Origin of the sequence: Bradyrhizobium sp. sGM-13, from assembly GCF_018398875.1 — a bacterium.
Taxonomy (GTDB): Bacteria; Pseudomonadota; Alphaproteobacteria; order Rhizobiales; family Xanthobacteraceae; genus Bradyrhizobium.
The window spans coordinates 221311-275518 of record NZ_JAGWDK010000005.1 but is presented as its reverse complement, the minus strand read 5'-3'; the positions used below and the strand labels follow the sequence as shown (position 1 = coordinate 275518).

Below are 54208 nucleotides of genomic sequence, written 5' to 3'. Positions count from 1 at the left end.
CGCGAGCAGCGCGGCGCGCACCGGATCCGGCCGCTCGCCGCGCCGCGCGTTGCGCAAGGTGGCGACGTGGTCGACATTGACGCCGAGGCGGAGTGGGGGAAGCGGCATGACCGGACTCACAGGCAAGCTTACGGGCGACTTCGATAACACAGAACGTCATGCGCGAGCGTGAGCCGCGCATCCATCTACTTGAGAAGGATGGATTGCCGGGTCGCTTAGTGCAAGAGACGCGCCTCGCGCTTTTGCCCAGCAATGACGATATCGCCTACCCATTGACGCGCTCGACCTTGGCGACAACGGCCTTGGCACGCAATTGAGCGATAATTGCACTGAGATGCTTGAGGTCATAGACTTCGAGATCGATGGTCAGCTCGGTGAAATCGGGCGAACGGCGCGACATGCTGATATTGTCGATATTGCCGTCGTGCTCGGCAATCACGGTGGCGACCTGGGCGAGGCTGCCGGGCTCGTTGACGTTGTGCACCAGGATCCGGGCCGGGAAACGCTGTGGCATGGCTTCGTCGATATCCCAGCGCACGTCGAGCCAGCGCTCCGGCTCCTCCTCGAAATCCTTCAACGCCGGCGACTGGATCGGATAGATCGTGATCCCCTCGCCCGGCGTGACGATGCCGACGATGCGGTCGCCCGGAACCGCGCCGCCGTTCGGCGCAAATTTCACCGGCAAATCCGAATTGATGCCGCGCACCGGGATCACGGAGGTGCTGCGCGCCGGATGCGGCGGCGACTTCAGCTTCAATTTCACCGCGAGGCTCTTCTTGGCCGCCCCGTATTTCACCAACCGCTCTTCCTTGTAGTCCGGGTACATCGCGCGGGCGACGTCGGAGGCCTTCAGTTCACCACGTCCGACGGAGGCCATCACGTCCTCGATCGAGGCGCGCGCCAGGCGCGGCAATGCACCCTTCAGCTTGTCGTCGGCGTATTCGATCTTGGCGCGGGCAAACAGGCGGTCGACGATGCGGCGGCCAAGTCCTGCATATTGATCGCGCACCGCGGTGCGGGTCGCGCGCCGGATCGCTGCGCGCGCCTTGCCGGTGATCGCGAGCGATTCCCAGGCCGAGGGCGGCGCCGACTGCGCCTGTGAGGTCAAAACCTCGACCTCGTCGCCGTTCTGCAATTCGGACGACAGCGGCGCGAACTTGCCGTTGATCTTGCAGCCGACTGCCGAGTTGCCGACATCGGTATGCACGGCATAGGCGAAGTCGATCACATTGGCTTGCCGCGGCAGCGCGATCAGTTTGCCCTTCGGGGTGAAGCAGAACACCTGGTCGTGGAACAATTCGAGCTTGGTGTGCTCCAGAAACTCTTCCGGATTGGCGCTGTCGGAGAGAATTCCGATCGTATGGCGCAGCCAGGCAAAGGCGTTGGATTCGTGCTTGAGCCGCTCGGTCGGCGAGCCCATGCCTTCCTTGTAGAAGGCATGCGCGGCGATTCCGAACTCGGCCACCCGGTTCATTTCCTCGGTACGGATCTGCAATTCCACGCGCTGGTTGCCGGGGCCGATCACGGTGGTGTGCAGCGAGCGGTAGTCGTTCTGCTTCGGTGTCGAGATGTAGTCCTTGAAACGCCCCGGCACCACCGGCCAGGTGGTATGCACCACGCCGAGCGCGCGGTAGCAAGACTCGGCATCGCTCAGGATAATGCGGAAGCCGTAGATGTCGGACAGTTGTTCGAAACCGACCGACTTGCGCTCCATTTTAGTCCAGATCGAGAACGGTTGCTTGCGGCGGCCATAGACGCGCGCAGTGATCCCGTTCTTCTGCAGGTTCTTGGAGAGCTGGCTTTCAATCTCGCCGATCAGGTTGCGGTTGCGGTCGGCAAGCGCGTCGAGCCGCTGCTTCACCACCGCATAGGCCTCGGGATCGAGCACGTGGAAGGATAGATCTTCCAGTTCCTCGCGCATCTCATGCATACCCATGCGACCGGCGAGCGGCGCATAGATGTCGAGCGTCTCCTCGGCAATGCGGCGGCGCGAGGCGTGCGGCACGAATTCCAGCGTGCGCATGTTATGCAGGCGATCGGCGAGCTTGATCAGGAGAACGCGGACGTCGTCGGCGATCGCCAGCAGGAGCTTGCGCAGATTCTCGGCCTGCTTGGCTTCGCGCGAGACCAGCTCCAGCCGCTTCAGTTTGGTGAGCCCTTCGACCAGCGCGCCGATCTCGTGACCGAAAATATTGTCGATCTCGGCGCGCGTCGCCTCGGTATCCTCGATGGTGTCGTGCAGCAGTGCGGCGACGATGGTGGCGTCGTCGAGCTTGAGGTTGGTCAGGATCGCCGCGACCTCGAGCGGATGCGAGAAGTAGGGATCACCGGACGCGCGCGTCTGCGTGCCATGCGCCTTCATGGCGTAGACATAGGCGCGATTGAGCAGGTCTTCGTTGGTATCCGGATTGTACGTGCGGACGCGCTCGACCAGATCGTATTGCCGCATCATGCGCGAGCGCGGCGATTTCGGCTTCTCCGCCACGGCCGACCCCGGCGCAGCCGCTACCTGGCCGGTCGCGGCCTGCATTTGCCAGGAGCTGCGGCGCCAATACGCCATCACATCACTACCTTGTTCCACCAGACGCGGACGGGTCCCACCGTTGCGTATCTCGTTTACGTATCTAATGCGTTTTCGAACGGCGATACACGCCGCGCGGGCCGCGATACGGTTCAATTTCGCTTGGGCCTGCGGCCATCCAACGCCCAACCCCATGGCCTGTCGGCCCGGCAAGTCAGCCGTTTTCGGCCGCGCCGGCCAAGAACGCATTGTAACCGCAAAAATGTCAACAAAAGCAAAGGCCCGGAACTGACGTCCGGGCCTTTGGCAGATCGGGAGTTCGGGACGGACCGGAAGGTTCCGGATTACTCGTCCTCTTCGGGCTGCTCTTCCGGCGGTGCCAGGCCTTCCAGCCCCTTGAGGAGCTCTTCCTCGGTCATGCGCTCGACCGCAACCTCGGTGTCGTCGGCATCCACGCTGGCACCGGCCGAGCCGATCAAAGGCACGGTATCGGGCTCAGGCTCGTCGACCTCGACGAACTTCTGCAGGGAATGAACCAGTTCCTCGCGGAGGTCTTCCGGGGAAATAGTGGAATCGGCGATTTCCCGCAGCGAAACGACCGGATTTTTATCGTTATCGCGATCAACCGTGAGTTGCGATCCGGACGAAATCATACGGGCGCGATGCGCCGCCAGCAGCACCAGGTCGAACCGGTTGTCGACCTTGTCAATGCAATCTTCCACGGTGACGCGCGCCATAGACTGTCGCTCCGTTAAATGGGGCCAAATATGTCGGTTATGGGCGCTAGTTATAGTGGCAGGCGGCCTTTCGCAAGACCAAATTTGTGATTTGCCTTCCCAATGGGCTCTGATACGCCAACTCTCGGGGCCAGAAGGGCCGGAGGGTCCAGACGCGGCAGGGTTGCTGTCCAGGACAAGTAAATCTCTTCATTGCATGTCAAAAGTATAGGTTTTTCGCCCTCGCCTCACCATAATTGCAGTGGTGACTGTCGTGGGGCACGATTCACCGAACTTTAGGCAACAGAACTGGAAAGTGCGCGCGGTCGTTGGCCGCTGCGCTAAAAAAGCTAACAACAACGTGAGAACCATTTGATGTCACCAGCTTCCAACAAGATTGCGCTCTTCATCGATGGCGCCAACCTCTACGCAACGGCCAAGACGCTCGGCTTCGACATCGATTACAAGCGCCTTCTCAAGGAATTTCAGAGCCGAGGAACGCTGTTGCGTGCGTTTTACTACACGGCAATCATCGAGGATCAGGAATACTCCTCGATCCGTCCATTGATCGACTGGCTCGACTACAACGGTTACACCGTCGTCACCAAGGCAACGAAGGAATTCATTGACGCATCCGGCCGCCGCAAGGTGAAAGGCAACATGGATATCGAACTCGCCGTCGATGCCATGGAACTCGCCGAGCATGTCGATCAGATCGTGTTGTTTTCGGGCGATGGCGATTTCCGCTCGCTGGTGGAAGCGGTGCAGCGTCGCGGCGTTCGCGTGACGGTCGTTTCGACCATTTCGAGCCAACCGCCGATGATCGCCGACGAACTGCGCCGCCAGGCCGACGTCTTCACCGATCTTGTCGAACTGCAATCAAAGCTGGGCCGCGATCCCTCCGAGCGCCCCGCCCCGCGCGAGCCGCGTCACCACTCGCCGCAATTCCTGCAGCGCGCGACCACCGTGGCGCCACGGGCCGGCGACGACGATTTCGACGATTGAGCATGAGCCAGTACACTGCTAGAGCCTCGGTTCTGATTGAAAACAGAACCGGGGCTTTTTGTTTTGGCGCGCGCATCTGAGGCGAACCGGTATCGACGCCGGATCAGGTCCGCGACTGGATTTCGCTCGAAAATGCTTTGGACTGATGGCTAATCTCCCCGCCCCTGCGGCTGCCGAACCCGACCGCGACTGCCCGCTCTGCCCGAGGCTCGCCGAATTCCGCGCGCAGACACGTGCCCGCGAGCCGGGCTGGCACAACTCGCCGGTCGCTTCGTTTGGCGATGCCTCCGCGCAACTGTTGATTGTTGGGCTGGCGCCGGGCCTGCAGGGCGCCAACCGGACCGGACGCCCGTTCACCGGCGACTACGCCGGCGATCTGCTATATGCCACCCTGCTGGAATACGGCTTTGCCAAGGGCGTCTACCAGGCGCGACCGGACGATGGACTGAAGCTCGTCGACTGCCGGATCAGCAACGCGGTGCGCTGCGTGCCGCCGCAAAACAAGCCGCTGCCGGTCGAGATCAGCACCTGCCGGCAATTTCTGGCGACGACGATTGCGACCATGCCAAAACTGCGCGCGATCGTGCTGCTTGGCCGCATCGCACATGACTCGACGCTGAAGGCGCTCGGCCTGCGCAATGGCGCCGCCCCCTTTGCGCACGGCGCTGTGCATAAGGCCGGCGCGGTCAGGCTCTACGACAGCTATCACTGCTCCCGCTACAACACCAACACCGGGGTGCTGACGCCGAAAATGTTTCGCGAGGTATTTGCGAAAGTGCGGAAGGATTTGGGGTCGTGATTCTACCGCGGATTTTGCTTCAGCCATGCCAACACGTCGGCAGCGTTCCGGTCGGGCGGGAAAACCGGATAGAACACGTGGGCAATGCGCCCATCGTCGACGATGAGCGCCAGCCTCTTGATCAGCGTCAGTCCCGCCACTTCCATGGTCGGCAAATTCAGGGCGCGGGTGAGCTTGAGCTTTTCATCCGACAGAACCGGAAACGGCAAATGCAGCCGTGACGCCATCTCGGTCTGGTAGACGTTGTCCTGGGTCGATAGGCCGAACACCTGCCTGGTGCCGGCCGCTTTCAACTCCGCAAACAGATCGCGGAACGAGCAGGTTTGCGGCGTGCAGCCGCGCGCGCCGGGAATCATGTCCCAGTCGTCGACCAGGCTGATCTTACCCGGCGACCCGGTGCGGGGATAGGCGAACACCACGGTGCGGCCGGGAAGCGTCGAGAGCGTCACCGAACTATCATCGGTGGCCAGCAGCGTGATCGGCGGAATCACCATGCCGACGAGATGCGCCGCCGCACCGTCGTCGACCGGCGGAGGGATCTTGCTCCAGTCGACTTCATGCAGATTTTTCTGGTTCATCTCAGGCTCCACTTCCCTCGTAGGATGGGTAGAGCGCAGCGAAACCCATCGCAACGGTCGTCGATTGGAGTTTTATCTTGATGGGTATCGCTTCGCTCCACCCATCCTACGACCTATTCGCCCTCTATCCTCTTGCCCGCATCAGGCGGCCTTTTTCCCGGCCCCAGTCGCGCTTCTTTTCGCTCTCTCGCTTGTCGTGCAGCTTCTTGCCCTTGGCGATCGCAAGCAACAGCTTGGCGCGGCCGCGCTCGTTGAAATAGAGCTTTAGCGGAATCAGCGTCATGCCTTCGCGATCGACCGCGCCCATCAGCTTGTTGATCTGCTTTCTGTGCAACAGCAATTTACGCGGCCGTTTCGGCTCGTGGTTGAAGCGGTTGGCCTGCAGATATTCCGGGATATTGGCGTTGATCAACCAGATCTCGCCGTCCTTGGAATCCGCATAGGACTCCGCAATGGTGGTCTTGCCATTGCGGATCGACTTCACTTCCGTGCCGGTCAGCGCGATGCCGGCCTCAACCGTGTCCTCGATTGCATAGTTGAATCGGGCCTTGCGGTTTTCGGCGACTACCTTAATCGGGCGCTCGTTCTTATCAGCCACGGCTAGTGCCCTCTTCCGAAGTTCGTACAGTAATTGCGGAGCCCGTTATACGAACTTCGGAAGACAAAGGGCACCAGCAAACTTATGATTGCTAGTGCCGCTTCTCGATTTGAGGTCCCCACGCGGACTCGCGGCAAACACTGTGGGGACCTCAAATCGGCGGCACTAGCCCTTCTTGAGGAGATCGCGGATCTCGATCAGTAGTTCTTCTTGTCTGGTCAGCTTCGGCGGCGCGGGCGCAGCTTCGTCCTTGCGCTTCAGCTTGTTCATCGCGCGAATGACGATGAACAGCACAAAGGCGACGATGAGGAAGTTCAGCGTCAGCGTAAGGAAATTGCCCCAAGCCAGTACGGCGCCTTGCTTTTTGGCGTCCGCCAAGTTGCTGGCGTTTACCGCCTTCGACAGTGGCGTGAAATAGTTGGAGAAATCAAGACCGCCGGTAATCGCGCCGATCACCGGCATGATGACGTCGCCGACCAGCGAGCTCACGATGGCGCCGAAGGCCGCACCGATGATGACGCCAACCGCGAGGTCGACGACGTTGCCCTTCATCGCGAATTCGCGGAATTCCTTCAGCATGCTGGCTTCCCCTCTTCGTTCTTCAGGCGAAGCGGAACCGCCCTAGTTGATCAGGCCGGCATGGACCATGGCGCTGCGCACGGCGACCCGCGTGGGCTCGGACACCGGCACCATCGGCAGCCGCAGCTTCTCGTCGATCTTGCCGAGCAGCGAGAGCGCGTATTTCACCGGCGCCGGATTGCTTTCGATGAAGAGGTTGTTGTGCAGTGGCATCAGCTTGTCGTGCAGCTTGAGCGCGGTGGCGTGATCGCCCTTCTGCCATGCCGCGTGGAATTCCGAGCACAGCCGCGGCGCGACGTTCGACGTGACCGAGATGCAGCCATGGCCGCCATGCGCCATGTAGCCGAGGATGGTGGCGTCCTCGCCCGACAATTGGTTGAAGTCCTCGCCCATCGCCGCGCGCTGCTGCGAGACCCGCACCATGCTGGCGGTCGCATCCTTGACGCCGGCGATGTTCTTCAGCGCGAACAGCCGCGTCATGGTCTCGACCGACATGTCGATCACGGAACGGCCGGGAATGTTGTAGATGATGATCGGAACGCCGATGGCGTCGTTGATCGCCTTGAAGTGCTGGTACATGCCTTCCTGGGTGGGCTTGTTGTAGTACGGCGTCACCACCAGCACCGCATCCGCTCCTGCCTTTTCCGCATGCTCGGCAAGCTCGACCGCTTCCTTGGTCGAGTTGGAGCCCGCGCCAGCAATCACCGGCACCTTGCCCTTGGCCTCGTCGATGCACCATTCCACCACGCGCTTGTGCTCGTCATGGCTCAGCGTCGGGCTTTCACCGGTCGTGCCGACCGGGACCAGGCCGTGGGTGCCTTCGGCGATCTGCCAATTCACCAAGCCGCGGAAAGCGGCCTCGTCGACCGAGCCGTTCTTGAATGGCGTGACCAAGGCGGTAAACGACCCCCGGAATTTTGTCTTGGCTGCCATGGACTTCCTCCAACGCTTAAGAAACGGCACGACTGAAACTGGATTTCAATTCATATCGGGTCTGGTGACCAGACGAAAGGGCCGTGCATCAGGCGCTTAGCGCGTTGTTCCGACGCTGTTTCCTGCCGCGGGCCAACATTTGCCTTCCTGAAGGCCGATAGCCGCGATTTTGCCGCGGTGATGGCGCAAACAGGTCCATCGCGACGCTTTTAGCATTTTGTCCACATATTCAATCAAAATAGACCAAGGCTGGAGCGATTGAATGATTCGCCGCCGCAGAGGAAAGCCGTGATCCCTTCCGCCCGCGCCGCCGCCTTGCGATCGACCGCACTGGCCACAAGCCTGGCGCTGGCGATCGGACTGACCTCCTTTCCTCTGGAAAGCTGGGCCAAGTCAAAAGTTCCCGTGCCGAAGCCGCGACCGATTGCCCGCAGCGTCGTTCCCAAGTCCGCGCCGACGGCGAACACCGGCACTCCGGCTGCATCGACCGCGCCGGCGCAAGTAGCGCCGGCCCCGCCGCCGCCTGTTCTGGCGCCTGCGACCCGCCAGCATGCTGTCGCGCCGCCTCCGCGCAGACACGCCCCAGCCGCAGTGGCCGCGACCTCCTCGACGTCTCAGGCCGACAAGGACGCGCTGGAGAACATCATCGAATTGGTGCGCAAGCAGAAGCCCGGCGATGCAACGCAGGTGCAAGCGTCGATCTCGGATCCGGTCGCCCGCAAGCTCGCGGAATGGCTGATCCTGCGCAGCGACAACAACAATGCCTCGGTCGAGCGCTACCGCGCGTTTATTTCAGCCAATCCGAGTTGGCCGTCGCAGACTTTCCTGCGCCGACGCATCGAGGCCGCGCTGTGGGACGACCGCCGCGACGATTCGACCGTCTGGTCGTGGTTCGAGAACGAATCGCCGATCTCGGGCAAGGGCAAGTTCGCGCTGGCGAAGGCGATGCTCGCGCGCGGCGACCGCGCCAATGCCGAACGGCTGGTCCGCGAGGCCTGGCGTCACGACGGCATGTCGGAAGACACCGAGAACGCCGCGCTCGACATGTTCGGCGCGCTGTTAACGGCAGGCGACCACAAGGCACGGATGGAGTCGCTACTTTACGGCACTGAGCAGGAAGCCGGCGGCATGCGCGCCGCGAAACGGCTCGGCTCAGGCCATGTCGCGCTCGCGAAAGCGCGGATCGCGGCCAACAAAAAGTCTTCCAACCTCAGGACACTGCTCGAGGCGGTGCCGCGCGAATTGCACGGCGAAACCGGCTACATCTTCGCGAAAATCCAGCTACTTCGCCGCGAAGAGAAGTTCAACGAGGCCGCGCAGCTCATGCTGAGCGCGCCGAAGGACCCGAACCGCCTGCACAATCTCAACGAGTGGTGGATCGAGCGGCGCTTGCTGGCGCGCAAGATGCTTGATGTCGGCGAGCATCGCACCGCGTATCTGATCGCGCGGGATGCGGCGCTGCCGACACGTGACATCTACAAGACCGAGCAGGAATTCACCGCTGGCTGGATTGCGCTGCGGTTCCTGAAAGATCCTGCGGTCGCCGCCCAGCACTTCGCGCGCATCGGCGTCGGCAGCGTGAACCCGACTGCTTTGGCGCGCGCAGGCTATTGGCAAGGCCGGGCGGCGGAAGCGGCCGGCCGCGCGCAAGAGGCCCGCGCGGCCTATGGGCGCGCGGCCGAGCAATCGACCAGCTATTATGGTCAGCTCGCCCGCGCCAAGCTCGGCCTGCCGCAGCTTCAGTTGAATGGCGTCCCGAGCGCCCGCGGCCGCAGCGCCGAGCGATTCGAGATCGTTCGCGCGGTGCAGTTGCTGTATGACCTCGACGAGCGCGAACTCGCGATCCCGATTTTCGCCGACATGGGCGAGAACGGCGATCCCGACGCCCTGGCGGGTCTCGGCGAGCTCACCTCGCGCTACCGCGACGCCCGCGGCATGCTGCTGCTCGGCAAGGCCGCGCTCAATCGCGGCCTGCCGTTCGACGTCTACGCCTATCCCATCACCGGCATCCCGTCGTTCAAGCAGATCGGACCCGAGGTCGAGCCCAGCGTCATCTATTCGATCGCGCGGCAGGAAAGCGCTTTCAATCCGGCCGTGGTCTCACCGGCCCAGGCCTACGGGCTGATGCAGGTGACGCCGGACGCCGGTCGCTATGTCTGCAAGCGGGCCGGCGTCAGCTTCGACCTTCAGCGGATGAAGACGGACTCCGTCTACAACGCCATGCTTGGTGCCGCCGAGCTCGGCGGGCTGCTCGAGGACTATCGCGGCTCCTACATCCTGACCTTCGCGGGCTACAATGCCGGTCGCGGCAGTGTGAAGAAATGGATCGAGCGTTACGGCGATCCACGCGACCCCAAGGTCGACGCGGTCGATTGGGTCGAGCAGATCCCGTTCTCCGAGACGCGGAACTACGTGCAGCGGATCATGGAGAACCTGCAGGTCTATCGCGCGCGGTTCGGCGGCGGGACCAAGCTTCAAATTGAAGCCGACCTGCACCGCGGCGCCAGCGTCGAATAGTGTCAGGCAACCCGACTTGACCTGAATATTGGGCCACGGCCCAGAACGAGCCTGCGGGCAGCAGCTATCTTTCGCAATAACTCTTGAAGCGCGGATAAGGCATGAGCCGCCCTTGGTCCGTGCCACGAACCATACCCACAATGAAAAACCCCCGGCAGTTGCCTGCCGGGGGTTCTCCTAGTGTTTCAAGTCTTTCGGGATCAGAAGTTACGCTGAGCGCGAACGTTCAGGAACACAGTGCTCTGGTCCCGGAACTCGTAGACGGCGGTCGGCTTCGGAGCCGTCGGCGTCAGGATAGCAGAACCGCTCATCTTCTGGTCGAGGAAGAACGCACCGACTTCAGCCGAGAACGTCAGGTTCCTGACGGGAGTCCAGCGGGTGATCACACCAACCTGGGCGAAGTTGAAGGACGGGTTGCAGGAGAAGTCTGCAGACACGACCTTGCCAGTTACGTAGTTAGCGCACCAGGCGCCCCTTGCCGAGGTGATGTCCAGCTCGTCGCCACCGTAACGGACCTGACCGTAGCTGCCCCAGAGGCTGGTCGACCAGTAGGGATCCCAGTTGTGGTTGAACGCACCACGAATACCCCATGCATCCACCAGCTTGATGCCGTCGGTGAAGCCCGGCAGGTACACACCATCAGCCGTCTGACCGAAGCCGATGCTCTGGTAGCCACCCGCAAGACCGGTGTCACCGAACATCACGAAGCTCGGCGAAGCGCCGCTCGTGGAGACCACCGACTTGGTGGAGCCCTTGGCGTAGGTGGCGTCGATCTTGAAGTCGTCGCCCGCGCCGGTCGGCAGGTTCTTGATCTGCAAGGCAGCCATCACCGCACCGCCCCACTTGCTTTCGGGGTGACCGGAAATTTCCGACAGGTTGTTCGGAGTGCCGTTGGCGTTGAGGACGTTGTAGGAAGCGTTCACGAGATGCGCCAAACCACCGATCTGGAACAGACCCCAGGCCTGGTCGACGCGGATGTTGCCGACGATGTCCGGAGCACGCACGCCGCCGTAGGCTTGAGCGCCCGCCGTGGCGAAGGCGCCGGTTCCAACGGCAAGGTTCAGCAGCGAGGTGCGGTTGTACACGGTCGGTTCATCCAGACCGATGGTGGCCGACACGCCATTGCCGAACTGAGCGGTGTACTGGATGTTGTTGACGCCGGTCACGTAGTCCGGACCGCCCATCAGGAACGAGTTGTTGTTGCCCGGATAGCCGTTCCAGGGCGACGCAAAGGCCGAAACCGACTTACCGAAGGTGAAGCCCGCGAACTGCAGGAAGATCTGGTCGACCGCCACATAGCCAGCGCCCGCGGCGTCAAGCAGGAACGGGTTGTTGCCCAGGTTAGTCGCGAGCGAGTTCGGATTGAAGGTGCTGCCGCCGAGCGTGCTGAACTGGATGTTGGCCTGACCGAAGGTGCGGACAACGCCGTACTCAGTGGCGGTACGGGTATCAACCGTCAGCGCCAAACGAGAACGGGCCGCGAAGTAGTTGGCGTAGCGGTTGCCCTGACCGATGTCACCCGACCAAGCCGGACCACCGTAAATGTTGCCGTTGAACGTGGTGTCGATGCGCAGATAACCACCCAGCTTGATGCAGGTGTCGGTGCCCGGGATATAGAAGAAACCCGCGCCATACAGGGAGCAGATCCTCACGTATTCGACCGCTTTGGCCTTTACGGGAAGATCGGCCGCCTGCGCCCCGCCCATGGCGAGCAGACCCGCCGCTGAGCCGAGAATAAGGCTCTTAACCATCTTCATATTAAACCTCCAAGTTGCTCTGTAGGGAAGGTTCCGGATCCGCTGGGTGAAACACCCTAAGGTTGGTTCCCTTGTCCCCTGAAACCCGCTTAGTCGCTTCGCGCCTTCGGACACTCCCGCATGAACGCGAGGGACTTAAGCGAACCACCTAAAACGGGACGACCTCGGGATGCCCCCCTCCGTCGCCCGATCACAATTACCGAGGACTTCTGCACACGCAATAAAGGAACCGCTTCGAACGGCCCGGCTTCGCCCTTTTCCGAAGGGTGTTGCACAAATAACACGCGATTGTGATTGGAGTTTTTCTGCAAGCCTTTGTTTCTAATAGATATTTTTGATTAGTTCTATTTGACACGTGAATTGTTGCGTGGGCGGCGCAGCAAACGGTTCTGCCCTCCGAACGGATGTCATCGCATCGAATCGAATGGCGGGATTCGCCGAATCCGCATCGACCGAACACCATAGAAAAGGCGACGCGCGGCAGCCGGCTTGGGCGCGAGTCACGACAAGTATATTAAGACTAAGCCGGCGCCCCCCACCGTCATGACCAGTTTCGGCCGGCGGCTCCCAGGGCCAGCTCGTGAGGAACTGCCAAGGGCCCCCGGGATCGAAGTGCATTCGCTGGCGAAGACCACGCTTTATATAAGAGCCTGATATAAGAGCCTGCTCCCGGGCCCCTTAATCGGGGCTACATCCCCCGCGCCGAATCAATGCGAGGCCTTGAAAAGAAGCGTGTGACCTGCTCCGCGGGATACGGTATCGACCCGGAAGGAACGCCTGCGGCGGCACCGCCACCAAATAGCCCCCGCGTAACCTGAATCTGCCGCTTGCGGCTCGCCCTCGCGTCGGGCATATCCGCCCTCATGGAGCTGTGGCCGAGTGGCTGAAGGCGGCGGTTTGCTAAACCGTTATAGGGTTGTAAAGCCCTATCGAGGGTTCGAATCCCTCCGGCTCCGCCACCCTACGCCCTGATGGGCTTCCGGTGGCGGGTCACCCGAAGCCCGGCAGAGCGAAGGATGTCTCCCGAAGCTCTATAAGAGCGCAGGGAGACTGTTTGCCACATGTGGTACGTCTATTTCCTTGAACTGAGCAACGGCGACATCTACGTCGGCTCGACGGACGATCTGCGTAGAGCAGCATCCCATCAGCAAGGACATGTCATTTCGACCAGTAATTATTTGCCCTTGATTCTTCGCTCATACGGGGCGGTGGGCGATGAAATTGCGCGCCGTTCTGCTGCTGGCTGCGGATGGCGAGATATTGTCGGACGATGAAAGCCTGCTACTACTCCGCGGGCTTCATATCCTGGACGGGGCTCGCGACCGCGAATCTTGCCAGCCGCTGCTGCGCCGGCCCTTCGATGAGGTCGACGATCTCATCGGCGATACCGTCAGTGAAAGCCTGGCCAATACTGTCACTGGCGTGTTCGATAATGATAGCGACGCCTTTCGCTCTGATCATCGATCGCTTAATCGACGGATTCATCCGTGTAGCGTTGTTCGGCGCGACGACCTTTCACGCAATACAACCTCGGCTACATCGAGGATGCGCTGGTATCGCTGGATTGGGCGCGCGGGCCGAAGACGATGTGTTCGAAGGAGACGATGAGAAATCGTCCTGGGTCGATTTCGTGCATCCGAACGAGCCGGTCAGAAATCCCTGGCGCCACGTCGGGCGTAACGATCCATGTCCCTGCGGGAGCGGCAAGAAAGCGAAGAAATGCTGCCTTGCCAACGGAGAGCCGCCGGCGTGACGCCGGCGACGTTTTAGTGCGCAATCATCCACGCACGCGCCTCGCGCTGTGCGGTGGCGATTTCGGCATCCGACATCATGGCGGCGACCTCGCGGCGCATCGAGATTGCATCCGCGCGTCCCTTCAGCGCGGCGAGATTTAACCATTTGTGGGCCGCGACGAGATTGACCACGCCGGACCGGCCGCTCGCCCAGTAAAGGCCGCGCTCGAACAGCACGTCCGGAATAGCGGTCGCTTCCACCGGAATTGCGTTGTCGAGATCGATCTGCCCCTGAAACATCTGTAGCTCCCCTTCTTATCGTTGCCGCCCTCCCCCGAGCGCGGCCCCTGTCCACTGTTGACATCCCCGGCGCCAAACCGCCTACGGTTTGGCGGATCATGCGCGTGCCGTTTTCCGGTCTGTTGTTGGGATGATCATGGCCGAACAAATTTGAAGGGCAGTTTAAGGTTCGCGATGAACGGGGTGTAAACGCGCACTTTGCGCCGTCGACCACGAAAATCGCTGAAGCATCTGCGGCACAGGGAGAAGTGGCCAATCGTGAAAGTCGGTTTACCCTGCGGTTTCGCGGAACGATAACCATTGCGGCCAATGTCGGTGCCATCATCACCCGTCACCCCGATCGGGGCGTTGACGGTTCCAGCAGGTAACCCGGCGTCGCGCAGCGCTGCGGTCATGCAGGAGTTCAAGGCGTGCCTGCCACCGAAACGCGCCTGAACCGGCACCGAACCGCCGGGGCCTAGGAACAATGAAGGGAGTCTTGAAAACTTCAGTGCCGGACGCCTGATGCGCGGGCTGTCGGAGCGCTCCAGCGAAAGCGGGCGTTCCGGGGGGCGAGTACGCCCCAAGGGAACGAGGGCGTCGGCGAACACGTCAGGACCAGATTTCAAGCCGGGCTTTTGGCCCCGATGAAATTGCGGGCAGTTAAGGGTACCCGCACCGAACGAAGAAAACCTGTTTCTTCTGCCGGACCGGTTTGAAAGAGCAAGCTCTTCCGAAATACGATCCAGCCGTTTGACCTGATGTCTCGCCGACACCCTCTTTCGTCGACCAGAGCCTTCAGCGTTTCGTCTTGGGGCTCGGGTGACGTGCCGGCATCGAACCGCCGGCAATTCTCAAAGAAGCGAACTTACTTCTTCTTCTTGGCGACCTTGCGGGTCTTCTTCGCAGTCTTCTTCACTGCGCTCTTCGCTTTCTTCGCCTTCTTAGCCTTCTTAGCCATGTTGCCCTCCTAATGTAGTGAGATGGCTCGTTAGTCGCTGCGTGCACTCGGGAATCGAGATGCACTACATCCCGAATACACCAACACATTCAAAAAAACAGCGTCCCACTTAAGGAAGTGTTGACGCGGCGATCGGAGCACGCGCTAAGCACTTCGTTCGATGGCACAACGATTGATGCGCACGTCGATGCAAAAAGTGCCGCAACGACCGACATCGGCGTTTGTCAAGATTGCAAGAAGCGCCTGTGCCGCAGCACTTTCTTGAATTCGCGCAAACCACGTTCGATGCACACTCGATGTCGTCGCGACTCACTGATGCCGCGGAAACGTCATGTGCGCGGACTCTGAGTCGCAAATTTTGGCAATAAAAAAATTTTCGTGGGCAGAGGGGTGGCGTCTCATCGCCGCTCGCCAAAACCAAACTTTTTTGCGAATCGCGAACACCGATTCGCAACTGCGCTATCGGGCGCGCGGGTGAAGTTCAGATCGCGATGGACTATCGAAACACGCTCGCGCGCATCAATCAACGACGGAGTCGTCCCGTTACGGGACGCCTCAGATGCCGAGCTTCGTCTTCAGGAGATCGTTGACTGCTTGCGGATTGGCCTTGCCGCCGGACTGCTTCATCACCTGGCCGACGAACCAGCCGGCGAGCTGCGGCTTGGCCTTCGCCTGCGCGACCTTGTCCGGATTGGCGGCGATGATGTCGTCGACGACCTTCTCGATCGCGCCCAAGTCAGTGACCTGCTTCATGCCGCGCGCCTCGACCAGCTCGCGCGGATCGCCGCCTTCGGTCCAGACGATCTCGAACAGGTCTTTTGCGATCTTGCCGGAGATCGTGCCCTCGCCGATCAGGCCGACGATCGCGGCCAACTGCGCCGCCGACACCGGCGACGCCGTAATGCCATGGCCTTCCTTGTTGAGGCGTCCGAACAGCTCGTTGATCACCCAGTTGGCGGCGAGCTTGCCGTCGCGCGCCTTGTCCGCAAGTCCATCCAGCACGGTCTCATAGAAGACTGCGCTCTCGCGCTCGGCCACCAGCACGCCGGCATCGTAGGGCGACAGGCCGAGGCTCTCGATGAAGCGCGCCTTCTTCTGGTCCGGCAATTCCGGCAGCTTCGCCTTGAGTTCATCAACATAGCCTTGCGTGAACTCGAGCGGCAGCAGGTCGGGATCGGGGAAATAGCGATAGTCGTGCGCCTCTTCCTTGGAGCGCATCGATCGCGTCTCGCCCTTGTTGGGGTCGAACAGGCGCGTCTCCTGGTCGATCGTGCCGCCATCCTCGATGATCTCGATCTGACGCCGGGCCTCGTACTCGATCGCCTGGCCGATGAAGTTGATCGAGTTCATGTTCTTGATTTCGCAGCGGGTGCCGAGCGGCCCGCCGGGCTTTCGTACGGAAACGTTCACATCGGCGCGCAACGAGCCCTTCTCCATGTCGCCGTCGCAGGTGCCGAGATAGCGCAGGATCGAGCGCAGCTTGGTCACATAGGCCTTGGCCTGCTCGGCGTCGCGGATGTCGGGTTTCGACACGATCTCCATCAGCGCCACGCCACAGCGGTTGAGGTCGACATAGGACATGGTCGGTGCCTGATCGTGCAGCAATTTGCCCGCATCCTGTTCCAGGTGCAGCCGCTCGATCCCGATGGTGGCGGTTCTGCCGCCGTCGAGTTCGACCACGATCTCGCCCTCGCCCACCACGGGCGACTTGTACTGGCTGATCTGGTAGCCCTGCGGCGAGTCCGGATAGAAATAGTTCTTGCGGTCGAACACGGAGCGCAGGTTGATCTTGGCGTTAAGGCCGAGCCCGGTTCGGACAGCCTGCTTGACGCATTCCTCGTTGATGACCGGCAACATGCCTGGCATCGCGGCATCGACCAGCGACACATGGCTGTTCGGCTCGCCGCCGAATTCCGTCGAGGCGCCCGAGAACAGCTTTGACTTCGAGGTGACCTGGGCGTGCACCTCCATCCCGATCACGACTTCCCAGTCGCCGGTCTGGCCCTTGATCAATTTTCCCGGTTTGACTGACACGGTCATGCTTTTCCACCTCCGAGCAGCGCGGACACGATCCGCTCCCATTCGGCTTCCAGAGAATCCTTCGCCACCGGCTGGCCGGCCTGGCGGTACCAGTATCCGGCGTTGCCGAGATCGCCTTCGACCCGGTGCAGATAGGCATGCACCCAGGCGGCGTTCGCATCGCTCTCGTCCTGAACGATCTTGTGCGCCCGATCCCAATCGCCCTTGGCCGCCCACCACAACGCGGCCAGCGGCGGTTGTAGGCCCGGCGCTGGGGCGGCATCCGCCAAGCTGGCGCGGAAATCCGCCATCGCTACCACCAGCGCGGCGGCGTGAAGCGGCCGGCCGCCTGCTCCACGACTTCGCCGAGCGAGAACAGCGTCTCCTCATCGAACGGACGGCCGATCAACTGCAGTCCAAGCGGCAGTCCCTGCGCATCCTTGCCGGCTGGCACAGCGATGCCCGGCAGCCCTGCCATGTTCACCGTCACCGTGAAGATGTCGTTGAGATACATCTCGACTGGATCGGCGCCGCCTTTTTCGCCGACGCCGAAGGCAGCCGAAGGTGTCGCGGGCGTCAGGATCGCGCTGATGCCCTTGGCGAAGCAATCTTCAAAATCCTTCTTGATCAGGGTGCGGACTTTTTGCGCGCGCAGATAATAGGCATCGTAATAGCCGGCCGAGAGCACATAAGTGCCGATCATGACGCGGCGGCGCACTTCATCGCCAAACCCTTCCGCGCGGGTGTTCTCGTACAACTCGCCTATGCTGCGGCCCGGCACGCGCAGGCCGTAGCGTACGCCATCGTAGCGCGCGAGGTTGGACGAGGCTTCCGCCGGCGCCACAATGTAATAAGCCGGCAGCGCGTATTTGGTGTGCGGCAGCGACACCTCGACCAGTTCGGCGCCGGCCGCTTTCAGCCATGCCGCGCCTTCGCTCCAGAGCTTTTCGATCTCCGCCGGCATGCCGTCGAGGCGATACTCTTTCGGGATACCGATCTTCATGCCCTTCACCGACTTGCCGACGGCGGCTTCGTAGTCGGGCACGCCGATATCCACGGAGGTCGTGTCCTTCGGGTCGTGGCCTGCCATCGAGCGCATCAGGATCGCGGAATCGCGCACCGTGCGCGCGATCGGACCGGCCTGGTCGAGCGAGGACGCGAACGCCACGATGCCCCAACGCGAGCAGCGGCCGTAGGTCGGCTTGACGCCGACGGTTGCGGTGAAGGCGGCGGGCTGGCGGATCGAACCGCCGGTGTCGGTCGCAGTCGCGCCCATGCAGAGCAGCGCTGCCACCGCGGATGCCGATCCACCGGACGAGCCGCCCGGCACCAGCGTGGTGTTGGAACCCTCGCGCCGCCACGGATTGACAACCGGGCCGAAGCACGAGGTCTCGTTCGACGAGCCCATCGCGAATTCGTCATTGTTGAGCTTGCCGAGCATCACGGCGCCGTCGCGCCAGAGCTGCGAGGTCACGGTCGATTCATACGGCGGCACGAAGTTGCCGAGGATCTTCGAGCACGCGGTGGTGCGCACATCTTTCGTTGCGAACAGATCCTTGATGCCAAGCGGAATGCCGGCAAGCGGCCCGCCCTCGCCCTTGGCAATCTTCGCATCGACCGTACGCGCCATGGCACGCGCCTGGTCGGGCGTTTCCAGCACGAAGGCATTGAGCGAACGCGCCGCTTCAATCGCGGCGAGATGCGCGTCCGTCAATTCAAGCGAGGTGAAAGACTGGCTCGCGAGGCCCTCGCGGGCCTCCGCGATCGTCAGAGATGTCAGATCGGTCATTTATTGATCGGGCTACAGAAGAACGGAGAAAGCGTCTTGTCGTTGGCAGGGCTGTTCGATTCCTGGGCGCGCGCCTTGTCGGCTGCCTCGAGCTGATCGAGCACGGCATCCATCGCCTTGTCGGGATCGGCGGCCTTGCCCTGCCGCTCCATCGCGTCGAGATAGTTCATGTAGGCCTGATAGGCCTTTTCATCGTCGCAGAGCAGACACATCGGACTTCCGATCTCAAAACAGAGTAGATGTTATTCCACCACCTTTGGCACCAGGAAGAAATGGTTTTGCGTCTCCGGCGCATTCCTGACGATGTCGTCGGGAATCTCGCCGTCATTGACCACGTCATGCCGCTTCTTCATTTCCATCGGGGTCACCGAGGTCATCGGCTCAACGCCGTCGATGTTCACTTCCGAAAGCTGCTCCACGAAGGCCAGCATGGCGTTCAGCTCGCCCTGCAGATGGGGAACCTCGGCCTCGGTGACCGCAATCCGCGCCAGATGCGCGATGCGGCGAACGGTGGCGGCATCAACGGACATAAATATAGGCCTCAAACGGGGAATTCGCACCCGCCGTATAGCAGAGGCCCCTTTTGCGCCGCAACCGCGGGAACAGGCGCCGCAGGCCCATTCGGTCGCCCTCGCCCTGATGGACAAGATTTTGTGTGCGAAGCGCAGATTTCTTGCGCAAAAGCGCCCCGACGCAACCATTTTTATCGATTGACGTAGTCGTCTTGAAACAGTCGGGGGATGAAAGTCGCGGCCGGAACATCGGGAGGCCGTGTGATGTCGACCATCGAAAATGACCGCGCCGGATCGGAAAGCTGGGATCCGGCCCTCTGGTCCATCGGGACCGTTCTCGGCGTCGCGATCGTCTACCTCGCCTGCTCAACCTGACCCAAACGGGAGGAGAGCCATGTCCCAGGCTAAAATCTCCCAGGCTAAAATCCTGCGGGAAAAGGCGGAAATGTTCGAACGCCGCGCCGAAAATGCGACCGACCCCATCTCCAAGCAGCACTACAAGGAGATGGCCGCGCACTACCGTTCGCTGGCCGCGGAGCATCTGGACGTCAGGCGCGACGAACCGGCGCACTGAGCGGCGGACAGGACTTATCGGCTTAGCGCACCGAACCGCGCCAGCGCAGCGCCTGCGAGCGAGCGGGTCAATTCCGCAGCCGGCATCTCGCGCCCCATCCGCACCGCCTGCCCGGCCCACAGATTGGTGAAATCGACCTTGCCGAGCTTTTCGGCCGCCGCCCGGAGCGGCACAAGCGCGGTTGCGGCATGCGGGAATGCGGGCGCATCCGGCGAGATCGGTCCGACCTCGCGCATGACACGGTTGGCGACGCCACGCGCAGGACGGCCGGTCATGACATTGGTGATGACCGTGGAATCATCATGCGCCTGGGCCAGCGCCGTGCGAACGGGTCCGATCACCCTGGATTCCGGACAGCGCAGATAGGCGCTGCCGATCTGCACGCCGGATGCGCCGAGCGCGAACGCCGCCGCGATGCCGCGCCCGTCGGCGATGCCGCCGGCCGCGATCACAGGCACCTTCACGGCATCGACCACCTGCGGCACCAGCGCAAACGTGCCGGGCTGCTGGGCGATATTGTCGGTCAGGAACATGCCGCGATGGCCGCCGGCTTCGGCGCCTTGCGCGATGATGACGTCGGCACCGTTCTCCTCCAGCCAGATCGCCTCCTTCACGATGGTTGCAGAGGACATCACGAGGCAGCCCGCCGCCTTGACGCGCTTGACCAGCACCGGATCCGGCAGTCCGAAGTGGAAGCTGACGATTTCCGGCTTCAGTTCCTCCACCACCTCACACATGGCTTCATCGAACGGCGCGCGGTTGGCGGCGTTGATGGGCGTGGCAGGATCGATACCCAATTCCTTGTAATAAGAGCCAAGCCGCGCCTTCCAACCGGCCTCGCGCGCGGGATCGGCATCGACCGGCTTGTGACAGAAGAAGTTCATGTTAACCGGCGCGGTGACGCGCTGGCGGATGATGTTGACCTGCTCACGTGCTTTCTCGGCCGAGATCATCGCGCAAGGCAGCGAGCCGAGCGCCCCGCCCTGCGCCGCCGCGATCACGAGTTCGGCGTCCATGACGCCGGCCATCGGCGCCAGCACGATCGGAAATTCGGTCTTGAAGAGGTCGATGATCCGGCGGTCTGGCCACATGGTTCTGCTCGCTTGAATGAATTGAATGTCGGTGCGGGTCAGGTGGCGACGGAATTCCGCCGTCCGCCCAATATCTGCTCTGCCTCGGTAACGATCCTGTCAACGATCTCGCCGGCCGGCGGGATATCATGAATCAGCCCGACGGCTTCGCCCGCGATGACGGCAGCGATATCGAAATTGCCCGCCGCTCTTGCCGCCGCATATTCGTCGGCAACCGCTTTGATATTCTGCATCAGTTCGACCTCGCGTCCCATCCAGCGCCGCGCATGATCGTTGATCAGGCAGCGGCCGGTAAACGGCGCCGGCCAGACATTGTTGCGCGACAGATCGAAAATGATGCCGCGGACGCTGTTGCCGCTGGTTGCGGCACAGATGCGCCGCTTGGCTTCATCCGCGCCGTCGCATTCCTGGCTGGCATAAAAGCGGGTGCCCAGCAGTACGCCGGAAGCGCCCAGCATCATCATCGCCGCAAGCCCGCGGCCGTCGCCTATCCCGCCTGCTGCTGCAACTGGCACCCGGCCAGCCGCCAGATCAACAATCGCCGGCACGATGTCGATCGTGCTGCGCGAGGCGCCGTGGCCGCCGGCTTCCGTTCCCTGCGCGATCAGAATGTCGGCGCCTGCATCCAGCGCCTGTCGGGCCATATCCTCGTCCTGAACCTGGCAGATCAACAACGCGCCCGATGATTTGACGCGCGGTGCGAAAGGTGTGGGATCGCCGAACGAGAGCATGATGGCGCGTGGACCAGCTTCAAGCGCGACATCCAGTAGCGCCGGCTGCTTGGCAAGGCTCCAGGTGATGAAGCCGACGCCGAAGGGACCGGATAGATCGGCAAGCTTGGCCGTCTCCTGCTCGAGCCACGCCCGGTCGCCATAGCCGCCGCCGAGAATGCCGAACCCGCCGGCAGTACTGACCGCTGATGTCAGACGCGCGCCCGCAATCACATCCATCGGCGCCGACAGGATCGGATGCTGGATGCCCAGACGGGCGGTCAACGGCGTGGAGATCGGCATGTCCATTCCCTGCAAACTGGACAGGCAATCTAGACCGAACTATCATTCTCTAAAAATGAATACTATAGAACTCTACCATCTCTGGAAAGAAACGGAGCTTGCCATGGAGCTGAGCGATCTCGTCACCTTCTCGGCCGTTGCCCGGCTCGGCGGCATCACCCGCGCCGCCGACGAACTCAACACCGTGCAGTCCAACGTCACCCAGCGCGTGAAGGCGCTGGAAGCCGAGATCGGCACCGCGCTATTCGAACGGCACAGCCGCGGCATGATGCTGACCGGCGCCGGCCGCCGCCTGCTTCCATATGCCGACCGGATGGCGGCGCTGTCGCGCGAGGCGGTGCTGGCCGCGCGCGACGATGGCGAGCCGAAGGGGCCGCTGTCGATTGGCTCGATGGAAACGACGGCCGCGGTACGCCTGCCCTCTTTGCTCGCCGAATTCCATCGCCGCTTCCCCGCTGTTCAATTGAGCCTGCGGACCTCGACAACGGCTGACCTCGTGGCCGGCGTGCTCAATGGCAAGTTTGACGGCGCATTCGTTGCCGGTCCGATCGAGCATGCCGAACTCGACGCGACGGTCGCCTTCCGCGAAGAACTGGTGCTGGTGACGGCACGGCGCTGGCAGAGCCTCAGTGCTTTACGCGCAGGCACGCCCGGCTCGGGTCCGACCGCCCTGGTCTTCCGCATCGGCTGCACGTACCGGCAGCGGCTCGAACAGGTGTTTTCGGAATTCGGCTGGCCGTCGGCGACGCGCTTCGAGCTCGGCACGCTCGACGGTATGATCGGCTGCGTCGCCGCCGACATGGGCGTGACACTGCTGCCGCGCGCCGTGGTCGGGCGGAACGAAACTGTCAACGTCCACACGCTGAACCCGACGCAGGCACGCGTCGAGACGCTTTTCATCACCCGTCGCACGGCCCATCAATACAGCGCCCTGCAGGGCTTTGCCGCCTGCTTGGAAAATAACGGCGAGGTCATCGCCGCCTGATATGCCAGCGCCGCAGCGCGACGCCGGCCCAGATCGCCTCGACCAGCCCGAACGGCCAGGCGCCCTGCAGAAATCCGTACACCGAACCGAGCGCACATGCGCCTGCAAAGGCAAGGATGAACCAGTGGCTGCGGTCCTCCAGCGCGTAGGCCACGAGCATCGCGGTCACCGCGAACAGGCCGAACAGACTGAGCGCATCCACTGAACTGCCCCATGCGTTCCGTTGCGCGAAAATTCCGCTGCCTCAATTCTGCGACAAGTCGAATTGCGGCACAGCACTCGCGGCCTTCGATCGCAACACACGCATCGGCTCGAAAAATTTCTAGCCGCCGCGCACCGCTACGTTAGTATGAGCCGCTAGTTACCAAAAACCATAACGTCAACATCTGGGAGGAACTGCGATGCGCAACGCATTCGTGTTGTGCTGTTCTGTTGCCCTGTTGGGTACGGTCGGAACGGCAAGCGCTCAAGACTGGACGAAATCGAAATGGGGACCGAACGACGAGATCGGCGCCGCCAACTACATGAAGCCCGAGCTCGTTGTGAAGGCAGCGGGTTTGGTCAAGACCGGCAAGACCTACGCACTCGGCATTCCTGTCGATTCCAAGACCCCCGCCTATCCGCCGCGCGCCTTCAAGATCACCGTCGTTCAGCCCGGTCAGGCCGGCATTCCCGGCCTGGGTCCGACCAAGACCACCTACAACGACGATTTGCTCGACGGCTGGGTCGGCGTCGGCAGCCAGCTCGACGGGCTTGGCCACATCGGCGTCGAGCACGTCTACTACAACGGGAACAAGCTTGCCGATTTCGGCGATCCGACCGGTTTGAAAAAGCTCGGCGTCGAGAAGATCCCCCCGATAGTGGCCCGCGGCGTGTTGCTTGACATGGCGGCCCATTACAACACAGACATCGTCAAGGAAGGCACCGCCTTCAACGTAAAGGAGATCGAGGAGGTCGCAAAAAAACAGGGCGTCGAGATTCGCCAGGGCGACGTCGTGATCTTCCACACCGGTTGGCTCAGTCTGATCGGCAAGGACGACAAGCGCTACGGCGCGGGTGAACCTGGCCTGGGCGTCGAAGGAGCCAAATATCTCACCGGCAAGGGCGTCGTTGCGGTCGGTGCCGATACCTGGGGCCTCGAAGTGGTGCCGTTCGAGACCAAGAACGTCTTCGAGGTGCACCAAGTCCTGTTGCCGATGAACGGCACCTACATTCTCGAAAATATGGACACCGCGGAACTGGCGAAGGACAAGGCTTATGAGTTCCTGTTTGTGCTCGGACACCCGCGCTTCAAAGGCGGTGTGCAGAGCATGATCAACCCGGTCGCGATTCGGTAAAACCAATAGCGACATATGGCGTGGCGTTCTCGCATGGACGCCACGCCATGATCGGCTTTGCCTGAGCAACGCCCTGCGTGTTAAGCGGGATCATGCCCGCACCCATTCTCCCCCTTATCGACGCCGTCACGCACTGGCCCGCGCGCGGCGCCCTCATTGGGCTCGATCTCGGCACCAAGACCATCGGCGTTGCCGTGTCCGATCCCGACCGAAGGCTCGCGACCGGCGTCGAGACGATCCAGCGCAAGGCGTTCAAGGCCGACGCGGCGCGGCTCTTGGCGATCGCGGGTGAGCGCAACGCTGTGGGCTTCTTGCTCGGCTTGCCCATCAACATGGACGGCAGCGAGGGCCCGCGCGCGCAATCGACCCGCGCCTTTGCCCGCAATCTTTCGAACCTGACGAATCTGGCGATTGCGCTGTGGGATGAGCGGCTTTCGACCGCAGCCGTCGAGCGCGAACTGATCGGCATGGATGTTTCTCGCGCCCGCCGCGCCGAGGTGATCGACGAGCATGCCGCCATCTTCATCCTGCAGGGTGCGCTGGACCGGCTCAAGAAGCTGCGCGGGGATCGCTGATGGCGGTGGTGATCTCGGCGCTGCTGCCGGTGTTTCTGCTGATCGTGCTCGGCTTCATCCTCAAGCGCAGCCTGATGCGGCTGGACACGCAATGGCACGGGCTGGAGAGGCTGACCTATTACGTCCTGTTCCCGACGCTACTGATCCAGACGCTGGTGAAGGCCGATCTGTCCAGCGTTCCGGTGGCCGGGGTCGGCGGCGCGCTGATGCTCTCGGCGCTAGTGATGTCGCTCTTGTGCCTGGCGCTGCGGCCCCTCTTCTCCCGCTGGAACATCGATGGCCCGGCCTTCACCTCGATCTTCCAGGGCGCAACGCGCTGGCAGACTTTTGTCGCGCTCGCCATCTCTAGCAATCTCTTTGGCCACACCGGGCTGGCGCTGGCCTCCGTCGCCATGGTCGCGATCATTCCGCTTGTGAACGTGTTCAGCGTGTCGGTGCTGGCTCACTACGCTACGCCGGAAAAGCAGTCGCTCCGCGCGACCGTGATGACAGTGCTGACGAATCCTTTGATCTGGGCCTGCGCGATCGGGCTTGCGGTGAATGTCACGCATCTGCCGCTGCCACAGGTCTGGCACGACGTCGCCGAGGCGCTCGGCCGCTCCTCCCTCGGCATCGGACTGCTCGTCACCGGCGCGGGCCTGCAGCTTGCAGGTATGTTCCGTCCGAGCCTAGCCGCTTCGATCGCGGTGTTCCTCAAGCTGATCCTGATGCCGGTTCTTGGCGTCGCGCTGGCGCTGTGGTTCGGCATATCGGGCTCAAGCCTGGTGATCGTTGCTGTCTGCTCGGCCGTGCCCACCTCTTCCTCCGCCTATGTGCTGGCGCGGCAAATGGGCGGGGACGCGCCGCTATTGGCGCAGATCATCACGCTGCAGACGATATTGGCGGCGATCACGATGCCGATCGCGATCGCGCTGGTGGCATAGAACAGCCGCGGCGGATATTGTCGCGGCGCAAACTTGCCTCGTGCCAGCCCACTAGGTAGAAATAGACAACGCGAGACAACGCGCCTTGTCGATCACCACCCGATGCGCCCCCGAGCATGGTCATTCCATCTTGATCCCGCCATTGAGCAACGTCTGGCCAAGGCTTGTGATCGTCGAGGGGATCATGGGATCCGGGAAGTCGACCGTCACAGTGAACATCGCTCGCCGGCTGGAGGCATCCGGCATCCCCGCCACCGGATAACCGAAGGGGTCGATCCGCATCCGATCCGGTTCGATTGGGACCTGCCCTGGAGCGCGATGCCGCCGGCAGAGCTTGCCAAATCGTGCATCGCCAAGTGGCGCGCCTTCGTTGACAGTTCGCTGGCCGCCGACCGCATCCAGGCTGTCGACGGGCAACTGTTCCACGGCAATCTGACGTCGCTGCTGCTGCTCGAAGCCGACATGGAGTTGATCGCCGCCTATTGCCGGGAAGTTGTCGCGGTCATCAAGCCGTTGCGCCCGCTGCTGATCTATTTCCACCAGGACGACGTCGACAGCGCCATTCGCGCCGTCTCGGCGCAGCGAGGCGATAAATGGGTGAACTATCAGGCCAACTGGAAACTGGAATCGCCGTACGCCAGGAGGCGCGGGCTGGCCGGTCTTGACGGCCTGATCGCCCTCTATCGTCAATACCGGGCGCTCACCGACCAATTGTTTGCGGATCTCGATATTTCGAAGATCAGCATCGAGAACTCGCGGCAGCAATGGGCGCTCTATGACGACATCATCGATCGCGCGTTGACGAACCCGAATACAAAGTAGGCCCACACCCGTAAATCGTCCGGTTTGACCTACCCACTACCAGCCAGCCAGAAAGTCTGGATGGTCGCCGCCAGATTGTTGATGCCGTGCAGGACGACCGTCAGCCAGGTCGAATTGGTGCGGTAGCGCAGATAGCCCAGCAACAAGCCGATCGAAAACACCTCGCCGAAAAAGAACCAGTCGTATTGCAGATGCAGCGAAGTCCAGGCCAGCGAGGACAGGAAGATCGCCCCGGCGACGCCGAGCCGCGACTCCGACCAGCCGCGGTAGAGAAACCCGCGCACGAAGATCTCCTCCCACATCGGCGCGGCGACGGCAAACGCGATCACCAATAGCCACAGCGCGCCGTCGGCTTGCGCTGTCTTCAGAACCTCGCCCATGAAGCCCGGCGTCACCTCGCGCCCGAGCGCGCGCGACAGCAGGTCCCAGCCGCCGACGAGAATGACTAGCGCAGCGAGGCCGATGAAGAAATTGCGCCATGAGGGCCAGCGCAGCGCCAGATAATCGGCAAACGGTATGCGCGTCGGTCGGATTGCAATCCACGTCGCCAGCAGCACGGCGGGTAATCCCAGGATGACCGAGAGCGAGATGGTCAGGCCGCCGCCGATGACACGGATCGCCTCAGTGATGTCGAACGATCCGCCCTGCCACAGCACAAAATAGATGATGACCGAGAGTTGGCCGAGGAACACGGCGGCAAAGATGAACAGGCCCCACAGCGTCGTGCCCCAGAATTTCCAGGCGCATGGCGGCCGCTGATCCGGCATCGCTGGCGGCACGGCAGCGGGACTTGCGGTGGTGAGGCAGTCCATCAAGTGACTTTCATAGCCGGAGGATTATCTTCGTCATGCCCGGGCTTGCCGCTGAAGCTTCAGCGAAAGCGGCAAACCCAAGCCACGACGGTGAGACGCATTCATGCTCACGGCAGCGCGCGCTCCATAAGGCCGCGGACATCGCCACTATCCAGATCGACCGCGCCATACATGCCGGCGTGGTTGCCGGCAAGACGCGTGGCTGCGAACAACTCGGCATGCCGCGGCGACACGGCATTGAGCGCAGCAGCCGCCGCCAGCAGCGCCAGCTTTTCGACCCCCAGCCGCGCCACGCGCTCGCTGTCCGGCCGGTGGAACGCCTTGCCGATGAACGCGGTGGTTTCACCTGCACCCGGCAATCCGAGCGTCTCGCCGGTCAGTTCATGCACGACGCCGGAGGCTGCTTCCGGCTCGCGCGACAGCGCGCGCAGCACGTCGAGGCACATCACATTGCCGGAGCCTTCCCAGATCGCATTGACCGGCGACTCCCGGTAATGCCGCGCCAGAATGCCCTCCTCCACGTAGCCGTTGCCGCCGAGGCACTCCATCGCCTCATAGAGAAAGCCCGGAGCGCTCTTGCAGACCCAGTATTTGATGGCGGGGGTCAGCAGCCGCATATAGGCGGCTTCCTTGGCGTCAACAGGGGCGCGATCGAACGAACGGCATAGCCGCATCGCCAGCGCGACGGTGGCCTCGACATGCAGCGCCATGTCCGACAGCACCGCCTGCATCAGCGGCTGGTCGGCGAGATGCTTCTGGAACACGCTGCGGTGCCGGGCGTGGTGCAGCGCATGCGCCAGCCCCGATCGCATCAGGCCGGCAGACGCGATCGCGCAATCCTGCCGCGTCAACTGCACCATCTGGATGATGGTACGGATGCCCTTGCCCTCGGCGCCGACGCGCTCGGCGTAGGCGCCGTGAAACTCGACTTCCGAGGAGGCATTCGAGCGGTTGCCGAGCTTGTCTTTCAGCCGCTGGAACCGGATCGCGTTCACCGAGCCGTCCGGGGCAAAGCGCGGCATGAAGAAGCAGGTCAAGCCATCCTTGGCCTGCGCCAGTACCAGAAAAGCGTCGCACATCGGCGCCGACATGAACCATTTGTGTCCGGTGATGCGGTAGACGTCACCGTCACGCTCCGCCCGCGTCAGATTGGAGCGGACGTCGGTGCCACCCTGCTTCTCGGTCATGCCCATGCCGAGCGTCATGCCGCGTTTTTTCGGCCACGGTGCAAAGCTCGGGTCATAGGAACGCGTCGCGACGACCGGCATCACCTTCGCCAATAGGTCAGGCTGTTCCGCAAGCGCCGCCACCGACGCGCGCGTCATGGTGATCGGGCAGAGATGCCCGGTCTCGACTTGTGCTGCCATGTAGAATTTCGCCGCGCGCACCACTTCGGACGCGCCGCCGGCCGGCTTGCCGTCGGCAGTCCAGGTCGAATTGTGCACGCCGGCATGCGCACTATGCGCCATCAGTTCGTGATAGGCAGGGTGAAATTCGACTTCGTCACGGCGATTGCCGCGTGAATCGAAGGCACGCAGCTTGGGCGTATTTTCGTTGGCAATGCGGCCGCGCTCCGCCATTGCCGCAGAACCCCAATGCTTGCCGAAGTCAGACAGCTCCCCCTCTGCCGCAGCGCCGCCATTGGCGGCGACTGCATCGAGCAGCGGCCGGTCGGCCACGTATAGATCGACATCCTCGAATGGCGGCGACTGGTTGAAGACCTCGTGGGTCGAAAATGTTGCCTGGCTCATGGCTGATCCTGGAACGGTTAATCACTTCCGCGGCGTGATCGGGAAATCATAGGCCTGCCCGCCCGCGCCCGGCAGCGAAAAGTGCCACCACTCCTTCGAATAGTTTACAAATCCTCGCCGCGCCATCACCTGAACCAGCTTCTCGCGCCAGCGGCGTTGCGCCGCGGTGATGGATTTCGCCGCCGTGTGCGACTTGGCGTCGGAACAATCGTAGCCGGTGCCCATGTCGACGCTGCCTTCCGGCGCGCGCAGGTGCACGTGGGCGATGCAGTCGGCATAATCCTTGGCGGGATCGAAAGTTGCCGAATTGTCGGCCTTCAGATCAGCCAATGTGAGATCGAGCGCCGCACCGGTCGAATGCCCGGAACGTTTAGCAATATAGCCCAGGCGAAACAGGTCGGCCTTGCTGAACGATGGATTGTAGCGCTTCTGCGCCGGTGTTTCGCGGCCATCGCGCGACCAGGCCACCATGTCGGCCGCCGCGCGCACCGGGCGGTAGCAATCGAACATCTTTAGCGACAGGTTCTGCAGCGCGAGTTCTTCCTGAACGCTCTTCAAGCGCATGCCGACCTCGCGCTTCACCACGCATTCGGCAGCCTGATAGCCCCGCAGCGGACGGCCGACAAAATTGTTCGAGCCGGCGTAACGGATATCCTGGATGATGGTCGGATCGATATCGCGCAAATATACGAAACCGGCCGGCAGTTTTGGCGCCTGCGCGGCGGCGCTCGCGATGCAACCCGCCGCGAATATCGCCACGAGTACTACCCGCCTTCCAGCACCGCTGCCGACGGTCACGCCGGTACCCACATGGTCCGAATGCACTGAGTGAAATGCCGCACGTTTTCCCCGATGTACCGCGTGCCAATCCCGGCCATTCTAGTGGAATCCCCAGGCTTGGAACATTGGGGGCCCATTTACCCTGTCGCGGAAGCGCTAGTGGATAAGTCGGCACCTCGGATTTGAAGCTTGCCCTGCATGGCATCTCTGCCTATAGCTCTCGCTTTAATGACCCCTGCATCGAAATCGACCTTCGTCCTCGGGCACCGGCACTTGCTGGGAATCGAGGGGCTTTCCGCTGCCGACATTACCGGCCTGCTCGACCTTTCCGAGGAATATGTCGAGCTCAACCGCCAGGTGGACAAAAAGCGCACTTCCTTGCGCGGTCGCACCCAGGTGAACCTGTTTTTCGAGGCCTCCACCCGAACCCAATCCTCGTTCGAACTGGCGGGAAAACGGCTTGGCGCCGACGTCATGAACATGTCGGTGTCCTCGTCCTCGATCCGCAAGGGCGAGACGCTGATGGACACCGCGGTGACGCTCAACGCCATGCACCCCGATATCCTGGTGGTGCGGCACCACGCCTCCGGCGCGGTGGAACTTCTGGCGCGCAAGGTTGACGGTTCCGTGATCAATGCTGGCGATGGTGCGCACGAACATCCGACCCAGGCGCTGCTGGACGCGCTGACCATCCGCCGGAATAAAGGCCGGCTGGAAGGCCTCGTGATCGCGATCTGCGGCGACGTCATGCATTCCCGCGTAGCGCGCTCCAATATCCTCCTGCTCAACACCATGGGCGCTCGCGTCCGCGTCGTCGCTCCCTCTACGCTGCTGCCGCGCGGCATCGAGCGGATGGGCGTCGAGGTCGCGCGCGACATGCGCGAAGGCCTCAACGGCGCCGATATCGTGATGATGCTGCGGCTGCAGCGCGAGCGCATGAACGGCTCCTTCGTGCCGTCGTCGGGCGAATACTTCCACTATTTCGGCCTCGACCAGAAGAAGCTCGCTTACGCCAAGCCGGACGCGCTGGTAATGCATCCGGGCCCGATGAACCGCGGCGTCGAGATCGACTCGATCGTGGCCGACGGCGCGCAATCGTTGATCCGTGAACAGGTGGAAATGGGAGTAGCAGTGCGGATGGCGGTGCTTGAAGCGCTCGCCCGCAACCTGCCGAACGCGTAAATCATGCTGACCGACCGCCGCCCGATCCTGCTCGCCAATGCCCGCGTCGTCGATCCCTCCCGGGATTTCGACGGCCTCGGGGACGTTCTGATTGCGGATGGCACGATCCGGGATTCAAGGCGCGGCATCGGCGCCGCCGGCGTGCCCGAAGGTACCGATATCGTCAATTGCGCCGGCAAGATCGTCGCCCCCGGGCTGATCGACATGCGCGCCTTTGTCGGCGAACCCGGCGCCAGTCACCGCGAGACCTTTGCCTCTGCCAGCTTGGCCGCGGCCGCGGGCGGCATTACCACCATCATCTGCCAGCCGGATACCTCGCCCGTCATCGACAATTCGGCGACAGTGGACTTCGTGCTGCGCCGCGCGCGCGACACCGCCATCGTCAACATCCACCCGATGGCGGCCCTGACCAAGGGGCTGGGCGGCCAGGAAATGACCGAGATCGGTCTCCTGAAGGCCGCCGGCGCGGTCGCTTTTACCGACGGCGACAAGAGCGTCACCAATGCACAGGTGATGCGCCGGGCCCTGACCTATGCGCGGGATTTCGACGCGCTGATCGTGCACCACACCGAGGACCCTGATCTCGTCGGCGAAGGCGTGATGAACGAGGGCGAGTTCGCCGCCCGGCTTGGGCTCGCCGGCATTCCCAACGCCGCCGAGGCAGTGATGCTCGAACGCGACATGCGTCTCGTGGCGCTGACCGGCGGGCGCTATCATGCGGCCTCGCTGTCGTCGATAGAGTCGCTGGAAATCCTCAAGCGCGCGCGCGACGCCGGCCTCGACGTCAGCGCCTCCGTATCGATCAACCACGTCACGCTGAACGAAAACGACATCGGCCCCTACCGCACCTTCCTGAAGCTTTCGCCGCCGCTGCGCACCGAGGAGGACCGCCTCGCCCTCGTCGCAGCGGTCGCCTCCGGCCTGGTCGACGTCGTGATGTCCGATCACAATCCGCAGGACGTCGAGGTGAAGCGGCTGCCGTTCGCGGAAGCGGCTTCCGGCGCGGTCGGGCTGCAGACCATGCTGCCGGCGGCGCTCCGGCTGATCCACAACGGCGAGATGGATTTCAAAACGCTGATCCGGGCGATGTCGACCCGCCCTGCGGAGCTTCTCGGCCTGCCCGGCGGCTCGCTGCGGGCGGGTTCCCCGGCCGACGTGATCGTCATCGACCCCGATACGCCCTGGGTGCTCGATCCCGCCGACCTCAAATCGCAGTGCAAGAACACGCCGTTCGACGAAGCCCGCTTCTCGGGACGCGTTGTGCGTACTATCGTGGGCGGGCGGACAGTTTATGAACACGTCTGATTCGTCCGAACCAGCCCGCGTGGAGTAACGGCGATGTCACCTGAAGTATGGCTGCCGTTGGCATTCGTTCTCGGCTATCTGCTGGGCTCGATTCCCTTCGGGGTGGTACTGACCACAGTCGCGGGCACGCAGGATCTGCGCTCGATCGGCTCCGGCAACATCGGTGCCACCAACGTATTGCGCACGGGGCGCAAGGGCCTCGCCGCTGCGACGCTGATCGGCGATATGCTCAAGGGCACCGTTGCGGTGATGATCGCAGGCTATTTCGGCGGCGCCGATGCGGCGATCTTGGCTGCGCTCGGCGCATTTCTCGGTCACCTCTTCCCCGTCTGGCTCAAATTCAACGGCGGCAAAGGCGTCGCCACCTATATCGGCGTGCTGGTCGGCCTGTTCTGGCCGGGGGCCGTGATGTTCTGCCTGATCTGGTTAGCCACCGCCTTAACGACCCGCTATTCGTCTCTGTCGGCGCTGGTTGCCGCGTTTGTCACCCCGCTATTCCTGTGGTGGTTCGGCCACCCGGCGCTGGCCTCGCTGTTCGTCGTGCTGACATTGCTGCTGTTCTGGAAGCACAGCGAAAACATCAAGCGGCTGCAGGCCGGGACTGAAGGACGGATCGGGGCGAGGTAGATCAGCAGCGCAACTGGTCCTACTCGGCCGGCCATGACGCGAGTTGCTGCTTCTCAGCAAGCGGTTCGATCGCCAGTCGGTATCCGCGAAGCCTCGCCAGCGGCGCAAGCATTGCGAAGATGATTTTCTGCAGGAGGATCGGCGGGCCCGCGAGATAAAGATGACCGCGATAGGTGTGGAGCACAAGCGCCATCATCAGAAAGTTCGGACGACCTGTGCTGGATGCTCCAACCTTGCGGGCCGCCAGCGTGGCGAAGTTAGCGAAGAAGCGAAGATGCTGCTGGGCGGGCGTGAACTCGATCTCAAGCTCGGCCGCGTCCTCTCCGGCGTTGGCAAAGAAGTGAGCCTTGCCGCGGGGTACAATCGCTCTTCCGCCGCTTTCAACAACTTGCTCTTTGCCTTCGATGACAATTCGGATGCGGCCTGACTTCACTGTGAAATGCTCGTCCGCGCTGGGGTGAATATGGACTACCGCATTGCCCCCGCCTGATCCGCCCTTCTCGAGAATTACCTCGAAACGGGCGACAGAAGGGTCATCAACTGGACCTGAAAAAACGAACGTCTCTTTGTCAAAGGCATTGTGGAGCCTGGTTCCGAGTTTGATTTCGGTTAGCATCATGCATCTCCTCGCTTCATGCCGTCGGCCAGCTTCGAGATGCGTTGCCTAATCAGCTAGATCAGAAATGTATTGTAAAAATCCGACGCTGCCAGGCGTGCGTTCCAGTGGCGATATTCCGCCCCCGTCGTGCTGCGAAAGAACGCCTCGGGCGGCGCGCCGACCAGCGACCGAAAATCGTTAATGAGGTGGGCCTGGTCGTTATAGCCGACCTCGTAGGCAACGTTGGCCCAATCGCTACCTTTCAGGCGCACAGCGACGACACTTTGTATCCGTGCGACACGGGCAAATTGCTTTGGGCTGATGCCGATCTGCTTCTTGAAGCGGCGCTGCAGGTTGCGTTCGCCCACGCCCAAGTGCGAAACGAGCTCGTTCATTGTAATGGCGGGATCCCGCTTGAGCGCGAGGATTGCCTCCCGCGCCACGGGATCGATGCGGCGGGCCTCCATCCGGTTGAGCAGAAATCGCCGCATCCGCGCCACACGTTCGCCTGCACTCTTTGCTGCCGCGAGGCTTTCCGCCAGCAGCGACGCTTCTCGATTTCCAAAAATGTCCGAGAGCTCGATGCTGGCGTTGGTTATATCAGCCAAGTCACAGCCGAGGACACGGCTGGCCTCTTCGGCCTTGAGACGGACAAGCACAGCTCCGACTGGACCACTCGGGCGAAGGGTCAATGACTTGGTCTGCATGCCGTTTGCAGCTCGTCTATACTCAGGCCGATGCTCCGTCGTCATCGCCGCGCGGTAATGAACGACAAGGACTGGCGATGTCGTCGGCAGAACCTTGATGGTAAGCGCCCGTGCTGTGATCGCGTTATCAAAATCCACGTCCCAAATGGCTTCGGCAACCTCATCGAGGGGCTGACCTGGGGAGAAGAAATCGGGCTTGACCATCGCTACCAGTCGTCTTGCGTCGTAGGCGGATTGTTCGCGTTGACCTGCCATCACGGGCATGAACTTCGTTTGGTCGGAGCGATGGCGGATTAGGTTGCGTCATGGCAACAAAAAAACTCGATTGACTGAAATCGAAGAATTTGCTCCACGTCGCTTCGCTCAAACACTTCTTGAACAATTCGTGCGGCATTGAGGGCCTGCTTCCCCCAACAGCGCGATCACCTGATAATCCCCTCGGAGACATGATCGCGGTGCTGGCACTGGCCACGACCGGATCTACGATTTAAGCGCGTCTTCCACAAACCGCGCCGCCGCCAGTGCCTGGGCATCAGCGCCATATCTCGCAATCACCTGCACGCCCACCGGCAAGTTGACGCCCGCCACAAAAGCCGGAACGTTGACACAGGGCACGCCCATCAGCGTCCAGAGCCGGTTATAGCGGGCGTCGCCGGTCGAAGCCAAACCCCGCGGGGCAGCACCTGGTGCGGAGAAGGTCAGCAGCACATCGACCTCATCGAACACTTTTTCCAGCGCTTGTCTGGCGCGGTTCGCTGTTCTAATCGCCGCGTCATAGGCGGCGGGCGTTGTGTCCCTGCTCCCGTCCAGCTTGGCCCGCAAGAGCGGCGCCATTTCCGCGTAATGTTCACGATATTCCCAGGCGAGCGCCCGATGCGCCTCAAACTCTTGCACGACCGGTTGCGCCAACCATGCCTCGGCAACAATTTTGGGCAAATCCAATGCGCGCACCGAGGCACCGGCTTTCTCCACCGCCCGCTTCGCAATCCGCAACGCCGCCTCGCCTGACGCTTCCGGCGCGCCGGCGAAATCCTGGATCACGACGCCGATGCGTGGTGTTGAGATTGTGGGCGGCAGAAGCAATTCGGGCCGGCCGGTCATTGCCGATAACCCGCGCGCGACGTCATCGACGCCGGCCGCGAACAGCCCCACCGTATCAAGCGTCCACGAGTAGCATTTGACGCCAACCGTCGGCAGCAGGCGGTAGGACGGCTTGATCGCTGCGACGCCACAGAACGAGGCCGGCCGGATCACCGAACCGCCCGTCTGCGTCCCCAGCGCCAGCGGGATCATGCCGGCCGCAACCGCTGCCGCCGAACCCGATGACGATCCGCCGGGTGTATGACCCTTGTTGTGCGGATTGAGCGTCGGCGTCGGATCCAGCGAGGCGAATGCCGTCGTTGTGGTCTTGCCGATGATGCTTGCGCCCGCCTGCGTCAGCATCATCACGACGGCAGCGTCGCCGCGCGATCGATATCCCCGGTAGATCGGCGAGCCCATCTCGGTCGGAAACTCCGCCGTATCCATGATGTCCTTGATGCCCACCGTGACGCCGCGCAGCGGTCCGGTGCTCGCCGCGCGCAGATTTTCGGCACGGCAGACGAAAGCGCCGATCGTCCTGTCCTGTGTGGTGATCGCTTCCATCGACTGCGCGACGGCGGCATCGGGTGAAAGCTCGCCAGCATCTATGCGGCGCTGCAGGCCGGCGAGCGAGATCATGGGGCGTGGTTCCCTGCGGCTTTTGATCGTGGCGGCTGGATGGAATATGATTGATCCGCCGCTGTCAAAGTTATCCGTGACTCCTGATGCAGCTTGAATCCATCCTGACCTGTCCGCGCTGCAGCCATCAAGCCGATGAGCAAATGCCAACGGACACCTGCCAGTTTTTGTATGTCTGTAAAGGCTGCGGCGAGACGCTGAAACCGCTGGCGGGCGACTGCTGCGTGTTCTGCTCGTACGGCTCCGTGCCGTGTCCTCCCGTTCAGGAAAGCGGCAAAGGTGCCGGCAGCCGCTAACAAGCTCAGGACGTTTTTACGTCAAACAGGTTGATCGCAATCTCAGGTTGGGCAAAGCTGTGTCCGCATGCATGACCGGACGCCACACACGCTTCACCTCACCGACGCCGAGCGGATCGATCGGCTGCGCCTGATCCGTAGCGACAATGTCGGCCCGCGCACCTTCAACTCGCTCATCAGTCATTTCGGCAATGCGCGCGCGGCGCTGGAGCGATTGCCCGATCTGGCGCGGCGTGGCGGCGCTGCGCGTTCAGGGCGCATCTGCAGCGAGGAGGAGGCGCGGACCGAGATCGCGGCGGCGAGCAAGATCGGCGTTTCGCTGGTGGCGCCGGGCGAAGCCGCCTACCCGCCGCGGCTGGCGACGCTTGACGATCCGCCGCCGCTGCTCGGCGTGCGCGGCACCCCCGACGCGCTGATGCGGCCGATGATCGCGATCGTCGGCTCGCGCAACGCTTCCGGGGCCGGGTTGAAATTCGCCGGCCAATTGGCGCGCGACCTCGGCGATGCTGGCTTCGTGATCATCTCCGGGCTGGCGCGCGGCATCGATCAGGCCGCGCATCGTGCGACGATCGAAAGCGGCACGGTCGCGGCGCTGGCCGGCGGCCACGACCGGATCTATCCACCGGAACATCAAGATTTGCTGGCGATCTTGCTGAAACAAGGCGGAGCGATTTCCGAGATGCCGCTCGGCCACGTGCCGCGCGCCCGCGACTTTCCACGCCGCAACCGCCTGATCTCGGGCGCCTCGCTCGGCGTCGTCGTGATCGAGGCCGCGCACCGGTCGGGATCGCTGATCACGGCGCGGATGGCCGCCGAACAGGGCCGCGAAGTGTTCGCAGTTCCCGGCTCGCCGCTCGACCCGCGCGCCGCCGGCACCAACGATCTGATCAAGCAGGGCGCGGCGCTGGTCACCGAAGCAAACGACGTCATCAACGCCATTCAGCCGATCCTCGAACGGCCGATCGCGCTTGAGGCGCGCGAGGACGACGAGCCGCTCGACTTCGACACCGATCCAGGCGAACGCGAGCGCATCGTCGCGCTGCTGGGACCGAGCCCGGTCAGCCTCGACGATCTGATCCGGATGTCGGGCCTCTCGCCCACCATCGTCCGCACGGTGCTGCTCGAGCTCGAACTCGCCGGACGGCTGGAGCGTCATGGCGGCGGGCTGGTGTCGCTGATTTAGTCCTTCTCGCTGCGTGCGTCGAACTTCATCCGCGCGCGTTGGATCTCCGGCTGATGCTTGATCGCCCACGTGCCGAGAGCCTTCACCGGCTCGGATAAGCCACGCCCCAGATCGGTCAATTCATAGTCGACGCGCGGCGGAATGGTTGGAAACACCGTTCGCGTCACAAGACCATCGCGCTCCAATCCGCGCAGCGTCAGCGTCAGCATGCGCTGCGAGATGCCGCCAATCATGCGCTTGATTTCGTTGAAGCGCTTCGGGCCATCGCCAAGCATCATGATCACGAACACGCTCCATTTATCGCCGACCCGCGCCAGCACGGATGCGGCGCCGCGGCAGTCACTGTCGAGGTGGGGACCGGCCGGCAAGGCAGGCACTTTTTTGTGCTCGGGTCTCATGGATGTGCTCGGGTGTAAAAAATGTGCGTTCTTGCGGGACCTTACGACAGTCACTCATATAGCGCCAGTTACAAACGTATACCAAGGGTGACCCCTCATGAAGCTTCTGCATCTCGATTCCAGCGTTCTCGGCCCCCACTCCGTCAGCCGCCAGGTTTCCGCCGCCGTCGTCGACCGCCTGCGTCAATCCACCCCCGGCCTCGAAGTCGGCTACCGTGATCTTACGCTGACCCCGCTGGCGCATCTCACCGGCTCACACCTTGCTGCCGGCCAGGGAGCGGCCGTCGACGCTTCGCTGCAGGCGGACGTCGCCGCCGGCCAGGCCATGCTGGACGAATTTCTCGCCGCCGACATCGTCGTGATCGGCGCGCCCATGTACAATTTCACGATCCCGAGCCAGCTCAAGGCCTGGATCGACCGTATCCTGGTCGCGGGGAAGACTTTCAAATACGATGCCCAAGGTGTCCATGGGTTGGCCGGCAACAAGCGCGTCATCGTCGCGATCTCGCGTGGCGGCTATTACGGCCCGGGCACACCGGCCGCGCTCGGCGAACATCTCGAAACCTATTTGCGCTGGGTGTTCGGCTTCATCGGCATCAGGAATCCCGAATTCATTTCCGCCGATGGCATTCAGGTCGGCCCGGAGCACCGCGAAAAAGCCGTCGCCGGCGCGCTGAGGGCCGCTAGCGATCTCCACGCGGCGTAGTTGGAGCAAGAGCGGTTGCCGCCGCCAGGCGCGACGGCAGCCGCTCGATCAGAAGACGCCGTTGATGCGCAGGATAACGACGACCAGCGAGATCAGCAGACCTACCCCGGAAAACAGGGCGACTGAAACAAGTTGAGCGGTATCCGAACTTTGCGACGCCGACGAGGAGATGCCAGCGGTTCTCGGCATGACGGCTCTCCGGTTCTTTGATTGGCAAGAACGCCTGCCTCAAAATGTCCTGCAGTTACACCCCAGGTTCAATGCGCGTTCTGGCTCCGCGCCAATCCGCCGCAGGGCGCCGGAGCCTGTCAGCGACAGAGATCAGACCGCTGACCGGCTTGGATCGTGCCGGGACCTGCTTACCCCCGATAGATTGGCGCACCGCTTGGAGAGGCCGTGGCGCCGCCGTCGACGAACAACTCCTGGCCCTGCACATGGGCGGAATCGTCGGAAGCGAGGAACAGGACCGTCTTGGAAATATGCTCGGGTTCGCCGATCCGGCCGAGCGGGGTCGACAACGCGATGCGCTTTTCAAACGCCTTTTCGGCTTCCGGCGTGGCGATCGCCGCCCCCCAGATCGGGGTGCGAATCGCACCGGGCGCCACCACGTTGACGCGTATGCCACGCGGCGACAATTCCGACGCCATGATCCGCGCCATCGCGCGCACGCCGGCCTTGGCCGCGCCATAGGCCGCATAGCCGGGGATCCCGAGCACCGAGATCACCGAGCCGTTGAGAATGATCGAGGCGTTGTCGTTGAGATGCGGCAGCGCCGATTGCACGGTGAAGAACACGCCGGTCAGGTTGGTGCTGATGACCTTCTCGAACGCCTCGAGCGTTGAGTCACCAAGCGGCGTGCCACCGGCGATCCCGGCATTGGCGAACAGGATGTCATATTTGCCGAACTTTTCGGCCCCCTTCCCGATCGCAGCTTCGGTCGCCGCGATGTCGGTGGCGTCAGCCGCGAGCGCCAGCGCGTTTGGGCCCAATTCCTTCGCAGCGGCATCGAGCGTCGCCTGATTTCGTCCTGTTATGACGACCCGGGCACCTTCGGCCACGAACAGTTTTGCGGTCGCAAGCCCGATGCCGCTGTTGCCCCCTGTGATCAACGCCGTCTTGTTCGCGAGCCTCATGACACGTCTCCGATGGTTGCATTATTAAACTGGTTTGATTAGCTAGGGCATCTGGTTTAATATTGCAACCACACAAGGCCGTGATCGGTCTCAGACCCGATCGGAGACTGAAATGGTGAAACGAACGAGCTTTGAGCATGACGATTGCCCGATCGCGCGCTCGCTGGATGCGATCGGCGACTGGTGGTCGATGCTGATCATTCGCGAGGCGCTGTTTGGCATCAGCCGCTTCAGCGAGTTCCAGAAGAGATTGGGGCTCGCCAAGAACATCCTCACGGTGCGGCTGCGCGCGCTGGTCGATCAGGGCATTCTGAAGACCGCGCCCGCTTCCGACGGCAGCGCCTATCAGGAATATCTGCTGACGCCGAAAGGCCGCGGTGTCTTCCCCATCCTGGTCGCCCTGCGGCAATGGAGCGAGGAATTCGACGAGCACCCGGAAGAGATCGCCACCATCCTGGTCGATAAGGAAAAGGGTAAGCCGGTTCGCAAACTCGAACTCTACTCGCAGGATGGGCGGCTATTGAGTGCGGCCGATACCGCGCTGAAGCCACGGACGGTGGTGAAGCAAGGCGGGCGGGTTACGGCGTAGCCGACCTTCTTCCTCCTCTGCCGTTCTTACCGGAAAAGGGAGAGTGCCCCCGTGAGAGGCTGCCGTCGGTTCGAACTCTCACGACAGTTTGCGTTTGCTGCGGGTGCGCAGGCGCTCTTCCGCCTCGAGCTGTGCCATGCCCAGCAAATGGCTAAGCACCTCGAGCCGATGGCGCTCCGCGAGCTTGACCAGTTCGGCAACGGTCTCCGCAATGAAGGCCACGGCCTCGTCGGGGCCGCCTTCCTCACCTCGTTCTTCGGTTGGCGATTCCGGTTTCTTGCCTGAAGCCTTCCGCTTCCGGCCGCCCGCAGCCTTGCTCAAAAAATTTGCATCCTAACGACACAAAATATTGCCCAGAAATAACCCCTTTGGAGGCGCAACTCTAGGGCGCATTTCGCAACTCCTCAGATATAAGTGGACAGCGAAAGGTTCCCTGGCGGCATTTGCCGATTTGACAGGGGCCGCCTCACCACCCATGTTCGGGTCCAATGGTGGGCCGCGAGTCTCGCGGAACCCGCCTTTATCTTTTCCCGTAAGCCATTGGAATGACATGAATATCGTCATCGTGGAGTCGCCGGCGAAAGCCAAGACGATCAATAAGTATTTGGGCGCCTCCTACGAGGTTCTGGCCTCGTTCGGCCATGTCCGCGACCTCCCCGCCAAGAACGGTTCCGTCGATCCGGACGCCAATTTTCAGATGATCTGGGAGGTCGATCCCAAGGCGGCCGGCCGGCTCAACGACATCGCCAAGGCCCTGAAGGGTGCCAGCCGACTGATTCTCGCAACCGACCCTGATCGCGAGGGCGAAGCGATCTCCTGGCACGTGCTGGAGGTGATGAAACAGAAACGCGCGCTGAAGGATCAGAAGATCGAGCGCGTGGTGTTCAACGCCATCACCAAGCAAGCGGTGACCGATGCCATGAAGGCGCCGCGCCAGATCGACGGCGCGCTGGTCGACGCCTATATGGCGCGGCGCGCGCTGGACTATCTGGTCGGCTTCACGCTCTCCCCCGTGCTCTGGCGCAAGCTGCCGGGCGCGCGCTCGGCCGGCCGCGTGCAGTCGGTCGCGCTGCGGCTGGTCTGCGACCGCGAACTCGAAATCGAAAAATTCGTTCCGCGCGAATACTGGTCGCTGGTCGCGACCCTGACCACGCCGCGCGGCGACAGCTTTGAGGCGCGCCTCGTCGGCGCCGACGGCAAGAAGATCCAGCGGCTCGACATAGGCTCCGGCGCCGAAGCCGAAGACCTCAAGAAGGCCATTGAAGCGGCAAACTTCACGGTTTCGACCGTCGAAGCAAAACCCGCGCGCCGCAATCCGCAGGCGCCCTTCACCACCTCGACGCTGCAGCAGGAAGCCAGCCGCAAGCTCGGCTTTGCGCCGGCGCACACCATGCGGATCGCGCAGCGCCTCTACGAAGGTATCGACATCGGCGGCGAGACCACCGGCCTCATCACCTATATGCGAACCGACGGCGTGCAGATCGACGGCTCGGCGATCACCCAAGCCCGCAAGGTGATCGGCGAGGATTACGGCAACGCCTATGTCCCCGAGGCGCCGCGGCAGTACCAGACCAAGGCTAAGAACGCGCAGGAAGCGCACGAAGCGATCCGCCCGACCGATCTGTCGCGCCGGCCCGCCGAGTTGCGCCGCCGCCTCGATCCCGATCAGGCGAAACTCTATGAGCTGATCTGGATCCGCACCATTGCGAGCCAGATGGAATCGGCCGAACTCGAACGCACCACCGTGGATATCGCGGCGAAAGCCGACTCCCGCGTGTTGGAGCTGCGCGCTTCGGGCCAGGTCATCAAGTTCGACGGCTTCCTCGCACTCTATCAGGAAGGCAAGGACGACGACGGTGATGACGAGGATTCCCGCCGCCTACCCGCCATGAGCGAAGGCGAAGCCTTGAAGCGGCAGGCGCTTGCCGTCACCCAGCATTTCACCGAGCCGCCGCCGCGCTTCTCCGAAGCCTCGCTGGTCAAGCGGATGGAAGAGCTCGGCATCGGCCGTCCCTCGACCTACGCCTCGATCCTGCAGGTCCTGAAAGACCGCGGCTACGTCAAGCTGGAGAAGAAGCGGCTGCATGGCGAGGACAAGGGTCGCGTCGTAATCGCCTTCCTCGAAAACTTCTTCGCGCGCTACGTGGAATACGACTTCACCGCCGCGCTGGAAGAACAGCTCGACCGCATCTCCAATAACGAGATTTCCTGGCAGCAGGTGCTGAAGGATTTCTGGACGGACTTCATCGGCGCGGTCGACGACATCAAGGATCTCCGCGTTGCCGAGGTGCTGGATGCGCTCGACGACATGCTGGGACCGCACATCTATCCGCCCCGCGCCGATGGCGGCGACATCAGGCAGTGCCCGAGCTGCGGCACCGGCCGGCTCAACCTGAAGGCCGGCAAGTTCGGCGCCTTCGTCGGCTGCTCGAACTATCCGGAATGCCGCTATACCCGTCCGCTGGCCGCCGACTCTGAGGCGAGCGCCGACCGCGTTCTCGGCAAAGATCCCGAAACCGGCCTCGACGTGACGGTAAAGGCCGGCCGCTTCGGCCCCTACATCCAGCTCGGCGAGCAGAAGGACTACCCCGAGGGCGAAAAGCCGAAACGCGCCGGCATCCCGAAGAACATGTCGCCCGGCGACATGGAGCTCGATCTGGCGCTGAAACTGCTATCGCTGCCGCGTGAGATCGGCAAGCATCCGGAAACCGGGCAGCCGATTACCGCCGGCATTGGCCGGTTCGGCCCGTTTGTGCGTCACGAGAAGACCTATGCGAGCCTGGAGGCCGGCGACGAGGTGTTCGACATCGGCCTCAACCGCGCGGTGACGCTGATCGCAGAAAAGATCGCAAAAGGCCCGAGCGGTCGCCGCTTCGGCGCCGATCCCGGCAAACCGCTCGGTGAGCATCCGAGCCTTGGCGGCGTCGCCGTCAAGAACGGCCGCTACGGCGCCTATGTCACGGCGGGCGGCGTCAACGCCACGATCCCGAGCGACAAGACGCCGGAGACGATCACGCTGGCCGAAGCCATCGCGCTGATCGACGAACGCGCCGCCAAGGGCGGCGGCAAGCCGAAGCGCGGCGCCAAGAAGGCCGCGCCGAAGAAGTCCGCCGCCAAGACTGCCAGCAAGGCTGCCGATCCCGACGCGCCGAAGCCTGCCAAGAAGGTGCCGGCCAAGAAGCCGGCCGCGAAGCCGAAATCGGAGGCCGTGAGCAAGGCGCGTGCCCCGGTCGCCTCCGCCGCCAAGACATCGGCGGCAAAACCCACTGCATCCAAGACGCCCGCGAAAAAGCGCGCGGGGAAGGCGCGAGGATAAGTGAAGAGAAAACACGACCATGGCTTTCCGGCCCGGGACGCCATCGTCGCCTTTATTCGTGCGCATCCGGGCAAGGTCGGCACCCGCGAGATCGCCCGCGAGTTCGGCCTGAAGAATGCCGACCGCGCCGAACTGAAACGGATCCTGCGCGAGCTCGCCGACGAAGGCGCCATCGCCAAGCGGGGCCGGAAGATTCACGAGACCGTTCTCCTGCCCCCGACCGTGATCGCCGACATCACCGGGCGCGATACCGACGGCGAACTGCTCGCCACTCCCACCGAATGGGACACAGAACAGAGCGGCCCCGCGCCGAAGATCCGCATCCACGTCCCGCGCCGTCTGCAACCCGGCACCGCGGCGGGTGTCGGCGACCGGGCCCTGTTGCGGATCGAGAAGGCCGATGACAGCGAAGGCGCCCCCTATCGCGGGCGCATCATCAAGATCATCGATCAGGCCCGCGCGCGCGTGCTCGGCATCTTCCGCAAACTGCCTGGCGGCGGCGGCTTGCTCGTTCCCGTCGACAAGAAGCAGGCCGGGCGCGAATTGAACATCGCGCCATCGGACACCGCGGGCGCCGAGGATGGCGACCTCATTAGCGTCGATCTGGTGCGCTCGCGCGGCTATGGCCTCGCCTCCGGCAAGGTGAAGGAGCGGCTCGGCTCGTTGTCGAGCGAAAAGGCGATCAGCCTGATCGCGATCCATGCCCACGAAATCCCGCAAGCGTTTTCACCATCCGCCTTGCGCGAGGCCGTGGCCGCGCAGCCTGCTGACTTGAAAGGCCGCGAGGACTGGCGCGACTTGCCGCTGGTGACCATCGATCCGCCTGATGCGAAGGACCATGACGACGCGGTGCACGCCGCGCCCGATTCCGATCCGAACAACAAGGGCGGCTATGTGGTCCATGTCGCGATTGCCGACGTCGCCTTCTATGTGCGGCCGGGCTCGGCGCTGGACCGCGAAGCGGTGACACGCGGCAATTCGGTGTATTTTCCGGACCGCGTGGTGCCGATGCTGCCCGAGCGCATCTCCAACGATCTCTGTTCGCTGGTGCCGGGCGAAGCGCGCGGCGCGCTCGCGGTGCGGCTCGTCATCGGCCCCGACGGCCGCAAGCGCTCGCACAGCTTTCACCGCGTGCTGATGCGCTCGGCCGCGAAGCTGCACTACGCGCAGGCGCAGGCCGCGATCGACGGTCGGCCCGACGATATCACCGGCCCGCTGCTGGAGCCGATCCTGACGCCACTGTACGCGGCCTATGCGCTGGTGAAGCTCGCGCGCGACGAACGCGATCCGCTCGACCTCGATCTGCCCGAGCGAAAAATCCTGCTCAAGCCCGACGGCACCGTCGATCGCGTCATCGTGCCCGAACGTCTCGACGCGCACCGGCTGATCGAGGAATTCATGATCCTCGCCAACGTCGCCGCGGCCGAAACGCTCGAAAAGAAGGCGCTGCCGCTTATCTATCGGGTGCATGACGAACCGACCTTGGAGAAGGTTCATAATCTCCAGGAATTCCTGAAAACGCTCGACCTGCCGTTTGCGAAGACCGGCGCGCTACGTCCCTCGCTGTTCAATCGGGTGCTGGGTCAGGTCCGCGGCGAGGATTACGAGCCGCTGGTCAACGAGGTGGTGCTGCGCTCGCAGGCGCAGGCAGAATACTCGGCGGAGAATTACGGCCATTTCGGCCTCAACTTGCGGCGCTACGCGCATTTCACCTCGCCGATCAGGCGATACGCTGATCTGATCGTGCATCGCGCGCTGATCCGCGCGCTCGGTCTCGGCGAAGGCGCGTTGCCGGAGAGCGAGACGCTGGAGACACTGAGCGAGATCGCGGCGCAGATCTCGCTGACCGAGCGCCGCGCGATGAAGGCGGAGCGCGAAACCGCCGACCGGCTGATCGCGCATTTCCTCGCCGACCGTATCGGCGCGACGTTTCAGGGCCGTATCTCGGGCGTTACCCGCGCCGGCCTGTTCGTGAAGTTATCCGATACTGGCGCCGACGGGCTGATCCCGATCCGCACGCTCGGTACCGAGTATTACAATTATGACGAGACGCGTCACGCGCTCGTCGGCTCACGCAGCGGTGCCATGCACCGGTTGGGTGACGTTGTCGACGTGCGTCTGGTAGAAGCTGCACCGGTAGCCGGCGCGTTGCGGTTCGAGCTGTTGTCGGAAGGCCAAGTGGAAGGCAAGGTCATTCCGCGCGGCAGAAAACGTGACGGTTCGAGGGCATCGGTAAAGCCGTCGAAATCGCATCCAGGCCGCAGCCCGCGCGACAAGGTTCGCAAGCCTCACAAGGGCAAGTCGGGCAAAGCCAAGCCCGGCAAATCGAAGAAAGGCAAGTCATGGAAACGGTGAACGCCGCGACGACATGGACCCGGGACACCGCGCAGGCCGAGAATCGCGACCTCTGGACCGCGATGAAGCGCGGCTTCCGTTGCCGTTGCCCGCGTTGCGGCGAAGGCAAGATGTTTCGCGCTTTCCTGAAGACTGCCGATAATTGCCCGAAGTGCGGACTCGATTTTACCCCGCACCGCGCCGACGATCTGCCGGCCTATCTCGTGATCGTCGTCGTCGGCCACATCGTGGTACCGGCGGCGCTCTGGATCGAGACCAATTTCTCGCCGGCCGTATGGCTGCAGTTGGCGATCTATTTGCCGGTGACGTTCCTCTTATCGCTGGTTCTGCTGCAGCCAATCAAGGGCGCGGTGGTCGGCATTCAATGGGCGCTGCGCATGCACGGCTTTGACGAAAATGCCCCTAGCGACATTCCGCCGGTCTAGCTAGATCGGTAAGCAACAAGAGCACAAAAAACGGGGATGGAATGAACGACGTCGCGACCGCCGTAAAGGAAGAAAAAGAAGCCGATCATCATCCCTATTTCCGGCCCAAGGATGCAGCCACGCTGATCCTGATCGACCGCTCCGGCGACAAACCGAAAGTTCTGGTTGGCAAGCGCCACGACAAGGTGGTGTTCATGCCCGGCAAATATGTTTTCCCGGGCGGGCGCGTCGACAAGTCGGACAACCGCATCCCCGTGGCCGCGCCGATTTCCCCAGAGCTCGAGGCCAACCTGCTCAAAGGTAGTCCGAAGATCGCACCATCGCGGGCGCGCGCGCTGGCGGTTGCCGCGATCCGCGAGGCCTGCGAGGAAACCGGCCTCTGCCTCGGGTGCAAGGTCGACAAACCCGTGAAACTCGACGGCGCCTGGAAGCCGTTTGCGGAAGCAGGCCTCTTGCCCGATCCATCGGGCCTGTTCCTGATCGCACGCGCGATCACCCCGCCTGGCCGCGTCCGCCGTTTTGATACGCGCTTCTTCACGGCCGATGCGTCAGCCATCGCCCATCGCGTCGAAGGCGTGATCCACGCCGATGCCGAACTGGTGGAGCTGGTGTGGGTCGAGATCGGCTCGCAGCCGCTCGCCGACGCGCACGCCATGACCAAGAACGTGCTCGCCGAACTCGACCGCCGACTCGCCACCGGCCCCTTGCGCCACGACGCGCCGGTGCCGTTCTTTCATTTCTACGGCGGCAAAATGCAGAAGGACGTATTGGGGGCGTAAGACCCTGCTCTCTCTGCGTCATTCCGGGGCATCGCGGGGCGATGAACCCGAAATCTCGAGATTCCGGGTCTGCGCTACGCGCATCCCGGAATGACAGTCGTGTTGAGAGTCCGCGCAAAAACAAAAAATTCTTCTGCGCGCCTCCAATGGCGCCACCGCCGCCCATGCCTATCTCTTTCCCAACAATAACAGTTACGGAAACGGGGCAATGGCACAGCGGCAACTCAAGCTCGGCGCGTTCATGCGGCCGGTCTCCATCCACACCGGCGCGTGGCGCTATCCCGGCGCCTGGCCCGATGCCAATTTCAATTTCCCGCGTATCAAGCAACTGATCCAGAAGCTAGAGGCCGGCAAGTTCGACGCGTTCTTCATGGCCGATCATCTGGCCGTGCTGAACATGCCGATCAATGCGCTCAAGCGCAGTCACACGGTCACTTCGTTCGAGCCGTTCACGCTGTTGTCGGCGCTATCAGCCGTGACGGAACATATCGGCCTGATAGCGACGGGATCGACGACCTTCGACGAGCCCTATCACGTGGCCCGGCGCTTCGCCTCGCTCGATCACATCTCAGGCGGCCGCGCCGGGTGGAATATCGTCACCACCTCCAATCCGGACGCGGCGCTCAATTTCGGGCTCGACGACCACATGGAGCACGCCGAGCGTTACAAGCGGGCGCGCGAGTTTTATGACGTGGTGACGGGTCTGTGGGATTCATTTGCCGATGACGCCTTCGTGCGCGACGTCGAACAAGGCCTCTATTTCGATCCCGCCAAAATGCACGTGCTCAATCACAAGGGCAAATATCTGTCCGTGCGCGGCCCTCTCAACATCGCCCGCCCCGTGCAGGGCTGGCCGCTGATCGTACAGGCCGGCGCGTCCGAAGACGGCAAGCAACTCGCCGCGGAAACCGCGGAAGCCGTGTTCACCGGCGGCGGCAGCCTTGCCGACGGGCAGAAGCTTTATGCCGACATCAAGGGCCGCATGGAGAAGATCGGCCGCAATCCCGAGCATCTGAAGATCCTGCCCGGTGCCTTCGTCGTGGTCGGCGACAGTGTCGAAGAAGCCAAGGAGAAGCGCGCGAAACTCGACAGCATGGTGCATTACGACAGCGCCATCGCTTCGCTCTCGGTGCAGCTCGGCACTGATGCCTCCGGCTTCGATCCCGACGGACAATTGCCGCCAATCCCCGAGACCAACGCCAGCAAGAGCGGCCGTCAGCGGCTCGTCGATGCCGCCGCGCGCGACAAGCTCACGGTGCGCCAGCTCGCCCAGCGCGTTGGCGGCTATGGCGGATTGTCTTTCGTCGGCACGCCGCAAACCATCGCCGACCAGATGGAGGAATGGTTGATGAGCCGCGGCAGCGACGGTTTTAACATCATGTTTCCGTTCCTGCCCGCGGGGCTCGACGACTTCGTCGACAAGGTGGTGCCGGAACTGCAGAAGCGCGGGATTTTCCGGAAAGAGTATGTGGGCCGGACGCTGCGCGAGAATTTGGGGCTGCCAAGGCCGAAAAACCGGTTCTTTGAGGTTAATCACCCCGATTTACGCCGGTTTTTGCCCCGAAAACCTTGACTTTGGGCGATCAGAAGCTAGGTTGCGCGGCAAATGCAGGCCGGTTTGGCCGGCGCCTGACACCCCCATTTTGAGGTTCTGAACATGGCCAAAGCGGTCACCATCAAGGTCAAGCTCGTTTCCTCGGCGGATACCGGCTTCTACTACGTCGCCAAGAAGAATTCGCGCACCATGACCGACAAGCTGGTCAAGAAGAAGTACGACCCGGTCGCGCGCAAGCACGTCGAATTCCGCGAAGCGAAGATCAAGTAAGCGAGCCAATCGCTGACGGCTTTGAACGGGGCCTTGCGGCCCCGTTTTTGATTCCTGGCTTTCGTGTCGCGGACGCGTGCAGCGCCTCTTCAGCGGTTACGCCGTTTGCATCTGCGGCGGTCCGCTCGGCCGGATCAGCGCGAACGCGACCTGGACAATGCCGCCGGCCAGGCCGAGCGCGACGCCGATCCGCCACGCCATGGTGTAGGAGCCGAGCGCGTCGTACAGCACGCCGCCGCCGAACGCGCCGAGGAAGCTGCCGACCTGGTGGCTCATGAAGGCGAGCCCCTGGATCATCGCCTGCCATTTCAGGCCGAACATTTCCGCCACCGCGCCCGCGACCAGCGGGCCGACGCCCATCCACAGGAAGCCCATGATGGCGCCGAACAGCAGCGTGGTTGCCGGCGTCGGCGGCAGCGTGAAATACCAGGCGAGCGCGATCGAGCGGAAGATGTAGATGCCGCCGAGCAACGCCAGCTTGTTCCAGCGCTGGCCGGCCCAGCCGAAGAAAATGCTGCCGAGCACGTTGAAGCCACCGATCATGCCGAGCGTCTGCGCGCTCAGCATCGGATCCATGCCACAGATCGCCAGATAGGACGGCAGGTGTGTGGTGAGAAAGACGAGCTGCATGCCGCAGACGAAATAGGCGCCGGTCATCACCACGAAAGAAGTATTGGAAAACGCCATCTTCGTTGCGGCGGTGGCTGACGCATCGTCGATCTCGTCTTCTGTCGGCTTGGGCAGCGGGATCTTGTCTACCCTGCCCGCGTACCAGGCCGCGGGAATCATCAGGAGCGACAGCACCACGAAGCCGACCAGCCCCATTCGCCAGCCGTAACCTTCATTGAGCATCTGCCCGATCGGCGCCGACAACAACGCGCCGAGGGAGCCGGCGCCCGACACCAGGCCGAGCACTGTCGAGCGCACCGACGCTGGCACCGCGCGCGCCGCAACCGACATCGCAATCGCCGCCGCGGTGCATGCCAGCGACGTGCCGATCAACACGCCCCCGCCGATCATGACGGCGAGAACGCCGTTCGCGCCCGCCATCGAGGCAAGGCCGGCGACATAGAGCAGCGCGCCGACCACCATGATGGTGCGAAAGCCGTAGCGCACCGTCAGCGCCCCGGCGAGCGGCTGCAAAAATCCCCAAGCGAGGTTTTGCACCGCGATTGCGAGCGTGAAATCGGAAATCGATATTCTGATATCCTGCGTCAGCGGCTGCATGAAAATGCCGAGCGACTGCCGCAGCCCCATGCTCAACGTCAGCATGATGGATGCGCCGATCAGGATAGGCAGCGTCGGACGCAGGATTTGCAGCAGGGCCATTGTTTTTATTCTCCCTATCGGCCGCGAATCGAAAGCCGCGTCCTGCTATTGGCATCTGAAATAGGTACACAGATCTGTGTAATTTGGCTATAAGGCTGGCACTGTTGTCAAGGAAGAGGCGACCCGCGTATTCGCATGGCTACCCTGCCCGCCAAACCGGCGATGAAGGAACGGATTCTGGAAACCGCGGATAGGCTGTTCTATCTGCAGGGAATTCGCGCGGTCGGCGTCGACACCATCGCGGCCGAAATCGGCATCAGCAAGCGCACGCTCTACAATCATTTTCCGTCCAAGGACGCGCTGATCTCGGCCTATCTGGCGCGGCGCTTCGTGGCGCCGCGACCTTCCGACAAGTCGCCGGTCGAGCAAATTCTCGGCACCTTCGATTCGCTGGAACGGCGTTTTTCGGCAAAGGATTTTCGCGGCTGTCCCTTCGTCAACGCGGTGGCCGAACTCGGCGAGGATCAGTCGGTCCGAAAGGTTGCGGTCGAGTTCAAGGAAAGCCGCCGCCTCTGGTTTCGCGACCTGCTGGTGCAACTCGGCATCCGCCAAGCGGATGCGCTGGCGACGCAGCTCGCTCTGCTCGTCGACGGCTCGATCGCCCAGGATCTCGTCCGCAACGACCCCGCGATGGCGCGCGCGGCAAAGGAAGCCGCAACGGTGCTGCTCAGGAATGCGGGGGTGAAAATTGGTACCCCAGCGCCGAAGCATGCGGCAAAGAAACGGCCGTCAAGGTCGGCAATCTGACGCCATTTCGTCCGTCGTCCCTGCGAACGCAGGGACCCACACGCCGTGGCTTTTCAATGGGCCGATGTGGTAGTCACCTTGTGCAAACAACATCAGTGGTTATGGGGTCCCTGCGTTCGCAGGGACATCAATATAGAACCGCGCCAAACTAACGAAAGTAGAGGGAGCGACAATGGAAGACCTGAAAGTGACCGCAAACGGTTACGACTTCAAACCGGCACGTGCGGCCATGCAGCGCTATATCGACAACAACCTGCTGTCAGGCATTTCCTGGGCGGTCATGGTCGGGCGCGACCTCGTCGACGTGAATTGCGTCGGCTGGGCCGACAAGGAAGCGCAGACGCCGCTCCGCACCGATCACATCTTCCGCGTCTTCTCCAACACCAAGCTGATCACCTCCTGCGCCGTGCTCTTGTTGTTCGAGGAAGGCAAATTCAGGCTCGACGACGCCATCGAAAAGTTCATTCCGCAGCTCGGAAATCGCCAAGTACTGCGGCCCAGCGCCAGCTCGCTTGACGATACCGAGCCTACGAAGAGCTCAATCACCATCCGTCAGTTGCTCAGCCACAGCTCCGGCCTGAGCTACGGCTTCTTCGATCCCGGTACGGCCATGTACAAGGCGCTTAACGAACGCGGCGTCCACAATCCCATGACGACGCTGGCCGACATGGTAGACGTGCTGGCCGGCCTGCCGCTGATCTTTCAGCCGGGCACGTCGTGGGAATATTCGCTGGCCACCGACGTGCTGGGGCGGTTGATCGAAGTGATCAGCGGCCAGCGTTTCGACAAGTTCATCCAGGCGCGCATCCTCGGCCCGCTCGGCATGGTCGATACCGGCTTCGTCGTGCCGGAAAAGGATCAGGGACGGCTCGTCGCCTATTACGCCGGTGCGGACCTGATGGAGCTGATGAAGCCGGGATTGACCCGAACCGACAACTCGCCTTTCCCCGGCGCTTATCTGCGCCCGATCGCAAGGTTGAGCGGCGGCGGCGGCCTGGTTTCAACCCTGCCCGATATGGTCGCGCTGATCCGAAGCCTGCTGCCCGGCGGGCCGACCCTGCTCAAGCCCGAGACGATTGCGCTGATGCTGACCAACCAATTGCCCGAGAGCCAATGGATCCGCTTTGCCATGATGGGTGAGCAGCCCGGCAAGGCGTTTAGCCTGGCCGGCGGATTGATCCTGAAGCCCTCAGCGTTCGATCATCCGGATGCCGCAGGCGAACTCTATTGGGGCGGCGTCGCCGGCACCCAATGGTGGATCTCGCCGAAGCGCAACATGGCCGGCGTGATGATGGCGCAGCGCCAGATGGCATTCGTCCATCCGTTCTCGTTCGAGTTCAAGCGGCTGGCGTATGAGGCAGTGAAGCAGAATGCCGAGGTCGTTGCTTGACGCGACAACCATCTGCCGTCGTCCCTGCGAACGCAGGGACCCATAGCCACCGGCCGCGTTTTGAGAAAGGCGTCTGCCACTCTGCTCTAACGAGAGATCACGCGGTATGGGTCCCTGCGTTCGCAGGGACGACGGCTCAGGCCGCCGCCGATACCACCCTGTTCCGTCCGTCGTGCTTGGCGCGATAGAGCGCGGTGTCGGCGCGCTTGAGCACGTCGGCGACCGGCTCGCCCTTGTGGTCCAGCGTCGCTAAGCCGATCGAGATCGTGACGTCGATCCGCTTGGTGCCCTTGTTGACGGCAAAGGTTTCGCCGGCGATCGAGCGGCGCAGGCGCTCGGCGACCATGCCGGCGACGGTCAGGTCGGTTTCCGGCATCACGATGACGAATTCCTCGCCGCCATAGCGGCAGGCGAGATCGATGCCGCGGATCGACTTGCGGATGCGCACAGCGAACTCGCGCAGCACGTCGTCGCCGGCGTCGTGGCCATAGGTGTCGTTGATGGATTTGAAGAAGTCAATGTCGAGGATCATCAGCGCAAGCGGCTTGCCGCGGCTTGAGGCCTGCTCGACGAGCGTCGAGAGATGGCTTTCCATGTAGCGGCGGTTGTGTAGCCCGGTCAGCGCGTCGGTGATCGCCATTTCGATCGAGTTCTGCACGTTGTCGCGCAGGTGGTCGGTGTAGCGTCGCTTGCGGATCTGGGTGCGCGCCCGCGCCAGCAGCTCGTTCTTGTCGACGGGGCGCAGGAGATAGTCGTTGACGCCGATTTCGAGCCCGCGCAGCAGCCGCGCATTGTTGTCGGCGTCGGAGATGGCGAGAATGGGCAATTGGCGGGTGCGCTCCAGCGAGCGCGCCTGGCTGCACAGCCGCAGGCCGTCGTAATTTTCCAGGCTGAGAGAGACGATCAGCAAATCGTAGTTGCCGTCAGCGGCGTGAAACAGCGCTTCCGCCGGATTGATTTCGACGTCGACGGTGTGCTCGGCGGCAAGGATCGGCGCCAGCCGCTCGTAGGACGACGGCCGGTCGTCGACAAGCAGGATCCGCCCGCCGACGCCCTTGTCGGCAATCGCGCTGCGCTCGGGCGCTTCCATGCCGATCTCGAGCGAGGTGATGGCGCGCATGCGCAGCTCATCAGTCATCATCTTCAGCCGCGTCAGTGACCGAACGCGCGCAATCAGAACGATGTCGGATACCGGCTTGGTGAGAAAATCGTCGGCCCCGGCTTCCAGCCCGCGGACGCGATCGGATGGGCTGTCGAGCGCGGTGACGATCACGACGGGAATGAAATGGGTCGCCGGGTTGGATTTCAGCCGGCGACAGACCTCGAAGCCGTCCATGTCCGGCATCATGACGTCGAGCAGGATGATGTCGCATTCGGAGCGCGAGCAGAGGTCGAGCGCCTCGGCGCCGTTGGAAGCGGTCAGCACGTCGAAATATTCAGCCGACAGCCGGGCTTCCAGCAGCTTGACGTTCGCAGGAACGTCGTCGACGACGAGGATACGCGCAGACATCGAAACTCACCCCTACCCGATAAAACGCCGTACGGTTTCAATAAATTTGCCGACGGAAATTGGTTTGGACAGATACGCCTCGCAGCCGCCTTCGCGGATGCGCTCTTCATCGCCCTTCATCGCAAACGCG

At 62.7% G+C, this 54208-nt stretch carries 59 protein-coding genes and 1 tRNA gene (2 of these 60 running past the window's edge); 27 read left to right on the top strand and 33 right to left on the bottom strand.

The window, feature by feature from the left end:
* The 3 genes from KJQ96_RS10050 to rpoZ all read right to left on the bottom strand — a co-directional run.
* Positions 1-108 carry the start of a pyridoxine 5'-phosphate synthase gene (locus KJQ96_RS10050; protein ID WP_213286470.1) on the bottom strand. 657 nt of this gene lie to the left of the window's left edge, so only the first 108 of its 765 coding nucleotides appear in the window; the start codon lies at positions 106-108; the stop codon falls past the left edge of the window.
* A gap of 157 nt (positions 109-265) precedes the next feature.
* Positions 266-2560, bottom strand: coding sequence for a bifunctional (p)ppGpp synthetase/guanosine-3',5'-bis(diphosphate) 3'-pyrophosphohydrolase (locus tag KJQ96_RS10045; RefSeq protein WP_213286469.1), 2295 nt, complete (start codon positions 2558-2560; stop codon positions 266-268).
* Between the two features lie 305 nt (positions 2561-2865).
* On the bottom strand, positions 2866-3258 hold the full coding sequence (rpoZ, locus tag KJQ96_RS10040) for a DNA-directed RNA polymerase subunit omega (protein WP_024512695.1): 393 nt from the start codon (positions 3256-3258) through the stop codon (positions 2866-2868).
* A gap of 354 nt (positions 3259-3612) precedes the next feature.
* Here rpoZ and KJQ96_RS10035 point away from each other — a divergent pair, with 354 nt between their 5' ends.
* Together KJQ96_RS10035 and KJQ96_RS10030 are read left to right on the top strand one after the other, a co-directional pair.
* On the top strand, positions 3613-4242 hold the full coding sequence (locus KJQ96_RS10035) for an NYN domain-containing protein (protein ID WP_028345653.1): 630 nt from the start codon (positions 3613-3615) through the stop codon (positions 4240-4242).
* Between the two features lie 145 nt (positions 4243-4387).
* A complete protein-coding gene (locus KJQ96_RS10030; protein WP_213286468.1) occupies positions 4388-5041 on the top strand; it encodes a uracil-DNA glycosylase in 654 nt (217 codons plus the stop codon).
* A 2-nt stretch (positions 5042-5043) separates the two neighbouring features.
* Here the strand turns inward: KJQ96_RS10030 and KJQ96_RS10025 are convergent, their stop codons facing one another.
* The 4 genes from KJQ96_RS10025 to dapA all read right to left on the bottom strand — a co-directional run bounded on the left by KJQ96_RS10025 (position 5044) and on the right by dapA (position 7729).
* Positions 5044-5619: a peroxiredoxin gene (locus tag KJQ96_RS10025; RefSeq protein ID WP_213286467.1), complete on the bottom strand. Its 576-nt coding sequence runs from the start codon at positions 5617-5619 to the stop codon at positions 5044-5046.
* A gap of 124 nt (positions 5620-5743) precedes the next feature.
* Positions 5744-6217 (bottom strand): SsrA-binding protein SmpB, encoded by a 474-nt coding sequence (gene smpB, locus KJQ96_RS10020; protein ID WP_057845702.1) that lies wholly within the window; start codon positions 6215-6217, stop codon positions 5744-5746.
* Positions 6218-6382: 165 nt separating this feature from the next.
* Positions 6383-6796 (bottom strand): large conductance mechanosensitive channel protein MscL, encoded by a 414-nt coding sequence (mscL, locus tag KJQ96_RS10015; protein ID WP_213286466.1) that lies wholly within the window; start codon positions 6794-6796, stop codon positions 6383-6385.
* A gap of 42 nt (positions 6797-6838) precedes the next feature.
* Positions 6839-7729 carry a 4-hydroxy-tetrahydrodipicolinate synthase gene (gene dapA, locus KJQ96_RS10010; RefSeq protein ID WP_213286465.1) on the bottom strand — a complete coding sequence of 297 codons (891 nt, stop codon included), beginning with the start codon at positions 7727-7729 and terminating at the stop codon, positions 6839-6841.
* A 288-nt stretch (positions 7730-8017) separates the two neighbouring features.
* Here dapA and KJQ96_RS10005 point away from each other — a divergent pair, with 288 nt between their 5' ends.
* Entirely contained in the window at positions 8018-10246 is a 2229-nt protein-coding gene (locus KJQ96_RS10005) for a lytic transglycosylase domain-containing protein (protein ID WP_375293157.1), read from the top strand.
* 200 nt (positions 10247-10446) lie between these two features.
* On the opposite strand, the gene KJQ96_RS10000 is transcribed toward KJQ96_RS10005, so the two are convergent.
* Complete coding sequence (locus KJQ96_RS10000; protein ID WP_213286464.1) at positions 10447-12003, bottom strand: porin; 1557 nt, start codon at positions 12001-12003, stop codon at positions 10447-10449.
* 865 nt (positions 12004-12868) lie between these two features.
* Between KJQ96_RS10000 and KJQ96_RS09995 the strand changes: the two genes are divergently transcribed.
* Positions 12869-12962, top strand: a tRNA-Ser gene (locus KJQ96_RS09995).
* 102 nt (positions 12963-13064) lie between these two features.
* Positions 13065-13277 carry a GIY-YIG nuclease family protein gene (locus KJQ96_RS09990; protein ID WP_213286463.1) on the top strand — a complete coding sequence of 71 codons (213 nt, stop codon included), beginning with the start codon at positions 13065-13067 and terminating at the stop codon, positions 13275-13277.
* A gap of 10 nt (positions 13278-13287) precedes the next feature.
* Here the strand turns inward: KJQ96_RS09990 and KJQ96_RS09985 are convergent, their stop codons facing one another.
* Complete coding sequence (locus KJQ96_RS09985) at positions 13288-13464, bottom strand: hypothetical protein (protein ID WP_213286462.1); 177 nt, start codon at positions 13462-13464, stop codon at positions 13288-13290.
* Between KJQ96_RS09985 and KJQ96_RS41985 the strand changes: the two genes are divergently transcribed.
* Complete coding sequence (locus KJQ96_RS41985) at positions 13436-13756, top strand: SEC-C metal-binding domain-containing protein (protein WP_375293158.1); 321 nt, start codon at positions 13436-13438, stop codon at positions 13754-13756. The two genes, KJQ96_RS09985 and KJQ96_RS41985, sit on opposite strands and share 29 nt — an antisense overlap.
* A gap of 13 nt (positions 13757-13769) precedes the next feature.
* Here the strand turns inward: KJQ96_RS41985 and KJQ96_RS09975 are convergent, their stop codons facing one another.
* The 7 genes from KJQ96_RS09975 to gatC all read right to left on the bottom strand — a co-directional run bounded on the left by KJQ96_RS09975 (position 13770) and on the right by gatC (position 19314).
* Entirely contained in the window at positions 13770-14036 is a 267-nt protein-coding gene (locus KJQ96_RS09975; protein WP_213286461.1) for a hypothetical protein, read from the bottom strand.
* Positions 14037-14170: 134 nt separating this feature from the next.
* Positions 14171-14431 (bottom strand): hypothetical protein, encoded by a 261-nt coding sequence (locus tag KJQ96_RS09970; protein ID WP_213286460.1) that lies wholly within the window; start codon positions 14429-14431, stop codon positions 14171-14173.
* A gap of 1100 nt (positions 14432-15531) precedes the next feature.
* Entirely contained in the window at positions 15532-17016 is a 1485-nt protein-coding gene (gene gatB / locus KJQ96_RS09965) for an Asp-tRNA(Asn)/Glu-tRNA(Gln) amidotransferase subunit GatB (RefSeq protein WP_213286459.1), read from the bottom strand.
* Entirely contained in the window at positions 17013-17306 is a 294-nt protein-coding gene (locus tag KJQ96_RS09960; RefSeq protein ID WP_249733896.1) for a hypothetical protein, read from the bottom strand. Before KJQ96_RS09960 ends, gatB begins: the two co-directional genes overlap by 4 nt.
* 2 nt (positions 17307-17308) lie before the next feature.
* The gene (gene gatA, locus KJQ96_RS09955) at positions 17309-18784 is read right to left on the bottom strand and encodes an Asp-tRNA(Asn)/Glu-tRNA(Gln) amidotransferase subunit GatA (protein WP_213286458.1); all 1476 of its coding nucleotides are present in this window, start codon (positions 18782-18784) and stop codon (positions 17309-17311) included.
* A complete protein-coding gene (locus KJQ96_RS09950; RefSeq protein ID WP_057850177.1) occupies positions 18781-18996 on the bottom strand; it encodes a hypothetical protein in 216 nt (71 codons plus the stop codon). Before KJQ96_RS09950 ends, gatA begins: the two co-directional genes overlap by 4 nt.
* Positions 18997-19026: 30 nt before the next feature.
* On the bottom strand, positions 19027-19314 hold the full coding sequence (gene gatC, locus KJQ96_RS09945; RefSeq protein WP_213286457.1) for an Asp-tRNA(Asn)/Glu-tRNA(Gln) amidotransferase subunit GatC: 288 nt from the start codon (positions 19312-19314) through the stop codon (positions 19027-19029).
* A gap of 376 nt (positions 19315-19690) precedes the next feature.
* Here gatC and KJQ96_RS09940 point away from each other — a divergent pair, with 376 nt between their 5' ends.
* Positions 19691-19870, top strand: a complete 180-nt coding sequence (locus KJQ96_RS09940) for a hypothetical protein (RefSeq protein WP_213286456.1) — start codon at positions 19691-19693, stop codon at positions 19868-19870.
* A 14-nt stretch (positions 19871-19884) separates the two neighbouring features.
* On the opposite strand, the gene KJQ96_RS09935 is transcribed toward KJQ96_RS09940, so the two are convergent.
* Both KJQ96_RS09935 and KJQ96_RS09930 read right to left on the bottom strand, forming a co-directional pair.
* Positions 19885-20961 carry a nitronate monooxygenase family protein gene (locus KJQ96_RS09935; protein ID WP_213286455.1) on the bottom strand — a complete coding sequence of 359 codons (1077 nt, stop codon included), beginning with the start codon at positions 20959-20961 and terminating at the stop codon, positions 19885-19887.
* A gap of 38 nt (positions 20962-20999) precedes the next feature.
* Positions 21000-21974: a nitronate monooxygenase family protein gene (locus KJQ96_RS09930; protein ID WP_213286454.1), complete on the bottom strand. Its 975-nt coding sequence runs from the start codon at positions 21972-21974 to the stop codon at positions 21000-21002.
* 103 nt (positions 21975-22077) lie between these two features.
* Here KJQ96_RS09930 and KJQ96_RS09925 point away from each other — a divergent pair, with 103 nt between their 5' ends.
* Positions 22078-22959: a LysR family transcriptional regulator gene (locus KJQ96_RS09925; protein ID WP_213286453.1), complete on the top strand. Its 882-nt coding sequence runs from the start codon at positions 22078-22080 to the stop codon at positions 22957-22959.
* Here the strand turns inward: KJQ96_RS09925 and KJQ96_RS09920 are convergent.
* Positions 22946-23161, bottom strand: coding sequence for a hypothetical protein (locus KJQ96_RS09920; protein WP_213286452.1), 216 nt, complete (start codon positions 23159-23161; stop codon positions 22946-22948). The two genes, KJQ96_RS09925 and KJQ96_RS09920, sit on opposite strands and share 14 nt — an antisense overlap.
* 199 nt (positions 23162-23360) lie before the next feature.
* On the opposite strand from KJQ96_RS09920, the gene KJQ96_RS09915 reads away from it, so the two are divergent.
* The 3 genes from KJQ96_RS09915 to KJQ96_RS09905 all read left to right on the top strand — a co-directional run bounded on the left by KJQ96_RS09915 (position 23361) and on the right by KJQ96_RS09905 (position 25794).
* Positions 23361-24296, top strand: coding sequence for a cyclase family protein (locus KJQ96_RS09915; protein WP_213286451.1), 936 nt, complete (start codon positions 23361-23363; stop codon positions 24294-24296).
* A gap of 92 nt (positions 24297-24388) precedes the next feature.
* Complete coding sequence (gene ruvX, locus KJQ96_RS09910; RefSeq protein WP_213286450.1) at positions 24389-24871, top strand: Holliday junction resolvase RuvX; 483 nt, start codon at positions 24389-24391, stop codon at positions 24869-24871.
* Entirely contained in the window at positions 24871-25794 is a 924-nt protein-coding gene (locus tag KJQ96_RS09905; RefSeq protein ID WP_213286449.1) for an AEC family transporter, read from the top strand. The genes ruvX and KJQ96_RS09905 overlap by 1 nt, the downstream gene beginning before the upstream one ends.
* A 120-nt stretch (positions 25795-25914) precedes the next feature.
* Here the strand turns inward: KJQ96_RS09905 and KJQ96_RS40155 are convergent, their stop codons facing one another.
* A complete protein-coding gene (locus KJQ96_RS40155; protein WP_249733895.1) occupies positions 25915-26076 on the bottom strand; it encodes a hypothetical protein in 162 nt (53 codons plus the stop codon).
* Between the two features lie 36 nt (positions 26077-26112).
* Here KJQ96_RS40155 and KJQ96_RS09900 point away from each other — a divergent pair, with 36 nt between their 5' ends.
* Positions 26113-26616 carry a hypothetical protein gene (locus KJQ96_RS09900; protein ID WP_249733894.1) on the top strand — a complete coding sequence of 168 codons (504 nt, stop codon included), beginning with the start codon at positions 26113-26115 and terminating at the stop codon, positions 26614-26616.
* A gap of 29 nt (positions 26617-26645) precedes the next feature.
* On the opposite strand, the gene KJQ96_RS09895 is transcribed toward KJQ96_RS09900, so the two are convergent.
* The 3 genes from KJQ96_RS09895 to KJQ96_RS09885 form a co-directional block, all read right to left on the bottom strand.
* The gene (locus KJQ96_RS09895) at positions 26646-27428 is read right to left on the bottom strand and encodes a type II CAAX endopeptidase family protein (protein ID WP_213286448.1); all 783 of its coding nucleotides are present in this window, start codon (positions 27426-27428) and stop codon (positions 26646-26648) included.
* 107 nt (positions 27429-27535) lie between these two features.
* Positions 27536-29179 carry an acyl-CoA dehydrogenase family protein gene (locus KJQ96_RS09890; protein WP_213286447.1) on the bottom strand — a complete coding sequence of 548 codons (1644 nt, stop codon included), beginning with the start codon at positions 29177-29179 and terminating at the stop codon, positions 27536-27538.
* A gap of 21 nt (positions 29180-29200) precedes the next feature.
* On the bottom strand, positions 29201-29938 hold the full coding sequence (locus KJQ96_RS09885) for a M15 family metallopeptidase (RefSeq protein ID WP_309142394.1): 738 nt from the start codon (positions 29936-29938) through the stop codon (positions 29201-29203).
* A 249-nt stretch (positions 29939-30187) separates the two neighbouring features.
* On the opposite strand from KJQ96_RS09885, the gene KJQ96_RS09880 reads away from it, so the two are divergent.
* The 3 genes from KJQ96_RS09880 to plsY are packed head-to-tail and all read left to right on the top strand — an operon-like array spanning position 30188 to position 33073.
* Complete coding sequence (locus KJQ96_RS09880) at positions 30188-31141, top strand: aspartate carbamoyltransferase catalytic subunit (RefSeq protein ID WP_028345624.1); 954 nt, start codon at positions 30188-30190, stop codon at positions 31139-31141.
* Positions 31142-31144: 3 nt separating this feature from the next.
* Positions 31145-32446, top strand: coding sequence for a dihydroorotase (locus KJQ96_RS09875; protein ID WP_213286446.1), 1302 nt, complete (start codon positions 31145-31147; stop codon positions 32444-32446).
* 33 nt (positions 32447-32479) lie between these two features.
* Entirely contained in the window at positions 32480-33073 is a 594-nt protein-coding gene (plsY, locus tag KJQ96_RS09870; RefSeq protein WP_213286445.1) for a glycerol-3-phosphate 1-O-acyltransferase PlsY, read from the top strand.
* Between the two features lie 19 nt (positions 33074-33092).
* Here plsY and KJQ96_RS09865 read toward each other — a convergent pair whose 3' ends face one another.
* The 3 genes from KJQ96_RS09865 to KJQ96_RS09855 form a co-directional block, all read right to left on the bottom strand.
* Positions 33093-33692 (bottom strand): cupin domain-containing protein, encoded by a 600-nt coding sequence (locus KJQ96_RS09865; protein WP_213286444.1) that lies wholly within the window; start codon positions 33690-33692, stop codon positions 33093-33095.
* A 53-nt stretch (positions 33693-33745) separates the two neighbouring features.
* Positions 33746-34642 carry an AraC family transcriptional regulator gene (locus KJQ96_RS09860; protein WP_213286443.1) on the bottom strand — a complete coding sequence of 299 codons (897 nt, stop codon included), beginning with the start codon at positions 34640-34642 and terminating at the stop codon, positions 33746-33748.
* 216 nt (positions 34643-34858) lie between these two features.
* Complete coding sequence (locus KJQ96_RS09855) at positions 34859-36097, bottom strand: amidase (protein ID WP_213286442.1); 1239 nt, start codon at positions 36095-36097, stop codon at positions 34859-34861.
* 86 nt (positions 36098-36183) lie between these two features.
* Here KJQ96_RS09855 and KJQ96_RS09850 point away from each other — a divergent pair, with 86 nt between their 5' ends.
* Positions 36184-36393, top strand: coding sequence for a GDCCVxC domain-containing (seleno)protein (locus KJQ96_RS09850; protein ID WP_213286441.1), 210 nt, complete (start codon positions 36184-36186; stop codon positions 36391-36393).
* 67 nt (positions 36394-36460) lie between these two features.
* A complete protein-coding gene (gene dprA, locus KJQ96_RS09845) occupies positions 36461-37576 on the top strand; it encodes a DNA-processing protein DprA (RefSeq protein WP_213286440.1) in 1116 nt (371 codons plus the stop codon).
* Here the strand turns inward: dprA and KJQ96_RS09840 are convergent.
* A complete protein-coding gene (locus KJQ96_RS09840) occupies positions 37573-37974 on the bottom strand; it encodes a helix-turn-helix domain-containing protein (RefSeq protein WP_213286439.1) in 402 nt (133 codons plus the stop codon). The genes dprA and KJQ96_RS09840 overlap by 4 nt on opposite strands.
* 97 nt (positions 37975-38071) lie before the next feature.
* Between KJQ96_RS09840 and KJQ96_RS09835 the strand changes: the two genes are divergently transcribed.
* Positions 38072-38680, top strand: a complete 609-nt coding sequence (locus KJQ96_RS09835; RefSeq protein ID WP_213286438.1) for an FMN-dependent NADH-azoreductase — start codon at positions 38072-38074, stop codon at positions 38678-38680.
* Positions 38681-38728: 48 nt separating this feature from the next.
* Here KJQ96_RS09835 and KJQ96_RS09830 read toward each other — a convergent pair whose 3' ends face one another.
* The gene (locus tag KJQ96_RS09830) at positions 38729-38869 is read right to left on the bottom strand and encodes a hypothetical protein (RefSeq protein ID WP_213286437.1); all 141 of its coding nucleotides are present in this window, start codon (positions 38867-38869) and stop codon (positions 38729-38731) included.
* Between the two features lie 170 nt (positions 38870-39039).
* Entirely contained in the window at positions 39040-39813 is a 774-nt protein-coding gene (locus tag KJQ96_RS09825; protein ID WP_213286436.1) for an SDR family oxidoreductase, read from the bottom strand.
* Positions 39814-39925: 112 nt separating this feature from the next.
* Between KJQ96_RS09825 and KJQ96_RS09820 the strand changes: the two genes are divergently transcribed.
* Positions 39926-40402: a helix-turn-helix domain-containing protein gene (locus KJQ96_RS09820; protein WP_213286435.1), complete on the top strand. Its 477-nt coding sequence runs from the start codon at positions 39926-39928 to the stop codon at positions 40400-40402.
* 78 nt (positions 40403-40480) lie between these two features.
* On the opposite strand, the gene KJQ96_RS09815 is transcribed toward KJQ96_RS09820, so the two are convergent.
* The gene (locus tag KJQ96_RS09815; RefSeq protein ID WP_057845678.1) at positions 40481-40723 is read right to left on the bottom strand and encodes a hypothetical protein; all 243 of its coding nucleotides are present in this window, start codon (positions 40721-40723) and stop codon (positions 40481-40483) included.
* 229 nt (positions 40724-40952) lie between these two features.
* Between KJQ96_RS09815 and topA the strand changes: the two genes are divergently transcribed.
* The 6 genes from topA (at position 40953) to rpmG (ending at position 49102) form a co-directional block, all read left to right on the top strand.
* Positions 40953-43718 carry a type I DNA topoisomerase gene (gene topA, locus KJQ96_RS09810; protein WP_213286434.1) on the top strand — a complete coding sequence of 922 codons (2766 nt, stop codon included), beginning with the start codon at positions 40953-40955 and terminating at the stop codon, positions 43716-43718.
* A complete protein-coding gene (rnr, locus tag KJQ96_RS09805) occupies positions 43719-46073 on the top strand; it encodes a ribonuclease R (RefSeq protein WP_213286433.1) in 2355 nt (784 codons plus the stop codon). It abuts the gene before it with no gap.
* Positions 46061-46498, top strand: coding sequence for a DUF983 domain-containing protein (locus KJQ96_RS09800; RefSeq protein ID WP_213286432.1), 438 nt, complete (start codon positions 46061-46063; stop codon positions 46496-46498). The genes rnr and KJQ96_RS09800 overlap by 13 nt, the downstream gene beginning before the upstream one ends.
* A 41-nt stretch (positions 46499-46539) precedes the next feature.
* Positions 46540-47277, top strand: coding sequence for an NUDIX hydrolase (locus tag KJQ96_RS09795; protein ID WP_213286431.1), 738 nt, complete (start codon positions 46540-46542; stop codon positions 47275-47277).
* A gap of 208 nt (positions 47278-47485) precedes the next feature.
* The gene (locus KJQ96_RS09790; RefSeq protein WP_213286430.1) at positions 47486-48850 is read left to right on the top strand and encodes an LLM class flavin-dependent oxidoreductase; all 1365 of its coding nucleotides are present in this window, start codon (positions 47486-47488) and stop codon (positions 48848-48850) included.
* Between the two features lie 84 nt (positions 48851-48934).
* Positions 48935-49102, top strand: coding sequence for a 50S ribosomal protein L33 (gene rpmG / locus KJQ96_RS09785; RefSeq protein WP_007603295.1), 168 nt, complete (start codon positions 48935-48937; stop codon positions 49100-49102).
* A 96-nt stretch (positions 49103-49198) separates the two neighbouring features.
* Here rpmG and KJQ96_RS09780 read toward each other — a convergent pair whose 3' ends face one another.
* On the bottom strand, positions 49199-50431 hold the full coding sequence (locus tag KJQ96_RS09780) for an MFS transporter (protein ID WP_213286429.1): 1233 nt from the start codon (positions 50429-50431) through the stop codon (positions 49199-49201).
* A 135-nt stretch (positions 50432-50566) separates the two neighbouring features.
* Here KJQ96_RS09780 and KJQ96_RS09775 point away from each other — a divergent pair, with 135 nt between their 5' ends.
* Positions 50567-51178 (top strand): TetR/AcrR family transcriptional regulator, encoded by a 612-nt coding sequence (locus KJQ96_RS09775; protein WP_375293156.1) that lies wholly within the window; start codon positions 50567-50569, stop codon positions 51176-51178.
* A 172-nt stretch (positions 51179-51350) separates the two neighbouring features.
* Entirely contained in the window at positions 51351-52568 is a 1218-nt protein-coding gene (locus KJQ96_RS09770) for a serine hydrolase (RefSeq protein ID WP_249733893.1), read from the top strand.
* Between the two features lie 136 nt (positions 52569-52704).
* Here the strand turns inward: KJQ96_RS09770 and KJQ96_RS09765 are convergent, their stop codons facing one another.
* Both KJQ96_RS09765 and KJQ96_RS09760 read right to left on the bottom strand, forming a co-directional pair.
* The gene (locus tag KJQ96_RS09765) at positions 52705-54078 is read right to left on the bottom strand and encodes a PleD family two-component system response regulator (RefSeq protein ID WP_028345606.1); all 1374 of its coding nucleotides are present in this window, start codon (positions 54076-54078) and stop codon (positions 52705-52707) included.
* Positions 54079-54090: 12 nt separating this feature from the next.
* Positions 54091-54208: the end of a response regulator gene (locus KJQ96_RS09760; protein ID WP_027538546.1), read on the bottom strand. Its footprint extends 248 nt past the window's final position; the window shows 118 of its 366 coding nt (coding positions 249-366); its start codon lies off the right edge, out of view; it ends in the stop codon at positions 54091-54093.

Bases quoted from the DNA above. Each gene is read 5' to 3' on its own strand.
- KJQ96_RS10045 (WP_213286469.1), bottom strand. From the start codon at position 2,560: ATGGCGTATTGGCGCCGCAGCTCCTGGCAAATGCAGGCCGCGACCGGC.
- rpoZ (WP_024512695.1), bottom strand. From the start codon at position 3,258: ATGGCGCGCGTCACCGTGGAAGATTGCATTGACAAGGTCGACAACCGG.
- KJQ96_RS10035 (WP_028345653.1), top strand. From the start codon at position 3,613: ATGTCACCAGCTTCCAACAAGATTGCGCTCTTCATCGATGGCGCCAAC.
- KJQ96_RS10030 (WP_213286468.1), top strand. From the start codon at position 4,388: ATGGCTAATCTCCCCGCCCCTGCGGCTGCCGAACCCGACCGCGACTGC.
- KJQ96_RS10025 (WP_213286467.1), bottom strand. From the start codon at position 5,619: ATGAACCAGAAAAATCTGCATGAAGTCGACTGGAGCAAGATCCCTCCG.
- mscL (WP_213286466.1), bottom strand. From the start codon at position 6,796: ATGCTGAAGGAATTCCGCGAATTCGCGATGAAGGGCAACGTCGTCGAC.
- dapA (WP_213286465.1), bottom strand. From the start codon at position 7,729: ATGGCAGCCAAGACAAAATTCCGGGGGTCGTTTACCGCCTTGGTCACG.
- KJQ96_RS10000 (WP_213286464.1), bottom strand. From the start codon at position 12,003: ATGAAGATGGTTAAGAGCCTTATTCTCGGCTCAGCGGCGGGTCTGCTC.
- KJQ96_RS09990 (WP_213286463.1), top strand. From the start codon at position 13,065: ATGTGGTACGTCTATTTCCTTGAACTGAGCAACGGCGACATCTACGTC.
- KJQ96_RS41985 (WP_375293158.1), top strand. From the start codon at position 13,436: ATGATAGCGACGCCTTTCGCTCTGATCATCGATCGCTTAATCGACGGA.
- KJQ96_RS09985 (WP_213286462.1), bottom strand. From the start codon at position 13,464: ATGATCAGAGCGAAAGGCGTCGCTATCATTATCGAACACGCCAGTGAC.
- KJQ96_RS09975 (WP_213286461.1), bottom strand. From the start codon at position 14,036: ATGTTTCAGGGGCAGATCGATCTCGACAACGCAATTCCGGTGGAAGCG.
- KJQ96_RS09970 (WP_213286460.1), bottom strand. From the start codon at position 14,431: ATGACCGCAGCGCTGCGCGACGCCGGGTTACCTGCTGGAACCGTCAAC.
- gatB (WP_213286459.1), bottom strand. From the start codon at position 17,016: ATGACCGTGTCAGTCAAACCGGGAAAATTGATCAAGGGCCAGACCGGC.
- KJQ96_RS09960 (WP_249733896.1), bottom strand. From the start codon at position 17,306: ATGGCGGATTTCCGCGCCAGCTTGGCGGATGCCGCCCCAGCGCCGGGC.
- gatA (WP_213286458.1), bottom strand. From the start codon at position 18,784: ATGACCGATCTGACATCTCTGACGATCGCGGAGGCCCGCGAGGGCCTC.
- KJQ96_RS09950 (WP_057850177.1), bottom strand. From the start codon at position 18,996: ATGTGTCTGCTCTGCGACGATGAAAAGGCCTATCAGGCCTACATGAAC.
- gatC (WP_213286457.1), bottom strand. From the start codon at position 19,314: ATGTCCGTTGATGCCGCCACCGTTCGCCGCATCGCGCATCTGGCGCGG.
- KJQ96_RS09940 (WP_213286456.1), top strand. From the start codon at position 19,691: ATGTCCCAGGCTAAAATCTCCCAGGCTAAAATCCTGCGGGAAAAGGCG.
- KJQ96_RS09935 (WP_213286455.1), bottom strand. From the start codon at position 20,961: ATGTGGCCAGACCGCCGGATCATCGACCTCTTCAAGACCGAATTTCCG.
- KJQ96_RS09930 (WP_213286454.1), bottom strand. From the start codon at position 21,974: ATGCCGATCTCCACGCCGTTGACCGCCCGTCTGGGCATCCAGCATCCG.
- KJQ96_RS09925 (WP_213286453.1), top strand. From the start codon at position 22,078: ATGGAGCTGAGCGATCTCGTCACCTTCTCGGCCGTTGCCCGGCTCGGC.
- KJQ96_RS09915 (WP_213286451.1), top strand. From the start codon at position 23,361: ATGCGCAACGCATTCGTGTTGTGCTGTTCTGTTGCCCTGTTGGGTACG.
- ruvX (WP_213286450.1), top strand. From the start codon at position 24,389: ATGCCCGCACCCATTCTCCCCCTTATCGACGCCGTCACGCACTGGCCC.
- KJQ96_RS09905 (WP_213286449.1), top strand. From the start codon at position 24,871: ATGGCGGTGGTGATCTCGGCGCTGCTGCCGGTGTTTCTGCTGATCGTG.
- KJQ96_RS40155 (WP_249733895.1), bottom strand. From the start codon at position 26,076: ATGCGGATCGACCCCTTCGGTTATCCGGTGGCGGGGATGCCGGATGCC.
- KJQ96_RS09900 (WP_249733894.1), top strand. From the start codon at position 26,113: ATGCCGCCGGCAGAGCTTGCCAAATCGTGCATCGCCAAGTGGCGCGCC.
- KJQ96_RS09895 (WP_213286448.1), bottom strand. From the start codon at position 27,428: ATGGACTGCCTCACCACCGCAAGTCCCGCTGCCGTGCCGCCAGCGATG.
- KJQ96_RS09890 (WP_213286447.1), bottom strand. From the start codon at position 29,179: ATGAGCCAGGCAACATTTTCGACCCACGAGGTCTTCAACCAGTCGCCG.
- KJQ96_RS09880 (WP_028345624.1), top strand. From the start codon at position 30,188: ATGACCCCTGCATCGAAATCGACCTTCGTCCTCGGGCACCGGCACTTG.
- KJQ96_RS09875 (WP_213286446.1), top strand. From the start codon at position 31,145: ATGCTGACCGACCGCCGCCCGATCCTGCTCGCCAATGCCCGCGTCGTC.
- plsY (WP_213286445.1), top strand. From the start codon at position 32,480: ATGTCACCTGAAGTATGGCTGCCGTTGGCATTCGTTCTCGGCTATCTG.
- KJQ96_RS09865 (WP_213286444.1), bottom strand. From the start codon at position 33,692: ATGATGCTAACCGAAATCAAACTCGGAACCAGGCTCCACAATGCCTTT.
- KJQ96_RS09860 (WP_213286443.1), bottom strand. From the start codon at position 34,642: ATGCCCGTGATGGCAGGTCAACGCGAACAATCCGCCTACGACGCAAGA.
- KJQ96_RS09855 (WP_213286442.1), bottom strand. From the start codon at position 36,097: ATGATCTCGCTCGCCGGCCTGCAGCGCCGCATAGATGCTGGCGAGCTT.
- KJQ96_RS09850 (WP_213286441.1), top strand. From the start codon at position 36,184: ATGCAGCTTGAATCCATCCTGACCTGTCCGCGCTGCAGCCATCAAGCC.
- dprA (WP_213286440.1), top strand. From the start codon at position 36,461: ATGCATGACCGGACGCCACACACGCTTCACCTCACCGACGCCGAGCGG.
- KJQ96_RS09840 (WP_213286439.1), bottom strand. From the start codon at position 37,974: ATGAGACCCGAGCACAAAAAAGTGCCTGCCTTGCCGGCCGGTCCCCAC.
- KJQ96_RS09835 (WP_213286438.1), top strand. From the start codon at position 38,072: ATGAAGCTTCTGCATCTCGATTCCAGCGTTCTCGGCCCCCACTCCGTC.
- KJQ96_RS09830 (WP_213286437.1), bottom strand. From the start codon at position 38,869: ATGCCGAGAACCGCTGGCATCTCCTCGTCGGCGTCGCAAAGTTCGGAT.
- KJQ96_RS09825 (WP_213286436.1), bottom strand. From the start codon at position 39,813: ATGAGGCTCGCGAACAAGACGGCGTTGATCACAGGGGGCAACAGCGGC.
- KJQ96_RS09820 (WP_213286435.1), top strand. From the start codon at position 39,926: ATGGTGAAACGAACGAGCTTTGAGCATGACGATTGCCCGATCGCGCGC.
- topA (WP_213286434.1), top strand. From the start codon at position 40,953: ATGAATATCGTCATCGTGGAGTCGCCGGCGAAAGCCAAGACGATCAAT.
- KJQ96_RS09800 (WP_213286432.1), top strand. From the start codon at position 46,061: ATGGAAACGGTGAACGCCGCGACGACATGGACCCGGGACACCGCGCAG.
- KJQ96_RS09795 (WP_213286431.1), top strand. From the start codon at position 46,540: ATGAACGACGTCGCGACCGCCGTAAAGGAAGAAAAAGAAGCCGATCAT.
- KJQ96_RS09790 (WP_213286430.1), top strand. From the start codon at position 47,486: ATGGCACAGCGGCAACTCAAGCTCGGCGCGTTCATGCGGCCGGTCTCC.
- rpmG (WP_007603295.1), top strand. From the start codon at position 48,935: ATGGCCAAAGCGGTCACCATCAAGGTCAAGCTCGTTTCCTCGGCGGAT.
- KJQ96_RS09780 (WP_213286429.1), bottom strand. From the start codon at position 50,431: ATGGCCCTGCTGCAAATCCTGCGTCCGACGCTGCCTATCCTGATCGGC.
- KJQ96_RS09775 (WP_375293156.1), top strand. From the start codon at position 50,567: ATGGCTACCCTGCCCGCCAAACCGGCGATGAAGGAACGGATTCTGGAA.
- KJQ96_RS09770 (WP_249733893.1), top strand. From the start codon at position 51,351: ATGGAAGACCTGAAAGTGACCGCAAACGGTTACGACTTCAAACCGGCA.
- KJQ96_RS09765 (WP_028345606.1), bottom strand. From the start codon at position 54,078: ATGTCTGCGCGTATCCTCGTCGTCGACGACGTTCCTGCGAACGTCAAG.